This is a genomic window from Collinsella sp. CLA-ER-H9, assembly GCF_040092295.1.
In the GTDB taxonomy this organism is placed as follows: domain Bacteria; phylum Actinomycetota; class Coriobacteriia; order Coriobacteriales; family Coriobacteriaceae; genus Collinsella.
Window position 1 is genome coordinate 1 of the sequence record NZ_JBBNLV010000017.1, and the last position, 42470, is coordinate 42470.

32 protein-coding genes and 1 rRNA gene are annotated in these 42470 nt (G+C 58.6%); 4 read left to right on the forward strand and 29 right to left on the reverse strand.

Going from position 1 to position 42470, the window contains the following annotated elements:
• Nucleotides 1-237: 237 nt before the first annotated feature.
• From AAAX73_RS08430 to uvrA, 25 genes are all read right to left on the reverse strand, one after another.
• Nucleotides 238-1266, reverse strand: coding sequence for a dipeptide ABC transporter ATP-binding protein (locus AAAX73_RS08430; protein WP_006236139.1), 1029 nt, complete (start codon nt 1264-1266; stop codon nt 238-240).
• On the reverse strand, nt 1267-2358 hold the full coding sequence (locus tag AAAX73_RS08435; protein WP_055251840.1) for an ABC transporter ATP-binding protein: 1092 nt from the start codon (nt 2356-2358) through the stop codon (nt 1267-1269).
• Nucleotides 2359-2360: 2 nt separating this feature from the next.
• Nucleotides 2361-3296, reverse strand: a complete 936-nt coding sequence (locus tag AAAX73_RS08440; RefSeq protein ID WP_006236141.1) for an ABC transporter permease — start codon at nt 3294-3296, stop codon at nt 2361-2363.
• Between the two features lie 14 nt (nt 3297-3310).
• Complete coding sequence (locus AAAX73_RS08445) at nt 3311-4348, reverse strand: ABC transporter permease (protein ID WP_117746680.1); 1038 nt, start codon at nt 4346-4348, stop codon at nt 3311-3313.
• A gap of 156 nt (nt 4349-4504) precedes the next feature.
• A complete protein-coding gene (locus AAAX73_RS08450; protein WP_040359996.1) occupies nt 4505-6181 on the reverse strand; it encodes an ABC transporter substrate-binding protein in 1677 nt (558 codons plus the stop codon).
• A 294-nt stretch (nt 6182-6475) separates the two neighbouring features.
• Nucleotides 6476-6730 carry a preprotein translocase subunit SecG gene (secG, locus tag AAAX73_RS08455; protein ID WP_006236144.1) on the reverse strand — a complete coding sequence of 85 codons (255 nt, stop codon included), beginning with the start codon at nt 6728-6730 and terminating at the stop codon, nt 6476-6478.
• A 158-nt stretch (nt 6731-6888) separates the two neighbouring features.
• Nucleotides 6889-8442 (reverse strand): 2,3-bisphosphoglycerate-independent phosphoglycerate mutase, encoded by a 1554-nt coding sequence (gene gpmI / locus AAAX73_RS08460; RefSeq protein ID WP_055251837.1) that lies wholly within the window; start codon nt 8440-8442, stop codon nt 6889-6891.
• A gap of 5 nt (nt 8443-8447) precedes the next feature.
• Complete coding sequence (gene tpiA / locus AAAX73_RS08465) at nt 8448-9215, reverse strand: triose-phosphate isomerase (protein ID WP_022094882.1); 768 nt, start codon at nt 9213-9215, stop codon at nt 8448-8450.
• Complete coding sequence (locus AAAX73_RS08470; protein WP_006236149.1) at nt 9208-10398, reverse strand: phosphoglycerate kinase; 1191 nt, start codon at nt 10396-10398, stop codon at nt 9208-9210. The genes tpiA and AAAX73_RS08470 overlap by 8 nt, the downstream gene beginning before the upstream one ends.
• A 140-nt stretch (nt 10399-10538) precedes the next feature.
• Nucleotides 10539-11564: a type I glyceraldehyde-3-phosphate dehydrogenase gene (gap, locus tag AAAX73_RS08475; RefSeq protein ID WP_022094880.1), complete on the reverse strand. Its 1026-nt coding sequence runs from the start codon at nt 11562-11564 to the stop codon at nt 10539-10541.
• A 193-nt stretch (nt 11565-11757) separates the two neighbouring features.
• On the reverse strand, nt 11758-12687 hold the full coding sequence (gene whiA / locus AAAX73_RS08480) for a DNA-binding protein WhiA (RefSeq protein WP_055251835.1): 930 nt from the start codon (nt 12685-12687) through the stop codon (nt 11758-11760).
• 6 nt (nt 12688-12693) lie between these two features.
• Nucleotides 12694-13614 carry an RNase adapter RapZ gene (gene rapZ, locus AAAX73_RS08485; RefSeq protein WP_349125620.1) on the reverse strand — a complete coding sequence of 307 codons (921 nt, stop codon included), beginning with the start codon at nt 13612-13614 and terminating at the stop codon, nt 12694-12696.
• A 98-nt stretch (nt 13615-13712) separates the two neighbouring features.
• Nucleotides 13713-14399, reverse strand: a complete 687-nt coding sequence (locus AAAX73_RS08490) for an N-acetylmannosamine-6-phosphate 2-epimerase (protein ID WP_022094877.1) — start codon at nt 14397-14399, stop codon at nt 13713-13715.
• A gap of 140 nt (nt 14400-14539) precedes the next feature.
• Nucleotides 14540-15505: an ROK family protein gene (locus tag AAAX73_RS08495; RefSeq protein ID WP_006236155.1), complete on the reverse strand. Its 966-nt coding sequence runs from the start codon at nt 15503-15505 to the stop codon at nt 14540-14542.
• A gap of 172 nt (nt 15506-15677) precedes the next feature.
• Nucleotides 15678-16598 (reverse strand): dihydrodipicolinate synthase family protein, encoded by a 921-nt coding sequence (locus AAAX73_RS08500; RefSeq protein ID WP_055251831.1) that lies wholly within the window; start codon nt 16596-16598, stop codon nt 15678-15680.
• Between the two features lie 68 nt (nt 16599-16666).
• Nucleotides 16667-17518, reverse strand: a complete 852-nt coding sequence (locus tag AAAX73_RS08505; RefSeq protein WP_117800627.1) for an acetylxylan esterase — start codon at nt 17516-17518, stop codon at nt 16667-16669.
• The gene (locus AAAX73_RS08510) at nt 17511-18488 is read right to left on the reverse strand and encodes an acetylxylan esterase (protein ID WP_195625204.1); all 978 of its coding nucleotides are present in this window, start codon (nt 18486-18488) and stop codon (nt 17511-17513) included. The genes AAAX73_RS08505 and AAAX73_RS08510 overlap by 8 nt, the downstream gene beginning before the upstream one ends.
• Before the next feature lie 80 nt (nt 18489-18568).
• Complete coding sequence (locus AAAX73_RS08515; RefSeq protein WP_006236159.1) at nt 18569-19396, reverse strand: ABC transporter ATP-binding protein; 828 nt, start codon at nt 19394-19396, stop codon at nt 18569-18571.
• Complete coding sequence (locus AAAX73_RS08520) at nt 19397-21412, reverse strand: dipeptide/oligopeptide/nickel ABC transporter permease/ATP-binding protein (protein WP_006236160.1); 2016 nt, start codon at nt 21410-21412, stop codon at nt 19397-19399.
• A 3-nt stretch (nt 21413-21415) separates the two neighbouring features.
• On the reverse strand, nt 21416-22372 hold the full coding sequence (locus AAAX73_RS08525; RefSeq protein ID WP_035138896.1) for an ABC transporter permease: 957 nt from the start codon (nt 22370-22372) through the stop codon (nt 21416-21418).
• A gap of 157 nt (nt 22373-22529) precedes the next feature.
• Entirely contained in the window at nt 22530-24143 is a 1614-nt protein-coding gene (locus tag AAAX73_RS08530; protein ID WP_349125621.1) for an ABC transporter substrate-binding protein, read from the reverse strand.
• Nucleotides 24144-24508: 365 nt separating this feature from the next.
• Nucleotides 24509-26449 (reverse strand): excinuclease ABC subunit UvrC, encoded by a 1941-nt coding sequence (gene uvrC, locus AAAX73_RS08535; RefSeq protein ID WP_349125622.1) that lies wholly within the window; start codon nt 26447-26449, stop codon nt 24509-24511.
• Nucleotides 26450-26455: 6 nt separating this feature from the next.
• Nucleotides 26456-28759: a lipid II flippase MurJ gene (locus AAAX73_RS08540; RefSeq protein WP_349125623.1), complete on the reverse strand. Its 2304-nt coding sequence runs from the start codon at nt 28757-28759 to the stop codon at nt 26456-26458.
• Nucleotides 28760-28762: 3 nt separating this feature from the next.
• Entirely contained in the window at nt 28763-29263 is a 501-nt protein-coding gene (ybaK, locus tag AAAX73_RS08545) for a Cys-tRNA(Pro) deacylase (protein WP_349125624.1), read from the reverse strand.
• A gap of 136 nt (nt 29264-29399) precedes the next feature.
• Nucleotides 29400-32276, reverse strand: coding sequence for an excinuclease ABC subunit UvrA (uvrA, locus tag AAAX73_RS08550; RefSeq protein WP_118081930.1), 2877 nt, complete (start codon nt 32274-32276; stop codon nt 29400-29402).
• Between the two features lie 193 nt (nt 32277-32469).
• Between uvrA and AAAX73_RS08555 the strand changes: the two genes are divergently transcribed.
• The 4 genes from AAAX73_RS08555 (at nt 32470) to AAAX73_RS08570 (ending at nt 38592) form a co-directional block, all read left to right on the forward strand.
• A complete protein-coding gene (locus AAAX73_RS08555) occupies nt 32470-34623 on the forward strand; it encodes an LTA synthase family protein (protein WP_349125625.1) in 2154 nt (717 codons plus the stop codon).
• A gap of 145 nt (nt 34624-34768) precedes the next feature.
• Nucleotides 34769-35599: an Mrp/NBP35 family ATP-binding protein gene (locus AAAX73_RS08560; RefSeq protein WP_349125626.1), complete on the forward strand. Its 831-nt coding sequence runs from the start codon at nt 34769-34771 to the stop codon at nt 35597-35599.
• Entirely contained in the window at nt 35600-36871 is a 1272-nt protein-coding gene (locus tag AAAX73_RS08565; protein WP_349125627.1) for an NAD(P)/FAD-dependent oxidoreductase, read from the forward strand.
• An 80-nt stretch (nt 36872-36951) separates the two neighbouring features.
• Nucleotides 36952-38592, forward strand: coding sequence for an FAD-dependent protein (locus AAAX73_RS08570; protein ID WP_349125628.1), 1641 nt, complete (start codon nt 36952-36954; stop codon nt 38590-38592).
• 65 nt (nt 38593-38657) lie between these two features.
• Here the strand turns inward: AAAX73_RS08570 and uvrB are convergent, their stop codons facing one another.
• The 4 genes from uvrB to rrf form a co-directional block, all read right to left on the reverse strand.
• A complete protein-coding gene (gene uvrB, locus AAAX73_RS08575; RefSeq protein WP_349125629.1) occupies nt 38658-40898 on the reverse strand; it encodes an excinuclease ABC subunit UvrB in 2241 nt (746 codons plus the stop codon).
• Between the two features lie 51 nt (nt 40899-40949).
• Nucleotides 40950-41531, reverse strand: a complete 582-nt coding sequence (locus tag AAAX73_RS08580; protein WP_349125630.1) for a lytic transglycosylase domain-containing protein — start codon at nt 41529-41531, stop codon at nt 40950-40952.
• Nucleotides 41524-42165, reverse strand: a complete 642-nt coding sequence (gene coaE, locus AAAX73_RS08585) for a dephospho-CoA kinase (RefSeq protein WP_349125631.1) — start codon at nt 42163-42165, stop codon at nt 41524-41526. Before coaE ends, AAAX73_RS08580 begins: the two co-directional genes overlap by 8 nt.
• Nucleotides 42166-42357: 192 nt before the next feature.
• Nucleotides 42358-42470 (reverse strand): 5S ribosomal RNA (gene rrf, locus AAAX73_RS08590); the annotation flags it as partial.

The window sequence follows — 42470 nt, forward strand, 5'->3', positions numbered from 1 at the left end:
CAAGCCCATAAGGAGGGCCTACGAGGCATGGGTCGAGGCCGGACTTCCGCTCGATTGGGACAGGCAGGCCTTCGAGGCCGAGCGCAAAAAGGATTCTAAAAAACACCTTGCCAAATAGGAGCGTCAGACCAGGAAACCCCCTTATCCGCAGCTCCGAAGGAGCAGGATAAGGGGGTTTCCATGGTCGAGGACGTTCTGAAAACTAAATCCAGCACGGGCCCGGACGAGAACAACCGACTAAAGGTCGATGTGCGATTCCTTGATCGGGAACGGCTCGGCGAAGTGGCAGGCGCAGCAGTGACCCGGTGCAACCTCCTTAAACTCGGGCAGCTTCTCGGAGCAGATACCCTGAGCGATCGGGCAGCGCGTGTGGAAACGGCAACCGGTCGGCGGATCCAGCGGTGACGGCGGATCACCGGCGAGGATGATGCGCTTACGGGTCTTCTGGATATCCGGATCGGGAACCGGCACGGCAGACAGCAGCGACTGCGTGTACGGATGGTGGGGCTCGCTGTAGAGCGTCTTCCAGTCCGAAACCTCGACCATCTTACCCAGATACATAACGGCAACGCGATCGGAGATATGCTGCACGACAGACAGGTCGTGGGCGATAAACAGATATGCGGTACCGAACTTGTCCTGCAGTTCCTTGAGCAGGTTTAGAACCTGGGCCTGAATGGAAACATCCAGAGCAGAAACCGGCTCGTCGCAGATAATCAGCTTGGGCTTCAGCGCAAATGCGCGGGCAATGCCGACACGCTGACGCTGACCGCCGGAGAACTCATGAGGATAGCGGTTAATGTGCTCGGGGTTCAGTCCGACAACGTCGAGAAGCTCACGGACACGCTCAATGCGCTCCTCCTTGGTGCCCACGCCGTGAATGGTCATGGGCTCGGAGACAATCTCACCGATGGTCATACGAGGGTTGAGCGAAGCATAAGGATCCTGGAAGATAAACTGCATCTCGCGACGCATGTCCTTGATCTCATGCTTGCTCATCTCGGCAACATCTTTGCCCTGGAAGAACACCTTGCCGGCGGTCGGCTTGGTCAGACGCATGATAGTGCGGCCCGTGGTGGATTTACCGCAACCAGACTCGCCAACCAGACCAAAGGTCTCGCCAGGATAAATCTCAAAAGAGATGTCGTTTACAGCAGAGACGACGCGCTTGGAAAAACGCTTGGCGAACATGCCGGACTCTGCGGGAAACTCCTTGGAGAGGTGCTCGACCTTCAGCAGTGGAGTGCGCTCGTTATTGTCTGCCATTTACGCCTCGCCTCCCTTCTTGGAATCCTTGCGCGTACGGGACGTCTCAGGAGCGTTCTTGAGGAACTCGGGGTCACCGGAATAGTGGCACGCAGAATAGTGACCGGACTCGGTGACAACGCGCTCGGGGCGCTGCTTGCGGCACTTGTCCGTCGCGTAGGGGCAACGAGGAGAGAAGACGCAGCCCTCAGGCAGGTTCATGAGCGAAGGCGGGTTGCCGTGAATCGGCGTCAGCGGCTTCTTCTCTTCGATTGCCTGCTCCGGGATGGAGCGGATAAGACCCCAGGTGTAGGGGTGGCGGCTCTCGTAGAAGATTTCCTCAGCAGTACCGAACTCAACGGGGCGGCCGGCGTACATAACCATGATCTTATCGGCCATATCGGCGACAACGCCCAGGTCATGGGTAATCATGATGATGGCGTTGCCGTTCTTCTCCTGCATCTCCTGCATGAGCTCGATAATCTGAGCCTGGATGGTAACGTCCAGGGCAGTCGTGGGCTCGTCGGCAATCAGAATATCGGGATCGCAGGCAAGGGCCATAGCAATCATGACTCGCTGACGCATACCGCCAGAGAACTGGTGCGGATACTCATTGACGCGCTTCTCGGGCTCGGGGATACCCACGAGGTCCAAAAGCTCGGTGGCACGCTTGAGCGCCTCCTGCTTGGAGTAGCCACGGTGCAGACGAAGACCCTCGCCCACCTGCCTGCCGATCTTATAGACCGGGTTCAAGGAGGTCATAGGATCCTGGAAGATCATCGCGATATCGTTGCCGCGAATGTGCTGCATCTCTTCCTCGGTCATTTCGAGGATGGAGCGGCCGCGATAGCGAACGTCACCGCCCTCGATCTTTCCCGGAGGCATCGAGATGAGGCCCATGATGGTCATGGCGGTCACGGACTTACCGGAGCCGGACTCACCGACGACGCCCAGGGTCTCGCCGCGATCGAGCGTGTAGGAGACACCGTCGACAGCGCGAACAACGCCATCCTCGGTGTGGAAATACATCTTAAGGTCATCGACCTCGAGCAGATGCTGGCCCTCAGGAACCGGCTGGTCCTTCAGGTCCACATAGTTCTTGTTCTTCTTCATCCTTATGCGTCCTTCATCTTGACGTCGAGGGCGTCGCGCAGACCGTCACCCAGCAGGGTGAAGGCAAGCACCGTCGAGAGAATTGCCAGACCGGGCATGATCATCATCCAGGGAGCGGTCAGAAGATACTGCTGACCGTCCTGAATCATGGAGCCCCACGAAGGCGTAGGCGGAATAACGCCCATGCCGAGGAAGGACAGAGCGGACTCGGTCAGAATGGCGCCACCAATGTTCATGGTCGCGTAGACCACGATGGAGGCGACGGAGTTCGGGAAGATGTGACGCACGACGATACGAGCATCAGATGCACCCATCGCGCGCGCTGCATCAACATAGTCGTTTTCCTTGACCGTCAAGATTGCAGAGCGGAAGACGCGCGCAATCGAAGGCCAGCCAAGAATGCCGATGGCGATAAAGACGTTCTGAAGACCACGGCCGATAACGGCGATCATGGCGACAACGAACAGCACGTACGGGAACGCCAGGAAGATGTCCGCACAGCGCATGATGATCGTATCCCAAATGCCGCCGTAGAAACCGGCCAGGGCGCCCATGACCAGGCCGATCAATGTGGAGATGGCGGTGGCCATGATACCGACAGAAAGCGAAACGCGTGCACCGTAGATAACGCGGACGAGAATGTCGCGACCGAGGGCATCGGTGCCAAACGGGTGCTCGGCACACGGAGCCAGCAGCGATGTCTCGGCCATGGTGGTCGAATCGGAAGCCGTCGGTGAACCGAGCCAGGGCTTAGCCCACAGATCTGCGGTCAGGGCAACCACAACGACGATGATGATCCAGCAGACACCGATAACGGCGAGCTTGTTCTTACGAAGACGCTTAAAAGCGTCGCCCCACAGCGTGCGGGACTTGGCGGGAGCAGATGCGACCTTGGTGGCGGTAGCCTGCTCCTGAGACTGAGAATCAGTTTCCTGCATGAGACGTACCTCCCTTAGGCCTTATCCGACGGACCGCCAAGGCGGATGCGCGGGTCGAGGAATGCATAGCTAATGTCGACGAGCAGGTTGATCACCATGACGACGACAACGATGAGCGTAACGCCGCCCATAACGATGGGCCAGTCACGCATGCTAATGGCGCGATAGACCTCATAGCCGATACCGGGCCAGTTGAAGACCGTCTCGGTCAGGATGGCGCCCGAAAGCATGCCGCCAAAGTCGACACCAATATAGGTAACGACGGGGATGAGTGCATTCTTAAGCGCATGCTTGACGATGATCGCACGATTGGAGAGACCCTTGGCCTTTGCCGTACGGATGTAATCCTGGTTCATGACGTCAAGCAGCTGCGAGCGCATAATGCGCGCAGCATAAGCGGTCGAAACCGAAGCCAGCGTAATGGTCGGAAGCACATAGTGCATCCAATCCTGATACTGAGAGCTGGAACCGCCGGCACCCGAGATCGGCATGGAGATTGCACCGCCCGTGGCGTCCTTGAGGATGACGCCAAAGAACAGCTGCAGCAACATACCGAGCCAGAAGGCCGGGACCGCAACGAGGATCGACGTGGTGAGCGTTACCAAAATATCCCAGAAGGAATAACGCTTTACCGCCGAAATGATACCCGCACCGATACCCATAATTGCCTCGAGCACGATGGCGCACGCGGCAAGTTTGACCGTATACGGATACTTCTGGGCAAAGATTTCCGTAACCGGCAGCTTGCGCTGATACGAATTGCCCAGATCGCCATGAAGCAGGCCGTTCATGTAATACAAGTAACGGTCCACGAGCGACGTTTGAACGGGGTCGCCGTTCTCGTCAAGGATCGCGTTGCCGTCCTCGTCCGTCTGGACCAGGTGATAGCGGACGCGAAGCTGAAGCTCCACCTCGGGGGACAGAGCCTTGTCTCCACCGATCAGCTTGATCGGATCTCCCGGCACGATATTCTGGAGGGCGAACAGAATCAGCGTAACGCCCAAAAACACCGGGATGAACTGAAGCACACGTTTAACGATGTACTTACCCATACCACTCCCCTATCTAGGGATTAACCTAAATGGGATGCCGATCGCCAGACCGGCATCCCAAAATTACCATCAGCCAGTTTACCCCAGGTTAGGGAGAACTGTATGTTTCCCATGAGGTCTACGTAAATACTTGACCCTCACGGAAGCTGCAAACTCTTAGGCGAGCTCAGCGGTACCCAGATCGGCGTGCTTCTGCGGATCGACATAGAGGTGCTTAATGCGATCGGAGCCGGCGATGGTGTGCGTGTAGAACATAATCGGGATGACCGGGCAGTCGGCAGCGACCATTGCGTCGGCCTCCTGCATCTTAGCGACGCGCTCCTCGTCGTCAACAATAGTACGAGCCTCGTCGACCTTGGCGTCGAACTCGGGGTTGTTGTAACCGGAGCGGTTGTCGCCACCGAGGGAGTCGGAGTGGAACAGCGGATACAGGAAGTTGTCCATGATCGGGTAGTCGGCAATCCAACCCAGACGACCGAACTGATAGTTAAAGTTCTGATACTGCTCGAGCAGGGCAGACCACTCAGGGGTATCGGAGACAGCGGTAACGCCAACCTTGGCGAGGTCACCGATGATGGACTCCATGATCTCCTTGTGACCGCCGTCCTGGTTGTAGGACAGGGTCACGCTAATGCCACGATCCCCGTTAGCGCCAGCGGGAGCAACCTTGTCGAGGTACTCGTTAGCCTTGTCGACATCGTAGGCGCAGAACTCCCATGCGCCCTCCTTGTAGCCATCGATGCCCGGAGGAACAATGCCGTCGGCAGGAGTACGGGTACCCTTGAAGATGGTCTTGCAGATGGCCTCACGGTTGATGGCCAGGGAGATACCCCTGCGCAGGTCGGCGTTGCTGAACGGCTCGGCCGTGGTGTTGCAGGTCAGATAGTACGTGGAAGGCTCGGCGCCGAGCAGCATGCGCTCGCCGTCACCCATGGTGTAGCCGTCCTTGGACACGCCGCGATCCTTCTTGGCGGCGTCGATCTGAGCGACGGGAACGTCGCAGACATCGAGGTTACCGGCCTGGAACTCCTTGTAGGCGGTCTCCATGTCCTTGATGACCTGGAAGTGGATGCCATCGATCTTGGCCTTGTCGCCATAGTAATCGTCGAACTTCTTGACGTTGATCTCCTGGCCATCCTCCCACTTGCCGTCCATCATGAACGGGCCGTTACCGACCGGGGCGAGGTAGAAGCTCTTGACATCGGACTCGGCGCACTCGGGAACCGGGGCCAGAGCCGGGTGAGAGGCGACGAAGGGGAAGTCGGCGTAAGCGGAAGCCAGCTTGACGACGAGGGTCTCATCGTCGGGGCAGGTAACACCGCTGAGCTCGGTAGCGTTACCGGCAAGCAGATCGTCATAGCCCTCGACCATGGAGAGGTGATAGGAGACCTCGGAAGGGCCGTACTCGGTAGCGACAGCCGACTTGGTGTTGACCAGACGCTCCCAACCGAGCTTGAAGGACTTGGAGGTAACGTCGTCACCGTTGTGGAACTTGGCCTTCTTGATCTTGAAGGTGAACTCGGTGGCGTCGTCGTTGGCCTCGAAGGACTCGCAAGCCAGCGGAACGATCTCGCCCTTCTCGGCGTCATAAGAGGTCAGAGCATCAAAGAGCTGGTACTCGACCTGAGTGCCCTGGTCCTCCTGGACATTGTAGGGGTCGATGCAGACCGGGTTGTTGATGTAGAAGTTCAGCTTCGAACCGGACTCAGAACCGGAAGCGTCGCCGCCCTTCTTGCCGCATGCGGCAAGAAAAGCCATGGAGCTCGCAGCAAGGGTACCGCCGACAAAGGCGCGACGACCCATAACGGGCTGGTGGAACATAGAATCAGCCATGCCATCCTCCTTATGAGATAGGACAAAGAAATGTTCAGTCGGACACATGTCGAGACAATCCGATCCGAACCATCAAAACGCCGCCCGTTGCTATGGCTGGATATGCACAACGAACCAACGTTTCGCAATACATTAGCGCATTTTATACACGATTTGGGGCTAATTCCCGTCAACGGTCGAGAATTTCTTTAGTTGGGCGAAGTATGTGGGGATATTTTGGCTCTGTTACAAATATGTAAACAAAAAGGGTCCCGCACTTGCAGAACCCTTTTCAAGTATTTATGTGGCTCGTGCTTAGTAGCCGACGATACCCTGCGGGAAGAAGAACATGCACAGGACGACACACACGGCAAAAACGACGGCCATAATTACCGTCAGGCGATCGAGGTTCTGCTCCATGACGCCTGTGGCAGAGCTGGAGTTATACAGCGAGCTAGCGATCATATCCGAAACGCCGGTGCCCTTACCGGAATGCATCAGGACGAGAATCGTCAGCGCCACGGCAGAGACAGCCCAAACGACAAACAGAAGAATCTGGAACGGACCCATAGATAAGCTCCTTAATAGAACAATTCAAACTCCAGTACTGTACCACAACCCCCAGCACTCCCCCATCAGCCATTTGGTGACGAGGTAGAAATAGCGCAAAAAAGAGGGTTGTCCGGTTGTGGACAACCCCCTTACTAGAAAACGGTATTTGTTTTCTATTAGGCCTCGGTGGCGAGTACGCGACCCGTCATCTCGGCGGAAGGCTCAATACCAGCCATGGTGAGCATGGTCGGAGCGATATCGGAAAGACGGCCGTCCTCGATACCGGTGAGCTGTGCCTTCTCATCAACGATGATGAACGGCACGCGGTTGGTGGTGTGAGCCGTGAACGGATGCTTGGAACCGTCGGAAGCAACGTCAAACATGTGATCGGCGTTGCCGTGATCGGCGGTAATCAGCGCAAAGCCGCCCTTAGCGAGAATCGCCGGGACAACCTTGGACAGGGCATCGTCAACAGCCTCGACGGCCTTAACGGCAGCGTCGAAGACACCGGTGTGACCAACCATGTCGCAGTTTGCGAAGTTCACGATGTAGAAATCAGCGCGATCCTCGTTGATGGCAGCGACAAGCTTCTCGGTAACCTCGGGAGCGCTCATCTCAGGTTGCAGGTCGTAGGTAGCGACCTTGGGAGAAGCGACGAGCACGCGCTCCTCGCCCTCCTTGGGCTCCTCGATGCCGCCGTTGAGGAAGAACGTCACGTGGGCGTACTTCTCGGTCTCGGCGGTGTGCAGCTGCTTCAGGCCATTGGCGGCGATAACGTCGGCCAGGACGTTCTCGGGGAACGTCTTGGGGAAGGCGACCTCGACGTCAAACGTCGGGTCGTACTCGGTCATCGTCACAAAGTGCGAAAGCTTGATCTGCTCGCGCTCAAAGCCGTCGAACTCCTTGTCCGTGAACACGCGAGTCATCTGACGAGCGCGGTCGGGACGGAAGTTGAAGAAGATGGCCGCGTCGCCCTCGTGGATGCCCTCATTGTGGGCAGCGAAGGGCTCGACGAACTCGTCGCCGCGCGGATCCTTCTCGTAGTAGGCCTTGATACCGGCAACAGGGTCGGTATCGGCATCGGATGCGTTGACCATGACGTCGTAGGCGCGCTGGATGCGCTCCCAACGGTTGTCGCGGTCCATGGCCCAATAACGGCCCGAGACGGTGGCAACGCGAGCGTCGCAACCGGTCTCCTCGGAGATCTTAGCCAGGAAGGCGCAGAACTCACTCATGTAACCGGCACCGGACTGCGGGTCAACGTCGCGACCATCCATGAAGGCGTGGACGCGAACGGTCTTGACACCGTGCTCGGCAGCCATCTTGACCAGAGCCTCGACGTGGCTCATATGAGAATGAACACCGCCAGGGCTCATAAGGCCCATGAGATGAAGGGTCTTGCCGTCAGCCTTGACATCGTCCATAGCCTTAACGAAAACCTCGTTCTTGGCGATGGAGCCGTCCTTGATGGCATTGTTGATGCGCGAAAGCTCCTGGAACACGATGCGGCCGGCACCGATGTTGAGGTGACCCACCTCGGAGTTGCCCATCTGGCCATCGGGAAGGCCCACGTCCTCGCCCGAAGCACCGAGCGTGGTGTGGGGGTACTTCTCGTACAGGCTATCAAGGAAGGGCGTCTTGGCAGCGGCGACGGCGTTCTCGCCATCGGCCGGAGCAAGGCCGCAACCATCCATGATGATCAGGAGTGCAGGAAGATGACGCTGTGCCATATGTCCTACTCGCCTGCCTTGACGACCATAGAGGCAAAGTCGGCAGCCTTGAGCGAAGCGCCGCCCACGAGGGCGCCGTCAACGTCGGGCTTGGCGACGAGCTCAGCAATGTTGCCGGGCTTAGCGGAACCGCCGTAGAGAACGCGGATGCCGTTGGCGAGCTCCTCGCCGAACATCTCCTTGAGGGTCTCACGGATAGCGCCGCAGACCTCCTGAGCGTCCTCGGCGGTAGCGGTCTTGCCGGTGCCGATGGCCCAAATGGGCTCGTAGGCGACGACGACCTGCTTGGGGCAGGTGATCTCAAGACCAGCAAGACCAGCCTTGACCTGGTTCACGACGTGCTCGACATAGGTGCCGGCCTCGCGGACCTCAAGGGACTCACCGCAGCAGAAGACGGGAACAAGTCCGGCGGCAACGAGGGCCTTGGCCTTCTTGTTCTGATCCTCGTCGGTCTCGTGGAAGTAATCACGACGCTCGGAGTGACCGATGATGCAGTAGGTGCAGCCAGCGGACTTGAGCATGTCGCAAGAAGACTCACCGGTGAAGGCACCCTTGGCCTCCCAGTACACGTTCTGTGCACCGAGGGCGATGGGGGCAGCCTGAATGCGGTCATGAACCGTGGTGATGTCGATGGTCGGAGGGCAGACGAGCACCTCGACGCCAGCCGGAACCTCGGGCAGAGCCTGAGCCAGCTCGTCGGCGAGCTTGGCGGCCTCGGCGACGTCGTTGTTCATCTTCCAGTTACCAGCAATAAGAAGGGTGCGATTAGGCATCGAGAAGCGCCTCCACTCCGGGCAGGGCCTTACCCTCGACGAGCTCCATGGAAGCGCCACCACCGGTAGAGATCCAGCTCATCTTGTCGGCCAGGTTGAACTTGTTGACGGCTGCGACAGAGTCGCCACCACCGATGATCGAGGTGCAATCAGCCTCGGCGACAGCCTCGGCGATAGCCTGGGTGCCGTGAGCGAAGTTATCGAACTCGAAGACGCCCATGGGGCCATTCCAGAACACGGTCTTGGCACCCTTGACAGCCTCGGCGTAGAGCTCCTCGGTCTTGGGGCCGATGTCCATACCCTCACGGTCGTCGGGGATAGCGTCGGAAGCGACAACCTCGGGGACAGCGTCCTCGCCAAAGTGATCAGCAACGCGGTTGTCGATGGGGAGCAGGATCTTGACGCCCTTCTCCTCGGCCTTCTTGAGCATCTCGCCGGCGCGCTCGACCCAGTCCTCTTCCTTGAGGGACTGACCGACGGACAGGCCCTGAGCCAGGAAGAAGGTGTAGGCCATGCCGCCACCGATGATCAGGGTGTCAGCAGAGTCGATGAGGTGATCGAGAACGCCGATCTTGGAGGAAACCTTGGAACCGCCGACGATAGCGACGAAGGGGCGCTCGGGCTCGGCGAAGATGCCGGTCAGCGTGTCGACCTCCTTCTCGAGCAGGAAGCCAGCGACGGCAGGCAGGTAAGCGGCGGGGCCCACGACGGAACCCTGGGCGCGGTGGGCGGTGCCGAAGGCATCGAGAACGAAGACGTCACCATAGGAAGCGAGCTTCTTGGCGATCTCGGGATCGTTCTTCTTCTCACGCTTGTCGAAACGGACGTTCTCGAGAACGAGGACCTTGCCCGGCTCGACGGCGGCAACGGCCTCGGCGGCCTTCTCACCATAAGTGTCAGCAACAAAAGCAACGTCAAGGCCAGAGAGCTCGGCGAGCTTCTTGGCGACAGGCTCGAGGGAGAGCTCGGGCTGGAAGCCAGTACCCTCGGGACGGCCGAGGTGGCTCATGAGGATGACGCGAGCGTTGTGCTCAACGAGATAGTTGATAGTGGGCAGGGCTGCCTTGATGCGGGTGGTGTCGCCAACGACGCCATCCTTGATAGGCACGTTGAAGTCAACGCGGACGAGAACGCGCTTGCCGTCGACATCGATGTCGCGGACGGTCTTCTTGGTAAAGGCCATGTTTGCTTCTACCTTTCGTACGTGTCTGCCTCCCATTACGGCAGACGATTTCCTATAAAAAGGGCGCGACCCTAGGGTGTAAGCCCTATGAGGCCGCGCCCTTCTTTAGACGCTCAACGAGCTATTCGCTAAAAGCTAAATTAAGCAACGAACTTCTCGAAGTACTTGATGGTGCGGACCATCTGAGAGGTGTAGGAGTTCTCGTTGTCGTACCAAGAGGTGACCTGAACGAGGGTCTGGCCGTTGCCGAGGTCAGAGCACATGGTCTGAGTGGCGTCGAAGATGGAGCCGTGGGTCTCGCCGATGATATCGGTGGAGACGATGTCGTCCTCGTTGTAACCGAAGGTCTCGGAGATGGTGGCAGCGTAGGCCTTCATAGCGGCGTTGACCTCGTCGACGGTGACCTTCTTGTCAACGACAGCGTAGAGGTTGGTGATGGAGCCGGTCGGCGTCGGGACGCGCTGGGCGGCACCGATGAGCTTACCGTTGAGCTCGGGGAGAACCAGGCCGATAGCCTTGGCAGCACCGGTGGTGTTGGGGACGATGTTAACGGCGCAGGCGCGGCTACGACGCTTGTTGCCCTTGCGCTGCGGGCCGTCGAGCGGCATCTGGTCGCCAGTCCAGGCGTGAATGGTGGTCATGATGCCGGACACGATGGGAGCGAAGTCGTTCAGACCCTTGGCCATCGGGGCGAGGCAGTTGGTGGTGCAGGAAGCAGCGGAGATGATGTTGTCCTCAGCGGTCAGCGTCTCATGGTTGACGTTGTACACGATGGTGGGCAGATCGCTGCCGGCCGGAGCGGAGATGACGACCTTCTTGGCGCCAGCGTTGATGTGGGCCTGAGCCTTAGCCTTGCTGGTGTAGAAGCCGGTGCACTCGAGAACGACGTCGACGTCGAGGTCGCCCCAAGGCAGGTTGTTGGCGTCGGCCTCCTTGTAGATCTTGATCTCCTTGCCGTCAACGGTGATGGAATCCTCACCAGCGACGACCTCGTGATCGCGAGCATAGTTGCCCTGCGTGGAGTCGTACTTCAGCAGGTAAGCGAGCATATCGGGAGAGGTGAGGTCGTTGATAGCGACGATCTCGGAGCCCTCATGACCGAACATCTGACGGAAGGCCAGACGACCGATGCGACCGAAGCCGTTAATAGCAACCTTTACTGCCATTGTGTCTCCTTTCGTAAGGCCCCCGCAAGCTACAGCGCCCGCCGTTGAGGCCCACAAACTAACCACTCGCCTAATATACCTTTTTTTTGACTTGAATTTCACGAGAATGCTCGAAATTGAAAATCAAATTTGCGTTAAAACGCTTTAACGTATAAAACAGCAGTTCAACCACCATAAAAGCTATTGCGTTAAACTACCTGCTTGCTTCAATGAGCTTTTCAAGGCGCAAAACGCGGTGATACAAGGCCGACTTCGACAAAGGAGGGTCGGCCATTTCCCCCAAATCTCGCAGCGAGAGATCGGGGTAACGCTCGCGTAAGTCACAAAAGACTGCCAGAGCGTCCGGCAGCGTTTCACGCAAACCGCGCCGATCAAGCTCGTCGATGAGCGCAAGCTGATGTTGAGCGGCACCGGCACTTCTGGTCTGGTTGGCAAGCTCTGCGTTCACGCGACGATTCACGTCGTTCTTCACCAGCTTGACTGCGCGGGCCTCTTCAATCTCGGCAACGCTGCGCTTGGCGCCAATCAGCTGTAACAGACGTTTAATCTCCTCGGCACTCTTGATGTACACGGCATACGAGCCGCGACGCGCATTGACGCGGGCGTGAACTCCAATCTGCTCCAGAAGATCGCAAAGTCCCTTTGCATACTCCTCGCCCTGAACCGCGATCTCCAAATGAAAATCGCCACGCGGGTCGGCAACAAAGCCTCCGGCAATCAGCGCACCGCGAATATAGGCGAGCCTGCAGCAAGGACGGGCAACGATGTGGCGCGGCACACCCGCGACGAGCCCTCCCCTACGGTCGAGAATGCCCAGCAGCACCAGAGCCTTATCCAAATCGGGCTGATCGGGCAAGGTGATGAGGTAGTTTCGCACCTTGTGCAGGACCGACTTACGAACCGTGAATTCGGTCTTGAGCTTAAGAATGCGATGCGTCAGCGCAATCATCGTGCGCGCCACAGCACCCGTCTCGGTCGCGACCGTCAAGCGGTACCGTCCCGAGCCCGCCAACGAAAGCGTGCCGCTCACACGCGTGAGCGCAGCAAGCGTCGACAAATCGCAGTATTCGCATTCTGGTTCGCAGCGCGCAAGCTCGTCACGCACCTCAGCGGTAAACGACATGTAAACCTATGCCTTCGTGTTGGCACGCGACAGGTCACGATGGGAGATGCTCACATGATACTGAGCACCCTCCAGGTAGCGGGCCGTGGCCTCGGCAATGGCGACGCTACGGTGCTGTCCGCCCGTGCAGCCGATGGCAATGGAAAGCTGCGGCTTGCCCTCTGCGATATAACCCGGCATGACCGTATCGAGCAACTGTGTCCAGGCCTTCCAAAACTCCTGGGTCTTAGGGTGGTCCAAGACAAAATCGGAGACCTTCTTATCGAGACCGGTCATGGTACGCATCTCGGGATCGTAGAAAGGATTGGGCAAGAAGCGCACATCGATCATGATATCCGCCTCGACGGGCATGCCATGCTTAAAGCCAAACGAGAACACGTGGACGTCCATAAGCTGCTGGTCGGACAGCTCGGAAAAAGCCATGCGAAGCTTGTTACGTAAGGCAGAAGTGCGCAAGTGGCTCGTGTCGATAATCATATCCGCTCGATCGCGAACGCCCTTCAGCTGCAGACGTTCACGCTGAATAGCGTCGGCCGTGGTCTCCCCCGGCTTTGCAATGGGATGGCGGCGACGGTTTTCGCTATACCGGCGAATCAGCACCTCGTCAGACGCCTCGAGAAACACGATGTCGCAGCTCATCTCGCGCTCTTCCAGTGCGGCAACAGCATCGAGCAGTTCATCGAACAAGCCCTGGCTACGCAGGTCGCAGGTAACGGCAAGGTGCCTGCCCACGCCCGTATTGATGCCAACGAGCTCTGCAAGCTGGGCAATCAGGCGTGGGGGCAGGTTGTCGATACAAAAATAGCCCATGTCCTCAAACACATGCATGGCTTGCGTTCGGCCCGAGCCGGACATTCCGGTGATGATAACGATATCGGGGATACGCTCCGAGCGCTCCGCCGCATCCATGGCATCTCCCTTTTGCATGTGTGCCTCCTAAAATAAGCGCGGGACCCGGCCAGCGGATCCCGCGCGATCAATTGCCTTTATTGAGTATACCGCCCCAAGCGGATACGAGGCCCGTCTTACGCCTCAAGCGCAGCCTTGAACCAACTTGTAATACTCGTAGGGTGCGTAATGGCGGTGCCGACGACAACGGCCCACGCGCCGGCGTCGATTGCAGCGCGAGCCTCTTCGGGCGTATGTACGCGACCCTCGCAAATGATGGGAAGGCCGGGGAATTCCTCGGTCGCCTGACGCAGGAGCGGCAGGTCGGGACCATCGGCCATGGTGCAGTCGATGGCGGCGACGCCGTGAGAAAGCGTGGTGGATACCAGGTCAAAGCCCATATCAACAGCACGGCGAATGTCCTCGATGGTGGCACAATCGGCCATCAGGAGCACACCCTCCTCGTGCAGCGGGCGGAAGGTATCCTCGACCGTCTTACCATCGGGGCGCGGACGATCGGTGGCGTCGATCGCCACGATATCGGCACCGGCAGCAACGCAGGCGCGAGCGTGACGCAGCGTCGGCGTGATGTAAACGCCCTCGTGCCCATCCTTCCACAGGCCGATAACAGGAACCTCACAGCGGCCCTTAATGGCGGCAATGTCGGCAAGGCCCTGGCAGCGAATGGCGGCGGCGCCGCCAAGCTCGCAAGCGCGGGACATTTGAGCCATGGTCTCGGGCGTACGAAGCGGCTCGCCCATATACGCCTGAACGCTCACGACGAGCTTACCCTTCAGGGACTGGATCAAAGGATCAACGGTCATGTTCGACTCAACCTTTCTCAAAACAGCCTTCTGAGACACCGCACCTTGACGTTCAAACCGTCGCTCGCGTACCGAAGTACGCTTCGCTCCTCTTTCACGTCAATCTGCGGCACCTCAGAAGGCGCACTTGGTAGTTATGTTTACTTCAACGATGCAAGAAGGTGTTCGGCGGCACCGATGAGCGGCGCGTCGCCCTCCAGAGAGCCGATGAGGATCGGCGTGTCCTGAAGCGGGTCGAGCGCTTGGCTGGCATAGCCCTCGTGCACCGAGTCCTTCCACGTCTGTGAACGCCAATCGGGACCTTGGTGAATCACGCCGCCCGAAAGCACGATGACCTCGGGGTCCAGGATGTTAGCGAGCGAGCCCAAGCTGGCACCCAGCGCAAAGCCGGCGTCATGGATGACCTCGGTCGCCTTTGCGTCGCCCGCACGGCACAGGTCGTTCACGTCACGGCCGACCGAAGGACGGCTGGGGTCGACGCGGCCAAAACGCTCATCGTACATACGACCAATGGAAGTGCCCGAAGCAACCGACTCCAGATGGCCGGAACGCCCGCAGGCGCAGGGAATGCCGGCGGCAGCCGAGCACTCGATGTGGCCCATATGGCCGGCAGCACCATGGAAGCCCTGCATCACGCGGCCGTTCTCGACATATGCGCCGCCGATGCCCGTACCGATGCCCAAACACAAGACGGAGAACTTGCCCTTACCGACGCCCCAGTGGGCCTCGCCCAGAGCATGAGCCTGCACGTCGCCTACAACGGCAACGGGAAGGCCGAGGTCCTCGCGCAGGCGCGGCCCCAACTGAACGCCGGACCAGCCGGGCATAATCTCATTGGCATACGCGATGGCGCCCGTCTTGGGGTCGACGACACCGGCAGCGCCGATGCCAACTCCGAGGACCTCGACATCGGGATTTGCTTCAAGAGCTGCCTTGATAGACGCCTCGATGCGCTGGAAGACCGCTTCGCCACCCTCCTGGGCCTCGGTGGGAACCTCAGCCTCAAAAACGGGATGGGGCACACCGCCGTCAGCCGGGTACTCCATGATGGCAGTCGCGATCTTAGTTCCGCCGATATCGACAGAGCAGACGTACTTGTTCTCCATGTTGTTCTCCTTCGGAGACAAAAACAACTACAGGAAATGCGCCGTCAGGCTAGCCGTCACAGCGCGGTAAAGGTTTTCCAGGTGCCCGAGATCGCCGAGAAACCGTACGGCCATTGACCTAATGGGTCATGGCCGCACGGTTGAACGGCGAGGTCGGGTGCCTGGGAAAGCTTTAAAGGAGACCGTTGTCCTGGAGGACCTTGCGAATCGCCTCGACGTTTTCACCGGTCATGGCCTTCACCGGGCGCGGCATGGTCGGGCTGTCGAAGATGCCCATGAGGTTCATAGCGGTCTTGAAGGCGCCGACGCCACCGGCATAGCCCTGGACGCCCGAGGTGACATCCCAGATGTGCGAAATCTCATTGAGGCGATCCTGCTCGGCCTTGACGGTAGCCCAGTCACCAGCCTGAGCGGCCTTCCACTGACGAACGTAGCCCTCGGGCTCAACGTTGGCGAGGCCCGGGACGGAACCGTCGGCGCCACCGAGATAGGCACCGTCGACGACGACCTCATGGCCGGTAAGGATGCTCATCGGATGGCCGTTCTTCTCGTTCTCCTGAATGAGGTAGCGGAACGAGATGTCATCGCCCGAGGAATCCTTGACGCCAGCCAGGACGCCCTCGGCGCCGAGCTTAGCAAGGAGCTTCCAGGGGAGCTTGGTGTGAACGCACACGGGAATGTCATAGGCGAAGATGGGCAGGTCGAGCTCCTCGTGCAGGATGCGGAAATGCTCCTCAACCTCGGTCATGCCCTGCAGGGCATAGAACGGGCAGGTGGCGACGAGCGCATCGGCGCCCAGCTCCTGAGCGACCTTGCCGTGCTCGATCATGCGCTCGGTCTCGGTATCGATGATGCCGACCAAGACGGGCACGCGGTGGTCGACGATGCGGACGGCCTCGGCGATGATCTGGCGACGACGCTCGTCGGTGGAGAAAACGACCTCACCCGAAGAGCCCAAGAAGAACAGGCCATCGACGCCGGCGTCGATCATGCGGTTGATGCTGCGCTCAAAGGAGGCAACGTCGAGCTGGTGGTCTTCGGTATCGGGAACAACGACGGGAGGGATAACGCCGGTGAATTTCTGAGTTGCCACAAGAATCTCCTTAGTTGTCTGGCGGGCGGCCCTATGCCACCCACTCTTGTTGGCAGTGTCCAGGCCGTCTAGGCCAAAGAACACGGATAGAACGTTTGGTTAAAGAAGTCGACGACTTCGTTTTCGAACGCATTGATGCGCTCGTGAGCGTATTTGGCATAGATGATATGCCTCCGGTCACACTCAAGACCGTTGAATACGGCAAACTGACCCTTGGGATCACTCACGGTATCCATGAGCGATGTGCCCATGAGCACCGAGCCACGAACCCGAGGCGACAGCGTCTCGAGACCGCTGGGAAGCGGATTGGCAAGCGCCGTGCAGGCAAGGCCCCGCTCGTCCAGAGCAGAAACCGCCAGCGCGACACCGCCGCCAAGGCCCTCGCCCCATGCAAAGATGCGGTCGGGATCCATGCCATCAAGGTTGCGCGCAACCTTCGCCAACGCGCAGCCCCAACGGACACGCTCGACAAAAGCAGGCGAGGTAATCCCCTGCTGCAGATCGTTGGATCCAATAGTCTCATCGTCCAGCGCGAGGACGGCATACCCCATGGCGACAAATCTCGTCATGTGATGCCAGCCGCGCACAGGTCGGTCGATGTCGTGAAACATCAGGCATAGTGGCACAAGCTCGGATGCCCGGTCACGACCAACAGGCTCAATCAAACGGCCGTGCACGACATACCCGCCGAGCTCAAAGGAAACCTCGGAGTAGCGCGCGCACGGATTTGCGAAATCAATCGCCGTAACGGTCAGCCCGCAAACCTCAAGGTCCGAAGCGGCTGTCTCCAACTCGGAAACATCCGCAGAAGCATCGCCGCGCCAATCCCGGAAATCAGAGAGCCTTGACGAAACCGTCCCAGCAATTCCCGCAAGCTCGGGGACAATCAGCTCATCGATATTGCTCTCGCACTTAGACATGAGCCTCCCCTCCCTTGCAGAAAAACGGAATGATCAGATCGTCAAAATCCTGAATCTCCTCGTGACCGAAGCCTTCAAAGAACTCATGACGCTTTTCACAGGTCAGGTTGTTGTAGACTGCAAACTGCGTCGCCGGAGGGCAGACGATATCGGCTGTGCCCGTGCCAAACAGCACGGGGCATTTGACCATGGGGGCAAAGTTCTTGGAATCGAAGTACGCCAGCTTGGCATAGGCTTCGTCGATACGAGTCGAGTCCTCGTCAAACCAGCGAGACCAATAGCGCAGGCCCTCGTAGGCGATGTCGTCGGCATCCAAATCCCAGACCAGGCGGAAATCCGACAGGAAGGGATAGAGGATGGCGGCGCGATTGATAAGCTCGCTGTTAAGCGCACAGGTCGCTATACCCAAACCGCCGCCCTGCGACGCGCCGTTCACAAACACACGGGCAAGATCGATGCCCTCGAGCTCGCGAACAATACGGCACAGAATGCGAATATCTTGGTGCAAGCGGACATAGTAGAGGTTGGCCGGGTCACCGTCGATACCGGCGACGATATGGCCCGCGACCGTTGTGCCCTCAAATCCGCCAATGTCCTCGGACGGACCTCCTTGACCAGGACAATCGAGAGCAATGAGCGCCATGCCCATGCCCGCAAACGATGCCTGCTCAAACCAGCTGCGACTCGCACCTGGATATCCATGGAACTGAAGTACCAATGGCATGGGCTCGTCCGAGACAGGTTTAAGGTACTTGGCGTGCAGGCGAGCGCCACACATGCCGGTATACCAGAGATCGAAAAGCTGGCAGGTCACGGCATCGGTGACCGATGCCGCCTCGATCGCATAGTCAAGCCCGACGGCGTCAGCCTCGACCATGCGATCCTTCCAAAAGAGATCGAAATCTGATGGACGGGGCATGGCGCCTCGATATTCACCAAATTGCTGTTGTAGCTCCTGAGCACTTGGCATGGCTCGTGAACCCAACCTTTCGAAATCGCAACGGAGGTGCGCCCGGCAAGGGAACCGGGCGCACGGGAGGGAAAGCGAGGCTACTCGCCGAGCTTGGGATGCAGCAGCGACGGCGCAGCGCCGAGCAGCATCTTGGTGTAGGGGTCCTGAGGGTGCTGGAAGACCTGCTTGGCCTCGCCCTGCTCGACGATCTTGCCGCCATTCATGACGATGATGTCGTCGGAAATATAGCGGACCGTCTGGATGTCATGGCTAATGAACACCATGGCCAGGCCGAGTTCCTTCTTAAGGTCGGTCAGCAGGTTCAGAATCTGCGCGCGGACCGAAACGTCCAGAGCCGAGGTGGGCTCGTCGGCGATGATGGCATCGGGGTTCAGCGACAGGGCACGGGCAATTGCGACGCGCTGGCGCTGGCCGCCCGAAAGCTGGCCGGGAAGAACCTCGGCGGCAGAACTGGGCAGACCGGTGAGCTCCAAGAGTTCCTTGACGCGCTTCTCCTGCTCGGCCTCGGTGCCCAGATTGTGGACGCGCATGGGATCGAGCAGCTGCTCGCGAACGACCATGCGGGGGTTGAGTGCCGTCGCGGGGTTCTGGAACACGACCGAGATGACGCGGCCCATGTGACGACGGTCCTCGGCGGTACGCTTGGTGACGTCCTTGCCCTTAAAGTAGACCTTGCCGCTCGTGGGGGCCTGAAGGCCGCACATGACGTTAGCCGTGGTGGACTTTCCGCAACCGGACTCGCCGACGATGCCGATGGTCTGTCCGGGCATGAGCTTAATCGTTACACCCTGGACGGCATGAACCAGGTTGGGGTGCAGAATCGAGCCGGTACGGGTCCTAAAGGTGACGTGGACGTCATCAAGGAAGATGATCGGCTCGACGCCGTTGACTGCGGTCTCGCTCATCTACATCACCTCCGCGTGAGGGGTCAAACCATTTGCCTTGAGCACCTCGTCGGGGAGCTCGGAATAGAAGTGCTCGGTGCCGGGCACGCGCTTGAAGACCGGACGGGTGTCCAGGCCAATGCGCGGATGGCTCGAGCGGGGCGCGAAGCGATCGCCCTTGGGGAAATCGCGCGGGCTCGGAACGGCGCCGGGCACCTGGTGCAGGCGGCCCGAACCGCTCTCGATGGACAGGACGGAGCCCAGAAGGCCGCGGGTGTACTCGTGAATCGGGTTGGTGAGCAGCTCCTTGGTGGGCGCCTGCTCGATAACCTGGCCGGCGTACATAACCGTAATGTTGTGGGCGACCTCGGCGACCAGCGCCAGGTCGTGTGAAACGAAGATCATGGCAAAGCCGAGCTTGGCCTGAAGGTCGTTGAGCAGCTTGATGACCTGCTTCTGGACGGTAACGTCCAGAGCGGTCGTGGGCTCGTCGCAGATGACCAGCTTGGGGTCGCGGGTAAGGGCCATAGCGATCAGAACGCGCTGACGCTGACCACCGGAAAGCTCATGCGGATAGCTCTCGAGCGTACGCTTGGGGTCGAGGCCCACGAGCTCCAGGAGCTCCTCGGCGCTACGGGTGCCGCCGCGCTTGGTGAGCTGCTTCATCTGGGCGGAAATGAGCATGGAGGGGTTGAGCGAGGACAGGGCGTCCTGATAGACCATGGCGATATCGGTACCGCGCAGGCCGAACCACTCCTTCTTGCTCATCTTGAGCAGATCGCGGCCCTCCCAGAGAACCTCACCAGAAAGGTGCTCGTCATCGTCGGTCAGGCCCATGATGGCCAGCGTGGTGATGGACTTACCGCAGCCGGACTCGCCTACCAGGCCCATGGTCTGGCCGGGACGGACGTCAAAGTTGACGTGGTCGACGACGTTGATGTCACCGTGGTGCTCAAACTGAATGCAGAAGTCACGGACCGAGAGAATCGGCTCGACAGACTCGTCGGGCACATGGCGGTCGTTACGCTTGAGCTCGACATCGCGCAGGGCGCCAAGGCGAGCGGAGAGGGACTGAGCCTGCTCCTTGTAGGCACGAACGGGGTCGGAGACCAGCAGATCGGCCTCGCGACGCTTGGAGGAATCGGTCGGATCCAGGGCGGCGGAGGGAGCAGCGGCCATGGCGTCGGTAATACCCTCGGAGAGGATGTTGAGCGCCAGGCAGGTGATCATAATGGCCAGGCCCGGGAACAGTGCCTGCCACCAACGGCCAGCGAGCACGCCGCCGCGGGCGTCGGCGAGGATGTTGCCCCAGGTAGCGGTGGGCTCCTGGATGCCGGCGCCGATGAAGGTCAGCGAGGCCTCGAAGATGATGGCGTCTGCGACCAGGGTAACGGTGAAGACCATGATCGGAGCGATGCAGTTGCGCAGAACATGCTTGATCAGAATCCACGGAGCCTTGGCGCCGGACACGATGACCGCGCGGACATAGTCCTCACCGTACTCGGACACGATGTTGGCGCGCACGATACGGGCGATCTGCGGAGTGTACATAAAGCCGATGGCGAAAATGATCGACGGCACGGAATTGCCCAGGATGGAGACGAAAACGGCTGCGAGGGCGATACCCGGGATGGACATGATGATGTCCAGGATACGCATGATCGCCTCAGAGATAGACTTGCGCGAAACCGCTGCAAGGGCGCCCACGACCGAGCCGCAGACCAGAGCCATGGCAGTGGCGCCAAAGCCGATAATCAGCGAGTAACGACCACCGTAGAGCATACGCGACAGAATGTCGCGGCCCTTATCGTCGGTACCGAAGATAAATCCGTTGCCGGGAGCCTGGCGAGCCGTAAAGATCTCGACCGGGCTATAGGGGGCAAGAAGGGGCGCCAAAATCGCAGTCAGGGCGACCAGCACCAGCACGACGGCGGCAATCTTAGAAGACAGCGTCATCTTCTTCCAGCCACCGAGCTTGAGCCCCTTGGAGGCAGCCTTCTCGAGCTGCTCGGTTTGCTTCTCTCGAATCTTTACCATAATCTACACCGTCCTGATGCGCGGGTTGATGAGCAGGTAGAGCATGTCAACCACGATGTTGATGATGATGAAGGCAAGAGCAACGACGATAACGACGCCCTGAACCAGGTTCGCCTCGTTGCCCTGAACGCCCTGCAGAATCGCAGTGCCCATGCCGGGGAGGTTGAAGATAACCTCGATGACGACGGCGCCGCCCATGAGGTAACCGATCTTAAGACCGAGGGTGGTGACCGGGGTGATCAGCGCATTGCGAAGAACGTTGATGCCGACGACGACCTTCTCGGGAACGCCGGCGCCACGAGCCATACGGACATAGTCCTTGTCGAGCTCCTCGACCATGGCGGTACGCACGATACGAGTCATCTGGCCCGTCAGCGGAAATGCCAAGGCGATAGCGGGCATGATCATACGTCCCAGATAGCCAACCGGATTCGTGGTGAAGTGAGGCAGAGCACCCGATGCCGGGAGCACCTTAAGGTAGGAAGAGAACAGCAGGATCAACAGAACGGCAAGCCAGAACGACGGGGTTGCCAAGCCGGCGATGGAAAAGACGCGGATCACTTGGTCCGGCCATTTGTCGCGATACAGTGCCGCGATGACGCCGAGCAAAAACGAAACGACCGCACCGATGGCAAGACCGATGAAGGTCAGCTGCATCGTGACGGGCAGGGCCGTGGAGATGCGCTTGGCAACGGAGTTGCGAGCAGCACCATAGGTACCCATGTCACCATGAATCAAATCGCCCATATAGCGAACGTAGCGCACGGGCCAGGGGTCGTCCAGACCATACTTCTCATGGTACTCGGCAACCGCCTCGGGCGAGGCACCGTCACCCAACGCCGTGTAGGCGGGGTCGGTCTTGGAGAACGACATAAGGAAGAACACCAGGACGGTGACGCCCAATGCCATGATCGGCAGCGCCACAAGACGCCTTCCAATCAAACGTAGCAAGTTGTTCACGTTCTCTCCCCTTTCTTTTGTCGGTAGGACCAACTGGTATATGAGTACGGATACTCATTACAAGACCCGAGCGACATCGTTGCCGCCCGGGTCTTTGTTTCAACTATGAGGATACGGTCCCAACGGCCGACATCCTGCATACAGACTCAAGCGAGTCTTACGCCTTGACGGTCGCAACGCCCCTGAAGGACATGCTCGTCGTGCCAATGCCCTTGAAGCCATCGAGGGCCTCGCCGTTGGGCGCAGTGGACGGATCGTCCCAGGAAGCGGAGACGGTCTTGACGTGGACAACGGGGTACAGAACGGCGTTGTCGGCAATGATGTCGAAGCACTCGTTCCACTTCTTCTGCTGCTCGTCGCCCTCGGCGGCAAGAGCCTCGTCCATGAGACCGTGGAGCTTCTGCCACTCAGCGGACTCCTTCCACGGGCAACGGGTCTGCATCCAGACGTTGTCGCCGTACCACCAGTTGAGCAGCAGATCGGGGTCGGCGCCGAAGCAGGAAGGATCGCCAGGGGCAAGGAGGATATCGTAGGCCTCGCCGCCGTCGATGGCAGCGTAGGTGGCCGGCGAGGTATCGGTCTGGATAGTCACATCGAAGCCGAGAGCGTCGAGGTCGTTCTTGACCTGGGCGGCCATGCCCTTAATCTGCTCGTTGTCGGTGGTGCGCAGGGTGATGGCACCCGGGGTGATGCCGGACTCCTCGATGAGCTTCTTAGCCTTCTTGGCGTCGGTCTTGTACACCGTGGAAGCCTCATGATAGTTGGTGAAGCTCTTAGGCAGGTAGCAGCTGGCAGCGGTGGCAAGGCCGGCGAAGGTGTTGCTGACCATCTTCTCGGTGTCGAGCGCATACATGACGGCCTGACGGACCTTGACGTCGTTCCAAGGCTCCTTGGCGACGTTGAACATGATGAAGCGGGTACCGAAACCCTGAACGTTATCGATCTTGCAGCCGGCGCTCTCGAGCTGGTCGACGGCGTCAGCAGTAACGAGCTCCATAACGAGCGTGGAGCCCTCCTGTTGAGCGGTAACGCGAGCGGTGGGGTCGGTCAGGATGCTGTACTGGATCTTCTTATCCTCGGCAGCATACTCACCGTTGTACTCGGGGTTGGGAACCAGGGTGATCTCGGTATCGGAGATAGAGTCGTACATCCAGGGACCGGAGCCGATCGGCTGCTTGGCGCGATCCTCCTCGGTCTGGGTGGCCGGGGTAACGCGGATGATGGCAAGACGATCCTTGAGCAGGGAGAAGTTGGGGACCTTGGTCTTGACCGTCACGGTGCTGGCGTCCTTAGCCTCGATGGACTCGAAGGGCTGGAAGAACGGAGCGTAGGTAGCGGAAGCGGCGCAAGCGGTGTAGGAAGCGACGACGTCGTCAGCAGTGACCTCAGTACCATCGGAGAACTTGGCGCCCTTGCGGATGGTGACCTCGAAAGTGGTGTCGTCCACAGACTTGGGATCGTCGGTGGCGAGCTCGTTGAAGGTGCTATAGTCGTGGTAATCGATGCCGTAAAGGCCCTCGACGACATGCCAGTTAGCGCCCAGGCCAACAGCGGAGCCGGTGCTGGCGGGGTCGAAGCTGGACGGAGCGTAAGCGGAACCAGCGGTAATCACGCCGCCGCCACGGTTAGCGGAATCGGTGGAGCTGGCAGCGGAACCCTCGTCGCTGGAGCTGCCACCGCAGCCGGTGAGACCAAGGCCGGCGACAGCAGCGACGCTGCCGGTGAGGCCGAGGAACGAACGCCTGGACATACCCTTGTTGATGATGGCCATGTCTTCTCCTATCAATAGAGAATCTTACCCGGAGGCACCTAGACTTGCCCCCGCGCAACTTGCGGACGACATATACCTTACCTACCGACAAACCCAACTTGGGTGCCGCGCTCGGCGACCGATACATACATACGCTTGAACGGTATTTACTACCGTTCACCGAATTCATTGACAAACGATTCGACAGACAGTATGTATCGACGAGGTGAGATATCAGTCTTCGTCAACCCGCAGGATAGCAGGGTTATTCACCATGGCTAGTCAAACGTTTTAGCGTTAATAAAACCCGAAATCAGCAGGTAATCGCCGCGAAATAAATGATTGAAAATCAGCCAATCATGTATATCAGTTGTTTAGAAGCGCGTTTAGTTTTCGGAACGGCTGGCCGATGCCTGGGCGCGCTCGGCATTCCATGCAACAAGTGCCTCGTGGACCGCTTTGGCGACATCGGCCGGAACGCCTCGAACTTCCGCAATCTCCTGCTCGCTTGCCGCGCGCAAACGCTTCATCGAGCCAAAATGGCGCATAATGGCACGTTTTCTGGCGGGTCCCACGCCCGGAACGTCGTCAAGCACCGAAACCGTCATAGCCTTATCGCGCAACTCGCGATGGAACGTAATCGCAAATCGGTGGGATTCATCGCGAACCTGCTTGATCAGATAAAGCGAAGCGGAGCCGGTCGGCAGCACGACGGGAGTCTCGTCCCACGGCACGAAAACTTCCTCATCGGCCTTTGCCAAGCCACAAACTGGTATATCGAGGCCAAGCGCCTCAAGTTGCTTAATTGCAGCGGTCAATTGCGGCTTGCCGCCATCGACAACGAGCAAATCGGGGCGCGAGCCAAAGCGCTCGTCCGCCATGCGCTCGGGAGCATAGCGACGCCCCAGAACCTCGGACATCGATACGAAGTCGTTCGCCTCGTCCAATTCGGCCTGAATTTTAAAGCGACGATACTGGCCCTTGTCGGCACGGCCGTTGGTAAATACCACCATCGAAGCGACGGTAAAGGTGCCGTGCAACGTCGAGATATCGAAGCACTCGATGCGCAACGGCGGCGCAGGCAGCGCCAGCGCGCTTTCGAGCTCCAGGAGCGCTTGATTGGTGCGATCGTCAGCATACCCCGTGCGCATCATGTAGCGCATGAGGGCATGGCGCGCATTTTTGGAAGCCATATCGAGCAGGCGGTGCTTTTCGCCGCGCTGCGGCCTATGGAGATGGCAAGAGCGTTCGCGCTTGCCCGCAAGCCACTCCCCCAACGCTTCGGCATCCTCAAGCTCGACAGAGAGATTGATCTCGGCTGGAATATCAGCCGTCTCGTCGTAATAGCGCTTAAGAAAGCCCGATTGAAGCTCTTCCTCGTCGACATCCAGGCCTTTATCGAGGATGAACTCACAAGTTCGAACCGTTCGGCCCTCGCGAACGACAAAGACACAGGCGGCAGAGATAGTCTCTTCGCGATAGAAGCCGATGACGTCGATATCGACGCTCGATGGAAAAACGACCTGTTGGCGATCGTCCAGGCCCCTAATGACTTCCAGGCGACGCTTGACGCGCGCCGCACGCTCAAAATCGAGCGTCTCGGCTGCCTCCGTCATCTCGGACGTAAGCTCGTCAACGACATCCTTGCGATGGCCCGACAAGAAACGTTCGACACGTTTGACGTTCTTGGCATAGTCGGCAGGGGAAATCGCGCCGACGCATGCGCCCGGCCCGCGCCCGACATGGTAGTCAAAGCAGGGACGCCCGTTTTGCGCGCAAATCATATTGACGATGTCTTCTTCGCCCTTATGAGATTCGACGATGCGGCGGCAGCGGCGCCATTCCGCACAGGATGCCGAGCAAATAGGAATAACCTTGCGTAGCGTATCGATGGTCTCACGCGCCGCACGGCTATCGGTATAGGGGCCAAAATAGCGCGTTCCCGGTTTATGACGCTCTCGCGTGTATTTAATAGCCGGAAACAAGTCGCTCTTGGTAATGGCGATAAAGGGATAGCTTTTATCGTCTTTGAGATCGACGTTAAAGTACGGATGGTACTGGCCAATCAGATTGCGCTCGAGCACCAATGCCTCGTGCTCGGTCTCCACCACGATATAGTCGAAACTCGCCACCAGCTGCATCATGAGCGGGATCTTTTGACGCTCGTCCTGCAGTGTCACGTATTGACGCATACGGGCACGCAGGTTTTTTGCCTTGCCCACATAGATGACATCACCCTTGGCATCTTTCCAAAGGTAGCAGCCGGGTTGCGTGGGAACGCGCGAAACCTGCTCGGCAAGTGTTGGAATGTTGTCGTGACCTGCCACGCGCACCTACTTGCGACGAAGCAGCGCCGAGACCTCGGGCATCTTAAAGACGAAGGCGAGACCAAAAGTTACAGCGAGCGAGACGACGCCTGCAACACAAACGTAGCCCAGGGTAATTAGGATCGAACTGCCAAGCGCTCCGACAAAGTGCTCAAGTGCCCACATGACGCCGGCACCCGCGGCAGCGCCCAAGCCACCGAACAGTAGGCCGAAGAAACCGCCATGCAGGATAGACTTGACCTGAAGGCCATGCAGACGACGGCGCAGCCACCACAGTGAGCATCCGACCAAGACTACGTAGTCAACGACGTACGAAAGCGCAATTGCCGGCATACCGTAGCCCAGCACCACGCCAAACAGCAGCACCGAACCGGCCTGTCCAATGGCAGAGTAAAGGCAATAACGACCGTAGGGCTTCATGTCGAGCAAGGCCGAGAAGCTCTTCTGCATGAGCACGACCACGCCGTAGAGCGGCAGGGAAAGTGCCAGATAGATAAGGAACTCCGACACCAGCGCCACACCGGATTCATCGAACTTGCCGGCGCAGTAGATCATGTTGAGCGGACGGGCGAAGACGATCAGATACATCGCAAACGGAATCAGGAAGAAGAGCATCTGGGCGACACCGCGCGAAATGCCCGTGCGGACGCTGTCGTAATCCTTCTCCTGCGCATCGTGAGAGAGTTCGGTATAAAGTGCCGTCGAAAGCGAGGCGGCGATCAGCGCATAGGGCAATGTGTACCACAAGCGCGCATATGCGATGACGGAAGGGCCGGTCTCGGGCTGCACCACCAGCGCGGCGGCATTGGTAATGGAGGTCGAGACAAACATGCACACCGTGGCGAGCAGCGTCGGGATACCAAGCGCGATCGTCTGTCGCAGCGCGGGATCCTTAAAGTCGATATGGATATGAGGATGCACGCCATGCTTGCCAAGCGCGGGAATCTGGCAGGCCATCTGGACAAAGACGCCGAGGGTCGTACCAACTGCGATCAAGATAATACCGGCCTGCTCGCCAAATTGTGCAGACACGGAAGCAAAGCCCATAAAGCTGGCGATGACGATGACATTGTTGAGAACCGGGGCAAACGTCGACCAGAAATAGTCGCGATGTGCGTTGAGAACGCCCGAGAACACCGAGCCCAAGCCATAAAACAGAATTTGAATAGCAAAGAAGCGGAACATGAACGCAGCGGTATCCATGCTGCCGCCATCGCCCGAAAGGAACGACTGCGTCCAAATAAAGCCGGGAGCAAACACGGTGCCCAGCAGCGAGATACCGCCCAGCAGCAGAAGCAGAATACCAAGCAGGTTGCCGACATACTCGTTCGATGCCTCGCGACCCTGCTCGCGCCTCACACCCATATACACCGGCAAAAACGCCGTAACGAGCATGCCGCCCATCACGAGCTCGTAGAGCATGTTGGGCAGGTTGTTGGCAACCTGATAGGAGGACGAGAGCAGCGACATACCGATGGCGGCCGCCATGGCCCACGTGCGGATAAACCCGGTGACACGCGACACGATGGTCAGCACGGTCATAAGGCCAGCAGAACGACCAACCGTGGAGTAGTCCGACGAACCCATATCGTCTACGTCGTCCTGAGAGTCCTCATAAACCTCATCTTGTGGCGGCAAATCGTCCACGACGGCAAAGGAGCCGGTCATCGCAAAGGGATCGTCAACCAAAACGGCGTCATCAGCAGGTGCGGCGTCATCGCTGTTCGGCATGTTGTTACCGGATACGGCATCATCATCGAATATGGCATGGTCGCCAAACACCGTGTCAACTTCATTGGCGGCGACGGTTCGGGCAGAAAACGACAGAGGGTCCCAGTCGTCATCACCGTCGATGGCCACGCCCTCGACGGGATCGGTCGAACCAAGCGGCGACCATTCGTCATCCGAAAGAAGCGGTTCGCCATCATCATGAGCCGTGGGCTTGGCGGAACGAGCGGCAGGAGCGCTCTGCGGTGTGCTCTTTCCCTGGGCTGCCATCAAAAACACCGCCGTCTCATCGGGACGCGGCGCACGAGGAGCCTCGGAGGCGATCGGCATCACGCTGGCGCTCGATTGAGCGGCGGCCAAAAAGACAGCCGTCTCATCGGGACGAGCCGAAGAAAGAACCGTACGGGGAAGTGCCGTGCCGGCACCGGCGGCACGCAAGTACACGGCCGTCTCGCCCGGGTCAGCGGCAGCGGACCAGGCGTTTCGAATCTCGTTATCGAACGAAGCGGCCTCGGGCGCGGGCGTCTGAGGAGCCGACCCTTTTGCAAAGTGAGCTCCGCGCTTTGATTCTTCCTGCGGCATCGCTCAGTCCTCTCTCGTGATCGGGGCAACCGTCGCCCCGCAAAATGCAACTAAGTCATCGGGAGCAAGCTCAAGCTGATAGCCGCGCTTGCCACCCGAGATAAAAATGGTATCCCAAAGGACGCATGTCTCATCGATCAGCGTCCGGAATCGTTTTTTCATACCGACCGGACTGCAACCGCCGCGGACATACCCCGTCGCGGCAAGCAAATCTTTGACATGCATCATGGTCAGCGACTTTTCGCCTGCGGCGCGCGCGGCGGCCTTGAGGTCGAGCTCGTCGGCAACGGGAATGCAGCACACGACATGGTCGTTGGACGGCGTCGTGCAGACCAGGGTCTTAAATCCCTGACCGGGCTCCTCGCCAAGCTGCTCGGAAATCGCGACGCCCAGCCCCGACGATTCGTCGCCATCGTCTTCGTACGTATGGAGAACATAGGAGATGCCGGCGCTTTCCAGCTCGCGCATGGCGTTGGTCTTTGGCGTCTTCACGGCCTTCGGCATGGCATATCCTTTCCCTCATATAAGAACGCAATTTTTAAGTATATGTCCATTTGCGCGGCATACGCTATCTCGACAAAGAGAGCGCCACCGAATCGCAAGGAATCGGCGGCGCTCATGTTTCAAAAACACCTATGTATTAGGCATCGAGTTGCGCTTGACGCTCCTTATCGCGTTTGAGCAACGGCGCCAAGAACTTGCCGGTATAGCTCTGCGGGCATGCCGCAACCTGCTCTGGCGTACCCGAGACCACGACAGTTCCGCCACCGTTGCCACCCTCGGGACCCATATCGATCAGACGGTCGGCGACCTTGATGACATCGAGGTTGTGCTCGATCACCAACACCGTATTGCCCGCATCGACTAGACGCTGCAACACATCAAGTAACTGGCGAACGTCCTCAAAATGAAGACCGGTCGTAGGCTCGTCCAAAATATAGAACGTCTTACCCGTCTGACGGCGATGAAGCTCCTTGGCGAGCTTTACGCGCTGCGCCTCACCACCCGAGAGCGTCGTGGCGGGCTGGCCCAAGCTCACATAACCTAGGCCGACGTCATACAGGGTTTGAAGCTTTCGCTTGATCTGCGGAATATTCCCAAAGAAAGCCAGTGCCTCGGCCACGCTCATGTCAAGTACGTCCGAGATAGTCTTGCCACGATAGGTAACCTCGAGCGTCTCGCGGTTATAGCGCTTGCCGCCACAAGCCTCGCAGGGAACATAAATATCGGGAAGAAAGTGCATCTCAATCTTGATCTGGCCGTCGCCCTTGCACGCCTCGCAGCGTCCGCCGCTCACATTAAAGGAGAAGCGTCCCGGCGAGTAGCCACGCGCCTTCGACTCCGGCGTGCTCGCAAACAGCGCGCGCAGATCATCCCACAGGCCAATATAGGTCGCAGGGTTCGAACGCGGCGTGCGACCGATCGGCGACTGGTCAATGTCGATCACCTTATCGATGCACTCGATGCCCTCAATCTTCTTGTACGGACCCACGGGACGCGTCGAACGGTGGATGGCATTCGTAAGCGCGGGCGCAATCGTATCGGTGACCAGGGAGCTCTTGCCCGATCCCGAAACACCGGTAACGACTGTGAGCGTACCGAACTCAATCTTGGCGGTAACGTTTTTGAGGTTGTTGGCGCGGGCGCCCGTGATCTTAAGGCAGCCGCGGCCGGGCTTGCGGCGCTCGTCTGGCACGCGGATCATCCGCTTGCCGGTCAAATAAGCACCCGTCATGGAATCGGGGCACGCCATGATATCGGCAGGCGTTCCCGCGGCGACCACGTGCCCGCCGTTGACGCCCGCGCCTGGCCCCATATCGATCACATAGTCGGCAGCACGAATCGTGTCCTCATCGTGTTCAACGACGATAACGGTGTTGCCGATATCGCGCAGGCGCTCGAGTGTCTTAATCAGCCGCTCGTTGTCGCGCTGGTGAAGACCAATCGAAGGCTCGTCCAGAATATAGAGAACGCCCATGAGGCCCGCACCGATCTGCGTAGCCAGGCGAATGCGCTGCGCCTCACCGCCGGAAAGCGTCGCCGAAGCACGATCGAGCGTCAGATAATCAAGGCCGACATCAACCAGAAAACGCAAGCGTTCCAGGATTTCCTTGACGATACGACCGCCGATGAATTGTTGACGCTCGGTGAGCTCAAGGTCCTCAAAAAACTCGAGCGACTCGCGGCACGACAGGCAACAAACCTCATAAATGGACTTGCCGCCCACGGTGACGGCGAGCATCTCGGGGCGCAGGCGAGCCCCATGGCAGCTCGAACACGGCTCCTCGCGAATGTACTTCTCCAGGCGCGCCTTAGTGTTCTCGTTGGTCGTCTCGGTATAGCGCTCGTACAGGATATTGCGCACGCCCGAAAACTTGGTGTCCCACTGGCTGCGACGACCGTCGAGCTTTTGATAGTCCACCGAAATCTTCTTGTCGCCCATGCCATCCAAAAATGCACGGCGCACTCGCGGAGGTAGGTCTTCCCACGGTGTATCCGCGCTCACCTTAAAGTGCTTACAGACTGCGGCGAAGATCTGGGGGTAGTAGTTCGAATTGCCGAACAGGCTTCCAAAGACCCCATCGGCAATCGACTTCGACGGGTCCTCAATCAGCGCCTCGGCATCGACCGTTTTCTTAAAGCCCAGACCATCGCACTCGGGACACGCACCATAGGGCGCGTTGAACGAAAAGTCGCGGGGTTGTAGGTCGTCGATGGAGTGCCCGTGCTCCGGGCACGCCAGAGCCAACGAATACTCCAGCAGCTCGCCCTCGGTTCCCTCGGGAGCATCGCGATCGGGCAGCATGTACACGTTCACATTGCCGTGTGCCAAGGCAGTCGCCTGTTCAACCGACTCGGCGATACGGCCCAGAGAGTTTTCCCGAATCACGATGCGGTCGACTACGACCTCGATATCGTGCTTGAACTTTTTGTCCAGATCGATGGGGTCGTCGAGCGAGCGTACTTCGCCGTCGACACGCACGCGGCTAAAGCCCTCAGCCCGAAGATCCTCGAACAATTTTGCGTACTCGCCTTTGCGCCCGCGCACCACCGGTGCCAGCACAAACGCACGACGACCCTCTCCCGCTGCCAGGACCTTATCGGCGACCTGGTCGGTGGTCTGGCGTTCGATAACGCGACCGCACTCGGGGCAGTGTGGCGTGCCCACGCGTGCAAAAAGCAAGCGAAGGTAGTCATAAATCTCAGTTACAGTACCCACCGTCGAGCGCGGATTCTTGGACGTCGTCTTCTGATCGATCGAGACGGCCGGCGAAAGGCCGTCGATCGAGTCTAGATCGGGCTTGTCCATCTGGCCTAAAAACTGGCGCGCATAACTCGACAGGCTTTCCACGTAGCGACGCTGACCCTCGGCATAGATCGTGTCAAACGCCAGCGAGCTCTTGCCCGAGCCCGAAAGACCGGTAATGACCACGAGCTCGTCGCGCGGGATGGAAACATCGATATTGCGCAGGTTGTGTTCGCGCGCACCACGGATAACGATAGAAGAATCAGACATGGAAGCTCCTTGCCTCCTATAACCTCAAATCACACTGTCGATGAGTTTAACGCACTCAACGCGCACAGATGTTCGTAATACAAGATTCGCAGACCTTTTGCTTTGCGTGTCGGGTGCTTTGTTTCTCGAAATGCCGTGGAAAGGTTAGAGTAATCTAAAACTGAACTTAATTTGCTGTAACAGAGGAACGTCCATGACCGAAGATATCCCCCTTGAAATCACTTCGAGTGGCATGGCCAATCTGCCCATATTCATCGCCGTCCTTATCGTGGCCGCCGTCGTCGTGCGCGTGTATTTTTCAATCAAACACAACGAAAAACCGCCCATTGCCCGCGTCTTTTGGTGCGCGATGCTCCTCATCCCGCTCGGCATGGTAGCTGCATGGATTACGAATCAATTGCTCGTAAATGAGGACTGTTCCCTATGGGTCCTTTCTTATTCGGCGCTCGGTGCTGCCGCCGTCATACTTCTTGTCGAGCCCTTGGTTTCGGGACTTATCGACCAAACCGATCTTGCGACGGGAACGGTTGCCTGTATTTGCCGCGACATCCTTGTCGTCGCCGCTGTTTCAGCGCTCTCGTTCGTTTCACTCGAAATTGCCTGCAACGAAACGTTCTATCGCATTCCCGCCAACTCATTCGGGTTTTCCGTTGGGCTGCTCGCGACGGTTCTGCTCTCCCTTTATTTGCTGGGACAGCGTCATGGAGGAGTCATGGCCCTCGTGCCCGTCGTCTGTTGTACCCTTGGCATTGCCGAGCACTTCGTCATAACGTTTAAAGGCGAGGCCATCCTGCCGAGCGACATTTTGGCATTGGGCACCGCAATGGAAGTAAGTGAGGGATATGAGTTCACCTTCACTGCAGGAATCGTAACCTCACTCGCCCTGCTGGAGATTTCCCTGGGGCTTCTTTCGCTTATCCGACCGCGAAAGCTCCGTACGCCCGCCCATGTCTTCCCCGCAATCGCCGCTAACCTCTGCGCTTTTCTGCTAGTGACCGTTGTGGGGCTCTTGGGCTTTTCCAACATCGACTTGGAGCAGTCGCTGGATTTTGGATTTGACCGTTGGCAGCCCATCACCACGTATGCGTCTCAGGGTTTTATCACTTCGTTCACCGAAATGGTCAACGAGTTGCCCATTGAAAAGCCCGAAGACTATACGCCCGATGAGGCGCAGAGCATCGAGCAGGAGCTCGCCGCCGCCTACGACAGCACGTATGGCTCGAGCGAGCAGCGCGCGGCGGCCGTTGCCCAGTTCAATGAAATCAAGCCGACGATTGTTGCCGTCATGAACGAGAGTTTTAGCGACCTTTCGTGCTTTGAGCAGCTCCAGGCGGCCGGGTACACCGGTCCCGCATTCTACAACTCGCTTCCCGACACACTTGTTCGCGGCACCATGCTCGCTTCGGTCACCGGTGGCGGAACGGCGAACTCCGAATTCGAATTTTTGACCGGAGCGACAACGGCCTTTGTCGGATTAGGCAAAATCCCCTATCAGCTGTATCAGATGAATGGCGTCAACAGCCTGGCAAAGGACCTTAAAGAGCTCGGGTATACCACTACCGCTATGCACCCGCAAAACCCCGTCAACTACCATCGAGATAAAATCTATCAGCAGCTGGGTTTTGGAGACTTTCTTTCAATCGGCGATTTCGAAGGTGCGCCCTATTACCATGCCGGCGTATGCGACTACGCCACCTACGACAAGATACTCGACCTGCTCAGAACCGACGAAGCCCCGCAGTTCATCTTTGACGTCACGATGCAAAATCACGGCGGCTACGACTATGGCACCGTTCCCGCCGAAGAGCTGACAAACTATTGGGTCGAGGGAGCCAGCGAGGGCGCCAATAGCGCGCTCAATACCTATCTCACCTGCATCAATGCATCCGACCGGGACCTCGAGTACTTTATCAATGAGCTCCGCAATATCGGCAGACCGGTTGTTCTTGTCTTTTTTGGCGACCATCAGCCGAGCGCCGCAACGACTCTCAACGACGAGCTGTACCCTCAGGAAGATACGGCAAGCCACGCTTTCCGTATCTATCAGTCGACCTATTTCGTCTGGGCTAACTATGAAATCGCCGGCAATACCGAGCTCAACGTCTACGACACCGTCGGGGCAAACGAGATTGCAGCTATTACCCTTAATAAGATCGGCGCCCCGCTCACTGACTATCAAAAGGCCCTGCTTGCAACAAGGTCAGATGTGCCCACCATCAATGTCGCCGGCTATCTTGGTGCCGACGGGCTGCGCTACGACTTGGAATCTGAAGACAGCCCATACGCCTCGACGATCGACAAGCTGCAGCGCATGCAATACCTCGAGTTCGCCAGCAAAGTTCAGTAAGCCCGCCCATTCGCTTGGACCCATCGTATTGCAAGCACGCTCGGCCCAAATGCATCGCAAATGACTCCCGCTCGCAAACGAGGGTACAATGACGCTCGTGTCACATCGCGGGGCCCCGGCCCCAACATATACAAAGGAGTCATACATGGGTTGCGAGCACGCACAAGCAGCCGGCGGACAATCAACGCCGTCGCAATTTGAAGAGAATACGCTGTCGGAGGTCAAGCGCGTTATCGCTGTGCTTTCCGGCAAGGGAGGCGTCGGCAAGTCGTTTGTGACGGGCGCCATCGCAACCGAGCTCGCCCGCCGCGGCAACAAGGTTGGCATTCTCGACGCCGACATCACCGGCCCCTCCATCCCCAAAATGTTCGGCATGAGCGGACGCCATGTCCATGCCCTCGGCAACCTCATGCTGCCCGAGATCTCCGAGCACGGCGTCAAGGTCATGAGCTCCAACCTGCTGCTTCAAAACGAGACCGATCCCGTCCTCTGGCGTGGTCCGGTCATCGCCGGCGCCATCAGGCAATTCTGGAGCGAAACCTCTTGGGGCCCCATCGACTATCTGCTGGTCGATATGCCTCCGGGAACGGGGGATGTCGCACTCACCGTCTTCCAGTCACTGCCCGTCGATGGCATCGTCATCGTCACGAGCCCGCAAGACTTAGTCTCGATGATTGTCGCCAAGGCGGTCAACATGGCCGAGAAGATGAACGTTCCGATTCTGGGCATTGTCGAGAACATGAGCTATATCGAATGCCCCGACTGCGGCAAGAAGATCGAGGTCTTCGGCAAGAGCAAGCTTCCCGAGGTCGCCGAGACCTATCATCTCGACATCCTTGGTCAGCTGCCCATCGATCCCGCGCTCGCCGAAGCCTGCGACAAGGGAGAAGTCGAAACCGCGCTGCCCGCCGGCATGCTGCCCCAAGCCGTCTCCGCCGTTGAGGCCATCGCCCCGCACAAGACAGACGAGGCCTAAGTGAACGCAAGCGCCTTCTATGACGTCTTGGTGATCGGCGGCGGGGCCTCGGGCCTCGCCGCCGCCATTACGGCGGCGCGTGTCGACAAAAGCGTCTGCGTCGTCGAGCGCGACGTCGCCTGCGGTCTCAAGCTGCTCGCAACCGGAAACGGCCGCTGCAACCTCTCAAACGAATCCATCGACATTCGGCGATATAACCGCCCCGCCTTTGTCGAATCCATCATGGGCCCCCAACCCGAGCAAGATCTCGAGAGTTTTTTCTCCTCGCTGGGCATCATGACGATCCGTGAGGAAGGCCGCCTATACCCGCGCTCCCTTCGCGCCGAGTCGGTTCGCGATGCACTCCTCAATGCATGCGAGCGTTTGGGCATCACCCTACTCTGCGGGACTAACGTCATTGCGGCTCATAAGGCTTCCGAAGGCTGGACGCTTCAGATCGACCGTCCCGCTCATGTACTCAAACCCAAAAAGCACGGCGATCGAAAGACGGAGCTCCGTTCGCTTCGAAAGGCGCTAGCCGATGCTCCTCGCACGAGCGATACCCTGCAGGCAAGGGCCGTGGTTATCGCTACAGGCGGCAACCCCACCGGCATCGCCGAGGTGTTTAGCCTTCCCTTGACGCCCCTGTGCCCCGTCCTGTGCCCCGTATCGGCATCAGTTGTCGGCGACCAGACGGCACTCGAAACTCTGGATGGTCTGCGCGTCCGGGCCCGTTTAACGCTCTCGCGCAGCCACGAAGAGCTCTGGCGAGAAGATGGCGAAGTGCTGTTCCGTGCCTTCGGCATCTCAGGCGTCGCCGCCTTCAATCTCTCTCGCCGTATCAACCAGGGCGACACTGTTCTGATCGACTTCTTTCCAGATTTCTCCAAAGATGAGCTGCTCGATACGCTCGAGCAGCGTGTCAACGTGCTCGGCGATTTTTCGCCCCGAAACTCCCACTGGCTTGACGGCATGCTCGCCCCGCAGCTCTCACACGTCGTCTGTACGGCATTCGAGCGGTGCCATCCCGGCTCGCGCGATGTCATCCACCTGGTCTCAATCCTCAAGCACTTTAAACTGTCCGTCGAAGGGACGGCAGAGGAGCGCTCAGCACAGGTCACGCGTGGCGGCATATCTATCGAGTGCGTCTCGACACCCAATCTTTACGTGAACAGCACCACAGGCGCCCCGCTTTACGTCTGCGGAGAAGCGCTCGACATCGACGCCGATTGCGGAGGCTTTAACCTTGCGTGGGCCTGGCTCTCGGGCATTCGCGCTGCAAGCAGCCTGTAGCCGCGCAGTCTATAATCAAAAACGCATTCGGGCCGTCTGGGATACCGGACGGCCTCTTTCTTGCCTCTAAGGAGACCTCGATGATCGAAATCACCCAAGTCAACGCGTCGCTCGATGAAGCCGGCGATGAAAATGCCTGCCTCATTGTTGGCAAGCGAGTCGCCAAGCGCGTCCTACGTTGCAAGGACTCCGAGATCAAGTCCATCGAGCTCCACCGCAAGTCAATCGACGCCCGCAAAAAACGAGACGTCCATTTTATCCTAAGCTTTCGTGTTGAGCTGACTAGTCCCCACCTCGAGCGAGAAGCGGTCGACAGCGTTGCCGAGCGTGACCGCTCGCGCGTACGCGCGATAGAAGACGATGGGTCTTCATTCCCCACCCCCGTCTCCGACGCACCTCAAGAACGCCCTGTCGTTGTCGGCGCCGGATGCGCCGGCCTTTTCGCTGCGCTTACGCTCGCCGAAGCAGGTCTTAAGCCCTTGCTCATCGAGCGCGGCGACCCGGCATTTCGCCGCTCGCATGCGATCGACCTCTTTCTAAAGGAGCGCATCCTCGACCCCGAGAGTAATATCCAGTTTGGTCTGGGCGGCGCGGGGACCTTCTCGGACGGCAAGCTCAATACGGGAACAAAAAATCCCGCCCATCGCCTTATCCTCGAAACCTTCGTCGAGGCGGGTGCGCCCCGCGATATTCTGTGGGATGCCAAGCCGCACATTGGCTCCGACATCCTTCCCACAGTTGTCACCGCTATATCCCAGCGCATCGAGCAGCTCGGAGGTGTCGTCCGTTATCGAACGAAGCTCGTCGACATTCGCATCGACGCGTCTGGCACCATTGTCGGTATCGACATCCAGTCGTCCCACGACGCGACAAGCGAGTCAATCAACACAAAGCATCTCATCCTTGCTTGCGGTCATTCTGCCCGCGACGTATTCGAGGTTCTCAAAACCCATCATGTCGCCCTCGCTCAAAAGACGTTTGCCATGGGCGTTCGCATCGAACACCCGCAGCGTGATATCGATCGGGCGCAATATGGCCCCGCAGCGGGTCATCCCGCGCTCGGAGCAGCCCCCTATAAGCTCGTTGCCCATCTTCCCAACGGCCGCAGTGTGTTCTCATTCTGCATGTGTCCCGGCGGACAGGTTGTCGCCGCCTCTTCAGAGCCCGGCCATCTGTGCGTCAACGGCGCCAGTCTCAACGCCCGCGCCGGCCGCAACGCAAACGCCGCTCTCCTCGTTAACGTCACGCCCGATGATCTCCCCAGCGATGATCCTCTTGCAGGCGTAGAACTCCAGCGCATTTGCGAGCGGGCTGCCTATCGCCTTGGCGGCTCCAACTGGAACGCACCGGCACAGCTCGTCGGCGATTTCCTTGCAGAACGCGCCAGCACGACATGCGGCAAGGTAAAGCCCACCTATCCGCTCGGCGTGACTTGGACAGCAATCGATGAGTCATTGCCGCAACATATCATCGAGTCGCTTCGTCTGGGAATTCCCTTGCTCGGCAAAAAACTGCGTGGCTACGACCATCCCGATGCCGTCCTCACCGGTGTTGAAACACGCTCGAGCTCTCCGGTCACCGTTACTCGAGACCGGCAATGCCATGCTGTATCGACCCCGGGGCTCTACCCTTGCGGCGAGGGAGCCGGATATGCCGGAGGAATCATGAGCGCCGCTACCGATGGCATCCGTTGCGCCGAAGCCCTGATCGCAGACCTCTAGCGCACGAATTCCAGCACGCAAAAGACACAGGCCCCGAGCTCCACAGGGAACTCGGGGCCTGTTCGCTATTTCTTAAACCGTGCACCCTGGCGTTTTCTGCCCGATGCGAACGTGGAACCCTTGCGGGCCTGCGAACGTAAGCGCTCGATCGTCTCGTCCTCAGACGCACCCTCGAGCATCGCCCGAATCTGAACGACAGCATCGCGCAGGCGCGCCGCCTCCTCAAAGTCCATGGCGGCAGAAGCGTTGCGCATATCCTCTTCCATGGTTTCGACGATCCGCACAAGCTCGTCATGCGGCAGTTCTTCCAACTGCTCCGCAAGTGTCTGCTCGGGCGCCACCGTCTCCGGCGCGGCGCCCTCGCCGTTTTCGTCAGGCGTATAGAACGCACCGTGACCCAGCGAATCGCCTCTCGAGCGTCCCTTCGAGCCCACAGTCTTTTCGGCCTCGGCAATAAAGCTCGAAATGTCGTTAATGGCCTTGCGGACCGTCTTGGGAACAATGCCATGCTCTTCGTTATATGCCATCTGAATCTCGCGACGGCGCTGCGTCTCCTCGATGGCTTCTTTCATCGAATCGGTCACAACGTCTGCATACATGATGACCTCGCCGTCGGCATTACGGGCCGCACGGCCAATCGTCTGAATCAACGAACGGCGATTGCGCAAGAAGCCTTCCTTGTCAGCGTCGAGAATTGCCACCAGCGAGACCTCAGGAAGGTCTAGACCCTCGCGGAGCAGGTTGATGCCAACGAGAACATCGATCTTTCCCTCGCGCAGCGTTCGCAGGATCTCGACACGGTCCATCGTCGCCGTATCGGAGTGCATGTAATTGACCTTAATGCCGGCATCAAGCAGATGGTCGGTCAGGTCCTCGGCCATGCGCTTGGTGAGCGTGGTCACCAGCACGCGCTCCTTGCGCGCCACGCGCTCGCGAATCTCGTCCTCAAGATCGTCAATCTGCCCACGAACCGGACGAACGTCGATCTTGGGGTCGAGCAGACCGGTCGGACGAATAATCTGCTCAACGTCGTTCTGGCTAACCCGCAGCTCATAGTCGCCCGGCGTGGCCGAAACGTAGATGAACTGGGGAATCCTCGCCTCAAACTCATCAAAACGAAGCGGGCGGTTATCGAGTGCCGAAGGCAGACGAAAACCATGCTCCACCAGCGTCACCTTACGCGAGCGGTCGCCTTCGTGCATGCCGCGGATCTGCGGCACCGTCACATGACTCTCGTCGATGATGCAGAGCATATCCTTGGGAAAGTAATCGATTAGGGTAAACGGCGGCTCACCCGGCTTGCGACCGTCCAGATGACGCGAGTAGTTCTCGATGCCGTTGCAAAAGCCCATCGTCTCGAGCATCTCAAGATCATAATCGGTGCGCTGCTGCAGACGCTGCGCCTCGAGCAACTTGTCGGTCGCCTTGAGCTCCGCCACGCGCTTCTCGCACTCTTCGCTGATCGATTTCAGAGCCGCCTTGACCTTCGGCTTCTCGGTCACGTAGTGCGATGCCGGCCATACGGGGATGGCCTCGTACTCACGAAGCATCTCACCGGTGACCTCATCGATCTCGGCAATCAGCTCGACCTCGTCGCCAAAGAACTCAAACCGCAACGGATGCTCGGCATAAGGCGGATACACGTCGACAACATCGCCGCGCACGCGAAACGTACCGCGCGCCAGGTCATAATCATTGCGATCGTATTGAATATCGATGAGCGCATGGATAAAGTCATCGCGCTCGAGCGGCACCTTCTTGTCGACGTTTGGAGCCAGACCCGCATAGTCCTCAGGAGAGCCAATGCCATAGATACACGAGACCGATGCGACAACGATTACATCGCGTCGAGAGAGCAGTGACGCGGTCGCCTGATGGCGCAGCATCTCGACCTCTTCGTTAATCGAGGAGTCTTTCTCGATATATGTATCGCTTTGCGGCACATACGCCTCGGGCTGATAGTAGTCGTAATACGAGACGAAGTAGACCACAGCATTATTGGGAAAGAACTCTTTGAGCTCGCTTGCAAGCTGAGCGGCGAGCGTTTTATTCGGAGCCATGACCAGCGTCGGCTTTCCCAGGGCCTCAATAGTCTTTGCCATCGTGAAGGTCTTGCCCGAACCAGTCACACCCAGCAAAACCTGATAGCGGTCTCCGTCCCTCACACCCTGCACAAGCGACTCAATGGCCTTGGGCTGGGAACCGGCAGGCTCATAGGGAGAAACGACTTCAAACGGCACCTCAGCGCCCTCAACGCCAAAGCGCTTAAGTTCACCGCCAACGCGTTCTACTTCAAATTCCGCCATGGATACTCCTAACTCATACATCTGCAGTATATGCAGGCGGTGGGCTTAGTCCTATACGAACCGATCAGGATAGAGAGTCTTATAGCGAACCCAGGCATTATTGACGCGAATCAGATAAGCCTGCGTCTCGGGAAAGGTGATCGCGTTGTGAAGCGATGTGTCCTGCTGCGCCCAACCGTCCACATTACCCATGCCGGCGTTATATGCAGCAATAGCGCTGTCCGTCGACCCGTTAAAATACGTTAGAAGATACGAAAAATACGCACAGCCAAACTCGATGTTCGTAGCGGGATCGTTAAGGTTGTCGGCTGAATACTCACTACCATCGACAAGACCCAAGGCAATCATATCCTGGGCAGTCTCAGGCATCAGCTGCATCAATCCCCGAGCGCCTTGAGTCGACTCAGCCTCGGGATCCCAATTCGATTCAGACTTTATAACAGCACACACCAGATACGGATCAAGATTGTGCGAAATGCTCGATTGCTTTACATACGCCTCGTAGTCAATCGGATACAAAGGCTTAAAGAAGGCGGCAGGAGCATACGAGTAGACGAGCGAAATAAGGCCGAAGACGAACACAACGGCAAGTGGCGCCACGCGATACCACGCAAAGAAACGTGTCTTAGGCATCGGCATCCTCCTTATCCGCTACATCCCCGAAGCCATGGCGCGCAAGCCATGCGTCCAGTTGTTCATAGAGCGAATTATCGCCTGCCGCATTATCGATTACCGTCGTAGCGAGATTGCAAAGCGAAGCCTCATCAGGTTGGCATGCAGAGCGAGCATCAAAATCAGAGGACCCCATACCACGATGAATGGCACGCTCGCGACGAACTGCTAAAGGAGCGCTGATAACCAGAATTTCATCAGCCAGGCCAAAAGCATCCTCAAAACCAGTCGGGGCAGAAACCTCGACAACCGCAAAGGGATAACGGGGGGACGAAACCGTGCAGCAAACCGGATCAAGAATCCTCAGCGACAACTGATCGATAAGGACCGGATGGACAATACCGTTGAGCCGAGCGACGGAATCAGGAGAAACAAAAGCTCGAGAGGCTAAAACGCTGCGACGAACGCCGCCCTCCTCGTCAAGAATGTCCCAGCCAAATTCCTCAGCGAGTGCGCCAACGAGATCAGAACCCGGAACATATAACGATTTTGCGAGATCATCCAAATCAATGAGCATGGCGCCGCGAGACTCAAGATAGCGACAGGCGGTCGACTTACCCGAAGCAATATTGCCCAAGACAAAAACGGTAAACATCAAGTCCTCCCTAACGCCAATGGGAGTTATTATCGCGCAAATACAAAAGAAGGACTCAAAATACAGCCAAACAGTAAGACAAGCTAAACGAAGGCGAGTTCTTGTATTACAGCTCTCTATCAAACGAAAAAAGGGGGAGGCCGCGAGGCCTCCCCCTTCTACATTCCCAATGGCGGCACGGTGCCGTCCACCGGTCAGCGGCGCCCTGGCCTCCCACGGGCTGACCCCGCAGTACTCTCGGCGCGATGGGGCTTAGCTTCCGGGTTCGGAACGGGACCGGGCGTGCCCCCCATGCTCTGGCCGCT

Bases quoted from the DNA above. Each gene is read 5' to 3' on its own strand.
- AAAX73_RS08430 (WP_006236139.1), bottom strand. From the start codon at position 1,266: ATGGCAGACAATAACGAGCGCACTCCACTGCTGAAGGTCGAGCACCTC.
- AAAX73_RS08435 (WP_055251840.1), bottom strand. From the start codon at position 2,358: ATGAAGAAGAACAAGAACTATGTGGACCTGAAGGACCAGCCGGTTCCT.
- AAAX73_RS08440 (WP_006236141.1), bottom strand. From the start codon at position 3,296: ATGCAGGAAACTGATTCTCAGTCTCAGGAGCAGGCTACCGCCACCAAG.
- AAAX73_RS08445 (WP_117746680.1), bottom strand. From the start codon at position 4,348: ATGGGTAAGTACATCGTTAAACGTGTGCTTCAGTTCATCCCGGTGTTT.
- AAAX73_RS08450 (WP_040359996.1), bottom strand. From the start codon at position 6,181: ATGGCTGATTCTATGTTCCACCAGCCCGTTATGGGTCGTCGCGCCTTT.
- secG (WP_006236144.1), bottom strand. From the start codon at position 6,730: ATGGGTCCGTTCCAGATTCTTCTGTTTGTCGTTTGGGCTGTCTCTGCC.
- gpmI (WP_055251837.1), bottom strand. From the start codon at position 8,442: ATGGCACAGCGTCATCTTCCTGCACTCCTGATCATCATGGATGGTTGC.
- tpiA (WP_022094882.1), bottom strand. From the start codon at position 9,215: ATGCCTAATCGCACCCTTCTTATTGCTGGTAACTGGAAGATGAACAAC.
- AAAX73_RS08470 (WP_006236149.1), bottom strand. From the start codon at position 10,398: ATGGCCTTTACCAAGAAGACCGTCCGCGACATCGATGTCGACGGCAAG.
- gap (WP_022094880.1), bottom strand. From the start codon at position 11,564: ATGGCAGTAAAGGTTGCTATTAACGGCTTCGGTCGCATCGGTCGTCTG.
- whiA (WP_055251835.1), bottom strand. From the start codon at position 12,687: ATGTCGTTTACCGCTGAGGTGCGTGACGAGCTTGCGCGCTGCGAACCA.
- rapZ (WP_349125620.1), bottom strand. From the start codon at position 13,614: ATGCAAAAGGGAGATGCCATGGATGCGGCGGAGCGCTCGGAGCGTATC.
- AAAX73_RS08490 (WP_022094877.1), bottom strand. From the start codon at position 14,399: ATGACCGTTGATCCTTTGATCCAGTCCCTGAAGGGTAAGCTCGTCGTG.
- AAAX73_RS08495 (WP_006236155.1), bottom strand. From the start codon at position 15,505: ATGGAGAACAAGTACGTCTGCTCTGTCGATATCGGCGGAACTAAGATC.
- AAAX73_RS08505 (WP_117800627.1), bottom strand. From the start codon at position 17,518: ATGTCTAAGTGCGAGAGCAATATCGATGAGCTGATTGTCCCCGAGCTT.
- AAAX73_RS08510 (WP_195625204.1), bottom strand. From the start codon at position 18,488: ATGCCAAGTGCTCAGGAGCTACAACAGCAATTTGGTGAATATCGAGGC.
- AAAX73_RS08515 (WP_006236159.1), bottom strand. From the start codon at position 19,396: ATGAGCGAGACCGCAGTCAACGGCGTCGAGCCGATCATCTTCCTTGAT.
- AAAX73_RS08520 (WP_006236160.1), bottom strand. From the start codon at position 21,412: ATGGTAAAGATTCGAGAGAAGCAAACCGAGCAGCTCGAGAAGGCTGCC.
- AAAX73_RS08530 (WP_349125621.1), bottom strand. From the start codon at position 24,143: ATGGCCATCATCAACAAGGGTATGTCCAGGCGTTCGTTCCTCGGCCTC.
- AAAX73_RS08540 (WP_349125623.1), bottom strand. From the start codon at position 28,759: ATGCCGCAGGAAGAATCAAAGCGCGGAGCTCACTTTGCAAAAGGGTCG.
- ybaK (WP_349125624.1), bottom strand. From the start codon at position 29,263: ATGCCGAAGGCCGTGAAGACGCCAAAGACCAACGCCATGCGCGAGCTG.
- uvrA (WP_118081930.1), bottom strand. From the start codon at position 32,276: ATGTCTGATTCTTCTATCGTTATCCGTGGTGCGCGCGAACACAACCTG.
- AAAX73_RS08555 (WP_349125625.1), top strand. From the start codon at position 32,470: ATGACCGAAGATATCCCCCTTGAAATCACTTCGAGTGGCATGGCCAAT.
- AAAX73_RS08560 (WP_349125626.1), top strand. From the start codon at position 34,769: ATGGGTTGCGAGCACGCACAAGCAGCCGGCGGACAATCAACGCCGTCG.
- AAAX73_RS08570 (WP_349125628.1), top strand. From the start codon at position 36,952: ATGATCGAAATCACCCAAGTCAACGCGTCGCTCGATGAAGCCGGCGAT.
- uvrB (WP_349125629.1), bottom strand. From the start codon at position 40,898: ATGGCGGAATTTGAAGTAGAACGCGTTGGCGGTGAACTTAAGCGCTTT.
- AAAX73_RS08580 (WP_349125630.1), bottom strand. From the start codon at position 41,531: ATGCCTAAGACACGTTTCTTTGCGTGGTATCGCGTGGCGCCACTTGCC.
- coaE (WP_349125631.1), bottom strand. From the start codon at position 42,165: ATGTTTACCGTTTTTGTCTTGGGCAATATTGCTTCGGGTAAGTCGACC.